The 55,808-nt window shown below is 64.3% G+C and carries 53 protein-coding genes and 3 pseudogenes (2 of these 56 cut by a window edge); 15 read left to right on the top strand and 41 right to left on the bottom strand.

Annotation, left to right across the window (positions count from 1 at the left end; translation table 11 throughout):
• Positions 1 to 195 carry the 5' portion of a preprotein translocase subunit YajC gene (yajC, locus tag IVA87_RS26345; RefSeq protein ID WP_247295263.1) on the bottom strand. 174 nt of this gene lie to the left of the window's left edge, so only the first 195 of its 369 coding nucleotides appear in the window; its start codon is at positions 193 to 195; the stop codon falls past the left edge of the window.
• 181 nt (positions 196 to 376) lie between these two features.
• Here yajC and IVA87_RS26340 point away from each other — a divergent pair, with 181 nt between their 5' ends.
• On the top strand, positions 377 to 1,393 hold the full coding sequence (locus IVA87_RS26340) for an ATP-binding protein (RefSeq protein WP_247295265.1): 1,017 nt from the start codon (positions 377 to 379) through the stop codon (positions 1,391 to 1,393).
• A gap of 41 nt (positions 1,394 to 1,434) precedes the next feature.
• Here the strand turns inward: IVA87_RS26340 and IVA87_RS26335 are convergent.
• The 3 genes and pseudogenes from IVA87_RS26335 to IVA87_RS26325 form a co-directional block, all read right to left on the bottom strand.
• Positions 1,435 to 2,613: pseudogene (locus tag IVA87_RS26335) on the bottom strand (IS481 family transposase).
• Positions 2,614 to 2,806: 193 nt separating this feature from the next.
• The gene (locus tag IVA87_RS26330) at positions 2,807 to 4,186 is read right to left on the bottom strand and encodes a peptidoglycan DD-metalloendopeptidase family protein (RefSeq protein ID WP_247335716.1); all 1,380 of its coding nucleotides are present in this window, start codon (positions 4,184 to 4,186) and stop codon (positions 2,807 to 2,809) included.
• A gap of 109 nt (positions 4,187 to 4,295) precedes the next feature.
• Positions 4,296 to 4,946, bottom strand: coding sequence for a protein-L-isoaspartate(D-aspartate) O-methyltransferase (locus IVA87_RS26325; RefSeq protein WP_247335715.1), 651 nt, complete (start codon positions 4,944 to 4,946; stop codon positions 4,296 to 4,298).
• A gap of 223 nt (positions 4,947 to 5,169) precedes the next feature.
• Between IVA87_RS26325 and IVA87_RS26320 the strand changes: the two genes are divergently transcribed.
• The gene (locus IVA87_RS26320; protein WP_008547195.1) at positions 5,170 to 5,541 is read left to right on the top strand and encodes a response regulator; all 372 of its coding nucleotides are present in this window, start codon (positions 5,170 to 5,172) and stop codon (positions 5,539 to 5,541) included.
• Positions 5,542 to 5,544: 3 nt separating this feature from the next.
• Here IVA87_RS26320 and surE read toward each other — a convergent pair whose 3' ends face one another.
• The 12 genes from surE to IVA87_RS26260 all read right to left on the bottom strand — a co-directional run bounded on the left by surE (position 5,545) and on the right by IVA87_RS26260 (position 17,557).
• Complete coding sequence (gene surE / locus IVA87_RS26315) at positions 5,545 to 6,312, bottom strand: 5'/3'-nucleotidase SurE (protein WP_247295273.1); 768 nt, start codon at positions 6,310 to 6,312, stop codon at positions 5,545 to 5,547.
• 106 nt (positions 6,313 to 6,418) lie between these two features.
• Positions 6,419 to 6,781: a hypothetical protein gene (locus IVA87_RS26310; RefSeq protein ID WP_247295275.1), complete on the bottom strand. Its 363-nt coding sequence runs from the start codon at positions 6,779 to 6,781 to the stop codon at positions 6,419 to 6,421.
• A 59-nt stretch (positions 6,782 to 6,840) separates the two neighbouring features.
• Positions 6,841 to 8,172 (bottom strand): serine--tRNA ligase, encoded by a 1,332-nt coding sequence (gene serS / locus IVA87_RS26305; protein WP_247295277.1) that lies wholly within the window; start codon positions 8,170 to 8,172, stop codon positions 6,841 to 6,843.
• Positions 8,173 to 8,309: 137 nt separating this feature from the next.
• Positions 8,310 to 9,122: a twin-arginine translocase subunit TatC gene (gene tatC / locus IVA87_RS26300; RefSeq protein ID WP_247295280.1), complete on the bottom strand. Its 813-nt coding sequence runs from the start codon at positions 9,120 to 9,122 to the stop codon at positions 8,310 to 8,312.
• Positions 9,119 to 9,655: a Sec-independent protein translocase protein TatB gene (tatB, locus tag IVA87_RS26295; protein ID WP_247335714.1), complete on the bottom strand. Its 537-nt coding sequence runs from the start codon at positions 9,653 to 9,655 to the stop codon at positions 9,119 to 9,121. Before tatB ends, tatC begins: the two co-directional genes overlap by 4 nt.
• Positions 9,656 to 9,744: 89 nt before the next feature.
• Positions 9,745 to 9,981, bottom strand: a complete 237-nt coding sequence (locus IVA87_RS26290) for a twin-arginine translocase TatA/TatE family subunit (protein WP_247335713.1) — start codon at positions 9,979 to 9,981, stop codon at positions 9,745 to 9,747.
• 164 nt (positions 9,982 to 10,145) lie between these two features.
• Complete coding sequence (gene scpB / locus IVA87_RS26285; protein ID WP_247295287.1) at positions 10,146 to 10,898, bottom strand: SMC-Scp complex subunit ScpB; 753 nt, start codon at positions 10,896 to 10,898, stop codon at positions 10,146 to 10,148.
• A 21-nt stretch (positions 10,899 to 10,919) separates the two neighbouring features.
• Positions 10,920 to 11,759, bottom strand: coding sequence for a ScpA family protein (locus IVA87_RS26280; protein WP_247276012.1), 840 nt, complete (start codon positions 11,757 to 11,759; stop codon positions 10,920 to 10,922).
• Positions 11,756 to 12,784, bottom strand: a complete 1,029-nt coding sequence (gene nagZ / locus IVA87_RS26275; RefSeq protein WP_247295290.1) for a beta-N-acetylhexosaminidase — start codon at positions 12,782 to 12,784, stop codon at positions 11,756 to 11,758. Before nagZ ends, IVA87_RS26280 begins: the two co-directional genes overlap by 4 nt.
• Positions 12,785 to 12,830: 46 nt before the next feature.
• Positions 12,831 to 14,420, bottom strand: coding sequence for an SPOR domain-containing protein (locus IVA87_RS26270; protein ID WP_247295292.1), 1,590 nt, complete (start codon positions 14,418 to 14,420; stop codon positions 12,831 to 12,833).
• A 140-nt stretch (positions 14,421 to 14,560) separates the two neighbouring features.
• Complete coding sequence (argS, locus tag IVA87_RS26265) at positions 14,561 to 16,351, bottom strand: arginine--tRNA ligase (protein ID WP_247295294.1); 1,791 nt, start codon at positions 16,349 to 16,351, stop codon at positions 14,561 to 14,563.
• A gap of 9 nt (positions 16,352 to 16,360) precedes the next feature.
• Entirely contained in the window at positions 16,361 to 17,557 is a 1,197-nt protein-coding gene (locus IVA87_RS26260; protein ID WP_247295296.1) for a deoxyguanosinetriphosphate triphosphohydrolase, read from the bottom strand.
• Between the two features lie 134 nt (positions 17,558 to 17,691).
• Between IVA87_RS26260 and erpA the strand changes: the two genes are divergently transcribed.
• Complete coding sequence (gene erpA / locus IVA87_RS26255; RefSeq protein ID WP_025036472.1) at positions 17,692 to 18,021, top strand: iron-sulfur cluster insertion protein ErpA; 330 nt, start codon at positions 17,692 to 17,694, stop codon at positions 18,019 to 18,021.
• Between the two features lie 4 nt (positions 18,022 to 18,025).
• Here the strand turns inward: erpA and IVA87_RS26250 are convergent, their stop codons facing one another.
• The gene (locus IVA87_RS26250; protein WP_247335712.1) at positions 18,026 to 20,353 is read right to left on the bottom strand and encodes an ATP-binding protein; all 2,328 of its coding nucleotides are present in this window, start codon (positions 20,351 to 20,353) and stop codon (positions 18,026 to 18,028) included.
• 134 nt (positions 20,354 to 20,487) lie between these two features.
• Between IVA87_RS26250 and xth the strand changes: the two genes are divergently transcribed.
• Entirely contained in the window at positions 20,488 to 21,285 is a 798-nt protein-coding gene (gene xth, locus IVA87_RS26245; protein WP_247295299.1) for an exodeoxyribonuclease III, read from the top strand.
• Positions 21,286 to 21,300: 15 nt separating this feature from the next.
• On the opposite strand, the gene IVA87_RS26240 is transcribed toward xth, so the two are convergent.
• From IVA87_RS26240 to IVA87_RS26205, 8 genes are all read right to left on the bottom strand, one after another.
• Complete coding sequence (locus tag IVA87_RS26240; RefSeq protein ID WP_247295301.1) at positions 21,301 to 22,125, bottom strand: tetratricopeptide repeat protein; 825 nt, start codon at positions 22,123 to 22,125, stop codon at positions 21,301 to 21,303.
• Positions 22,112 to 23,833, bottom strand: coding sequence for a dihydroxy-acid dehydratase (ilvD, locus tag IVA87_RS26235; RefSeq protein ID WP_247295303.1), 1,722 nt, complete (start codon positions 23,831 to 23,833; stop codon positions 22,112 to 22,114). The genes IVA87_RS26240 and ilvD overlap by 14 nt, the downstream gene beginning before the upstream one ends.
• 1,131 nt (positions 23,834 to 24,964) lie before the next feature.
• Complete coding sequence (locus IVA87_RS26230) at positions 24,965 to 25,540, bottom strand: hypothetical protein (protein ID WP_247295305.1); 576 nt, start codon at positions 25,538 to 25,540, stop codon at positions 24,965 to 24,967.
• Between the two features lie 66 nt (positions 25,541 to 25,606).
• Positions 25,607 to 25,828 carry a hypothetical protein gene (locus IVA87_RS26225; protein ID WP_247295308.1) on the bottom strand — a complete coding sequence of 74 codons (222 nt, stop codon included), beginning with the start codon at positions 25,826 to 25,828 and terminating at the stop codon, positions 25,607 to 25,609.
• A 93-nt stretch (positions 25,829 to 25,921) separates the two neighbouring features.
• On the bottom strand, positions 25,922 to 26,179 hold the full coding sequence (locus tag IVA87_RS26220; protein ID WP_247295311.1) for a hypothetical protein: 258 nt from the start codon (positions 26,177 to 26,179) through the stop codon (positions 25,922 to 25,924).
• Between the two features lie 101 nt (positions 26,180 to 26,280).
• On the bottom strand, positions 26,281 to 26,493 hold the full coding sequence (locus IVA87_RS26215; RefSeq protein ID WP_247295314.1) for a hypothetical protein: 213 nt from the start codon (positions 26,491 to 26,493) through the stop codon (positions 26,281 to 26,283).
• A 151-nt stretch (positions 26,494 to 26,644) separates the two neighbouring features.
• Positions 26,645 to 26,821, bottom strand: coding sequence for a hypothetical protein (locus IVA87_RS26210; RefSeq protein WP_247295318.1), 177 nt, complete (start codon positions 26,819 to 26,821; stop codon positions 26,645 to 26,647).
• A gap of 122 nt (positions 26,822 to 26,943) precedes the next feature.
• Positions 26,944 to 28,680: an adenylate/guanylate cyclase domain-containing protein gene (locus IVA87_RS26205; protein ID WP_247295321.1), complete on the bottom strand. Its 1,737-nt coding sequence runs from the start codon at positions 28,678 to 28,680 to the stop codon at positions 26,944 to 26,946.
• Between the two features lie 318 nt (positions 28,681 to 28,998).
• On the opposite strand from IVA87_RS26205, the gene IVA87_RS26200 reads away from it, so the two are divergent.
• The 6 genes from IVA87_RS26200 to IVA87_RS26175 all read left to right on the top strand — a co-directional run bounded on the left by IVA87_RS26200 (position 28,999) and on the right by IVA87_RS26175 (position 36,073).
• Positions 28,999 to 31,188: a lytic transglycosylase domain-containing protein gene (locus IVA87_RS26200; protein WP_247295323.1), complete on the top strand. Its 2,190-nt coding sequence runs from the start codon at positions 28,999 to 29,001 to the stop codon at positions 31,186 to 31,188.
• A gap of 98 nt (positions 31,189 to 31,286) precedes the next feature.
• A complete protein-coding gene (locus tag IVA87_RS26195) occupies positions 31,287 to 31,496 on the top strand; it encodes a hypothetical protein (protein WP_247295326.1) in 210 nt (69 codons plus the stop codon).
• 381 nt (positions 31,497 to 31,877) lie between these two features.
• Positions 31,878 to 32,189, top strand: a complete 312-nt coding sequence (locus IVA87_RS26190; RefSeq protein WP_247295329.1) for a hypothetical protein — start codon at positions 31,878 to 31,880, stop codon at positions 32,187 to 32,189.
• A gap of 757 nt (positions 32,190 to 32,946) precedes the next feature.
• Positions 32,947 to 34,932 (top strand): PAS domain S-box protein, encoded by a 1,986-nt coding sequence (locus tag IVA87_RS26185; RefSeq protein WP_247295332.1) that lies wholly within the window; start codon positions 32,947 to 32,949, stop codon positions 34,930 to 34,932.
• Complete coding sequence (locus tag IVA87_RS26180) at positions 34,929 to 35,597, top strand: response regulator transcription factor (protein ID WP_247295333.1); 669 nt, start codon at positions 34,929 to 34,931, stop codon at positions 35,595 to 35,597. The genes IVA87_RS26185 and IVA87_RS26180 overlap by 4 nt, the downstream gene beginning before the upstream one ends.
• Before the next feature lie 95 nt (positions 35,598 to 35,692).
• Positions 35,693 to 36,073, top strand: a complete 381-nt coding sequence (locus tag IVA87_RS26175) for a response regulator (protein ID WP_247295335.1) — start codon at positions 35,693 to 35,695, stop codon at positions 36,071 to 36,073.
• 54 nt (positions 36,074 to 36,127) lie between these two features.
• Here IVA87_RS26175 and IVA87_RS26170 read toward each other — a convergent pair whose 3' ends face one another.
• The 8 genes from IVA87_RS26170 to pdhA form a co-directional block, all read right to left on the bottom strand.
• Positions 36,128 to 37,096, bottom strand: a complete 969-nt coding sequence (locus tag IVA87_RS26170; RefSeq protein WP_247295337.1) for a tripartite tricarboxylate transporter substrate binding protein BugD — start codon at positions 37,094 to 37,096, stop codon at positions 36,128 to 36,130.
• A gap of 80 nt (positions 37,097 to 37,176) precedes the next feature.
• Positions 37,177 to 38,418, bottom strand: a complete 1,242-nt coding sequence (locus tag IVA87_RS26165) for a threonine synthase (protein WP_247295339.1) — start codon at positions 38,416 to 38,418, stop codon at positions 37,177 to 37,179.
• Between the two features lie 53 nt (positions 38,419 to 38,471).
• Positions 38,472 to 39,893, bottom strand: a complete 1,422-nt coding sequence (gene lpdA / locus IVA87_RS26160) for a dihydrolipoyl dehydrogenase (protein WP_247295342.1) — start codon at positions 39,891 to 39,893, stop codon at positions 38,472 to 38,474.
• 144 nt (positions 39,894 to 40,037) lie between these two features.
• Complete coding sequence (locus IVA87_RS26155; RefSeq protein WP_247335711.1) at positions 40,038 to 41,390, bottom strand: pyruvate dehydrogenase complex dihydrolipoamide acetyltransferase; 1,353 nt, start codon at positions 41,388 to 41,390, stop codon at positions 40,038 to 40,040.
• Positions 41,391 to 41,452: 62 nt separating this feature from the next.
• Positions 41,453 to 41,905, bottom strand: coding sequence for a nucleoside deaminase (locus tag IVA87_RS26150; protein WP_247295346.1), 453 nt, complete (start codon positions 41,903 to 41,905; stop codon positions 41,453 to 41,455).
• Position 41,906: 1 nt separating this feature from the next.
• Positions 41,907 to 42,209 carry a DUF5076 domain-containing protein gene (locus IVA87_RS26145; protein WP_247275986.1) on the bottom strand — a complete coding sequence of 101 codons (303 nt, stop codon included), beginning with the start codon at positions 42,207 to 42,209 and terminating at the stop codon, positions 41,907 to 41,909.
• Between the two features lie 3 nt (positions 42,210 to 42,212).
• Positions 42,213 to 43,604, bottom strand: a complete 1,392-nt coding sequence (locus tag IVA87_RS26140; protein ID WP_247295348.1) for a pyruvate dehydrogenase complex E1 component subunit beta — start codon at positions 43,602 to 43,604, stop codon at positions 42,213 to 42,215.
• Between the two features lie 29 nt (positions 43,605 to 43,633).
• Positions 43,634 to 44,656, bottom strand: a complete 1,023-nt coding sequence (gene pdhA / locus IVA87_RS26135) for a pyruvate dehydrogenase (acetyl-transferring) E1 component subunit alpha (protein ID WP_247295351.1) — start codon at positions 44,654 to 44,656, stop codon at positions 43,634 to 43,636.
• 54 nt (positions 44,657 to 44,710) lie between these two features.
• Here pdhA and IVA87_RS26130 point away from each other — a divergent pair, with 54 nt between their 5' ends.
• Positions 44,711 to 44,881 carry a hypothetical protein gene (locus IVA87_RS26130; protein WP_247295353.1) on the top strand — a complete coding sequence of 57 codons (171 nt, stop codon included), beginning with the start codon at positions 44,711 to 44,713 and terminating at the stop codon, positions 44,879 to 44,881.
• A gap of 167 nt (positions 44,882 to 45,048) precedes the next feature.
• On the opposite strand, the gene IVA87_RS26125 is transcribed toward IVA87_RS26130, so the two are convergent.
• The 5 genes from IVA87_RS26125 to eno form a co-directional block, all read right to left on the bottom strand.
• Positions 45,049 to 45,366, bottom strand: coding sequence for a septum formation initiator family protein (locus IVA87_RS26125; RefSeq protein ID WP_247335709.1), 318 nt, complete (start codon positions 45,364 to 45,366; stop codon positions 45,049 to 45,051).
• 199 nt (positions 45,367 to 45,565) lie between these two features.
• The gene (locus IVA87_RS26120) at positions 45,566 to 46,117 is read right to left on the bottom strand and encodes an NAD(P)H-dependent oxidoreductase (protein WP_247295358.1); all 552 of its coding nucleotides are present in this window, start codon (positions 46,115 to 46,117) and stop codon (positions 45,566 to 45,568) included.
• Positions 46,118 to 46,342: 225 nt separating this feature from the next.
• Positions 46,343 to 47,341: an MBL fold metallo-hydrolase gene (locus IVA87_RS26115; RefSeq protein WP_247335707.1), complete on the bottom strand. Its 999-nt coding sequence runs from the start codon at positions 47,339 to 47,341 to the stop codon at positions 46,343 to 46,345.
• Positions 47,342 to 47,458: 117 nt separating this feature from the next.
• Complete coding sequence (locus IVA87_RS26110) at positions 47,459 to 48,592, bottom strand: zinc-binding dehydrogenase (RefSeq protein ID WP_247295362.1); 1,134 nt, start codon at positions 48,590 to 48,592, stop codon at positions 47,459 to 47,461.
• Between the two features lie 44 nt (positions 48,593 to 48,636).
• Positions 48,637 to 49,920: a phosphopyruvate hydratase gene (eno, locus tag IVA87_RS26105; protein WP_247295364.1), complete on the bottom strand. Its 1,284-nt coding sequence runs from the start codon at positions 49,918 to 49,920 to the stop codon at positions 48,637 to 48,639.
• 174 nt (positions 49,921 to 50,094) lie between these two features.
• Between eno and IVA87_RS26100 the strand changes: the two genes are divergently transcribed.
• A complete protein-coding gene (locus IVA87_RS26100; protein WP_247295366.1) occupies positions 50,095 to 51,072 on the top strand; it encodes a lyase in 978 nt (325 codons plus the stop codon).
• Between the two features lie 51 nt (positions 51,073 to 51,123).
• Entirely contained in the window at positions 51,124 to 51,576 is a 453-nt protein-coding gene (queF, locus tag IVA87_RS26095; RefSeq protein ID WP_247295368.1) for a preQ(1) synthase, read from the top strand.
• Positions 51,577 to 51,615: 39 nt separating this feature from the next.
• Here the strand turns inward: queF and IVA87_RS26090 are convergent, their stop codons facing one another.
• From IVA87_RS26090 to IVA87_RS26080, 3 genes are all read right to left on the bottom strand, one after another.
• The gene (locus IVA87_RS26090; protein ID WP_247295370.1) at positions 51,616 to 52,824 is read right to left on the bottom strand and encodes an MFS transporter; all 1,209 of its coding nucleotides are present in this window, start codon (positions 52,822 to 52,824) and stop codon (positions 51,616 to 51,618) included.
• Entirely contained in the window at positions 52,824 to 53,672 is an 849-nt protein-coding gene (kdsA, locus tag IVA87_RS26085) for a 3-deoxy-8-phosphooctulonate synthase (protein ID WP_247295372.1), read from the bottom strand. The genes IVA87_RS26090 and kdsA overlap by 1 nt, the downstream gene beginning before the upstream one ends.
• A gap of 116 nt (positions 53,673 to 53,788) precedes the next feature.
• Positions 53,789 to 54,115 carry an NIPSNAP family protein gene (locus tag IVA87_RS26080; protein WP_247335703.1) on the bottom strand — a complete coding sequence of 109 codons (327 nt, stop codon included), beginning with the start codon at positions 54,113 to 54,115 and terminating at the stop codon, positions 53,789 to 53,791.
• 197 nt (positions 54,116 to 54,312) lie between these two features.
• Here IVA87_RS26080 and IVA87_RS26075 point away from each other — a divergent pair.
• Positions 54,313 to 54,984 (top strand): annotated as a pseudogene (locus IVA87_RS26075) (response regulator transcription factor).
• Positions 54,981 to 55,808, top strand: a pseudogene (locus tag IVA87_RS26070) (HAMP domain-containing sensor histidine kinase) (its annotated part continues 530 nt past the right edge of the window); the annotation flags it as partial. The pseudogenes IVA87_RS26075 and IVA87_RS26070, both read left to right, overlap by 4 nt.

Here is a 55,808-nt window from a genome sequence, read left to right as displayed (position 1 = left end):
GCCCGAGGTCACCACCGTGTCGCCGCGGCGGATATTCTTCACGAGATCTGCGTGGTCGCGGACCTTCTTCTGCTGCGGACGCAGAATCAGGAAGTACATGATCACGAAGATCAGGGCGAACGGCAGCAGCGACATCAACATGCTGTTGGTGTCGCCGGCGCCCGCAGCCTGGGCATACGCAGGGGTAATCAGCATTCGGACGATCCTCGTGAGAACGGGGGGAAAGCCGGTCATGCCCTCAAGGCGACCGGTTTGGTCAAATTCGCGCGGACTATAGCGGCCATTGCCCCAATTGCAACGCTGCCAGACCGCCCTTTTGGCCACCTTGCGGCGGGTCCTCAGGCCCGATAAGGCTGCGTTCTCAGGAACTTCGGACATGCCCAAAAAACCAAGCAAAAGCCCGGCGGGCAAAGGCCCCCGTACCCCTGCCAGGCCGCCTTCCGGCGTCGCGGCAAAACGTCCCAAGGCGGCCTCGAACGCGGCCTCCAAGGCAACTCTCAAGGCAATTCTTAAGTCTGCCCCAGACCTCTCGCAGGAGCGCATCGTCCGCGCGCTGGAGAGCATTGCGGCTCACCTCGCGGCCCAGGGCAGCCCAACCCTCGAACCCGAGTCGTTCGAGCGGGCGGATGCCTATGTCTGGCACCCCGACGGCCGCCTTGCAGCAGTGCCGCGGGTCAGCCGCGTCGAGCTGTTCCTGCTGAAGGGCGTCGACCGGATGCGCGACATCCTAATGGAGAACACCGAGCGCTTCGCCAATGGCCTGCCCGCCAACAACGCCCTGCTCTGGGGCGCCCGCGGCATGGGCAAGTCATCGCTGGTGAAGGCGGCGCATGCCAGCATCAACGCGGAGCGCAAACCGGCCGACAAGCTGAAGCTGATCGAGATCCATCGCGAGGACATCGAAAGCCTGCCCGCACTGATGGAGTGCTTGCGCGCCTCCTCGTTTCGCTTCATCGTGTTCTGCGACGATCTCTCCTTCGATGGCAATGATGCGTCCTACAAGTCGCTCAAGGCCGTGCTCGAAGGCGGCATCGAAGGCCGGCCCGAGAACGTCATCCTCTACGCGACCTCCAACCGCCGCCATCTGCTGGCGCGCGAGATGATCGAGAACGAGCGTTCGACCGCGATCAATCCCGGCGAAGCGGTCGAGGAGAAGGTCTCGCTGTCGGATCGCTTCGGCCTCTGGCTGGGTTTCCACCGTTGCAGCCAGGACGAATATCTCGCCATGGTGCGCGGCTATTGCAGCCATTTCGGCATCAAGGTCGACGACGAGGCGCTGGAGCGCGAGGCGCTCGAATGGTCGACCACGCGCGGCTCGCGCTCAGGCCGCGTTGCCTGGCAGTTCGTGCAGGAGCTGGCGGGCCGGCTCGGCGTGAAGCTGACCGTGAACTGAGCAAGTCGCCACATTCTCAATTGTCATCGCCCGCGAAATGTTTAGACCGGAGACATAGCTGACGCCTGTTCGGACACATCACTGACAGTTTGGTCTTTGGTCAAGTCGATTGATGCGACCTGCCAGCTGGCAAAGAAGATTCCGTAACGACCGTCTCGGTCGAGTGGCCTGACGGCCAGTTGCTCGCCGCAGAAGGCTTGAGGAACTTTCCACATTCGCCCTTTGAAGGCGATGTAGCTCCGCGTCGAGGAGACGGTGCGAACGATCTCCCCTGCGTCGTATTGGACCTTTGGCACACGTTCCGGCATGGCGCGAGAACTCGGCCGGTAGCGATCGGCGGGGATACCCATGCCGAGGCTGTCATGTGGCCGCTCCAGATTGTAGATCGTGCGCCAATTGTCGAGGGCGCGCTGAACTTCAGCCAAGGTGCGGAACGTGCGCAGGGCGAACACTTGCGCTTTCAAGCTGCGATGGAAGCGTTCGTTCTTGCCTCTGCCCTGCGGATGACGCGGCCTGGCATGGACCACCCTGACGCCGAGCTTGAGCAGCCACACCTTCAGCGCGGTCCAGCGAGCACCGGAGGTGTCGCCCCAGGGGGAGCCGTTATCGAGGTAGAAGGCCTCCGGCAGCCCATAGCATCGGAAGGTGTCAGTCAGATGCTTCTGCACGTCAGGACGCTGCTCGTTGGCGCATGCCTTAAGGCACAAGGCATAGCGCGAATGGTCATCGACCATGGTGAGCGGATGGCAACGCCTCCCGTCGGTAAGCGGCGTGTGGCCCTTGAAATCCATCTGCCAGAGCTGATTGGGTGCGTCCTTTTCGAACCGGTGGCCTGAAGGGCTCGGCGCGGCCTTTTGGCTCGGCTTGATCCGCTCGTTCCGGCACAGGATCTGATGCACCGTGGAGGGCACCGGCACGGTCGGGCCTTCGCGCTTCAGGCAATGGGCAATCTTGCGCGCTCCCCAGGCCGGATGCTTGTCACGCATGGCAAGAACCCGCGCCTCGATCTCAGGCACGCTCCGCTTGGGCATCCTCTGAGGCCGGCGGGACTGATCCGCCAGTTTCATGGTCTCCAGCCTGCCAACGCTTCAGCCATTTGTAACCCACATCAGGACTGATCCCGAACCGCCGACACAACTCCCGCCGGTTCGCTCCTTCCTGCAAAGCAGTCGCACAAACTCGCGTCGCTGATCCATTACCGACACCTCGTTCCAGGGCATGGACGGCCTCCCGAATCGACCACTCCAGCCATTTTGATGTGTCAGCTATGTCTCCGAACACCTGTCAGTGATCTGTCCGGTCTAAACAGAAAGCGGGCGATCCAGTATTCCAGAGACCTTTGTGATCGACCGAGAGGCCGCAGCATACTGGGTGTCGGGCGACAACCCCCTTATTGCGGCGGCTATTTAGGCCTCACGCCCCGTTCAGGAATTGAAGAGGATCAACCGGGCTCGATCCCTTGCGGATCTCGAAGTGGAGCTGCGGCGACGCCACCTCCCCGGATTGACCCGACTTGGCAATGATCTGACCGCGCTTGATGGTATCGCCGCGCTTCACCAGCAGCTCACTCGCATGGGCATATGCCGTGACGTAGCCGTTGGAGTGCCGAACGAGGACGAGATTGCCGTAACCTTTCAGCTCATTGCCGGAATAGGCGACGACGCCGTCTTCAGCCGCCTTCACCGGCGTCCCCTCGGGCACCGCAAGGTTGATGCCGTCATTGGACTTGCCATTGGTTTTGGCACCATAGCTCGTGACCACTTTGCCGCGCACCGGCCAGCGGAAGGTCGGCAGCGAGCCGGTGGCCTCCGCAGCCTTCGCCGGCGTCTCGGCGGCCTTCTCTTCGACATTGGCCGTGGCTTGGGCGAGGCGCGCACTCTGCACGGGCGCGGCGGCAGCGGTCATCTTGGTGGCGGGCGCCGGAGCGGCCGCGACGGGCTGGAGCGCTCCTGCAACCGGGGCGGCCGCGACTGGAGTCGCAGCAGCCGGCGCCGCGACGGCGGCGGCCTTGGCACCGGGCACGGTCAGCTTGGTGCCGAGCTTGAGCTTGGCCGAGGGCTCGAGACCATTGGCGCGCGCCAGCTCGGCCGCGGAGATGTGGTTCTTGCGGGCGATGCTGGCGAGCGTGTCGCCGCGATTGACGAAGTGCGTGCTCGGCGGCGCAGCGACAACGGCAACCGGCTTCGTCGCAGGCGCCGCCGCGACGGGAGCCATCGCGGGCGCAGCGGCCGTGCCCGCATGCGGAATGATCAGCTGCTGGCCGGGCGAGAGCGTACGCGGTCCCTTGTAGCCGTTGGCGGCGAGGATCGCCTGCGGGGTGACATGATAGCGCTTGGCGAGCACGTCGAGCGTGTCGCTGGTGCCGACGATGATCTTGGTGCCGCCAGCCGGTTGGGCCGCTGCAACGGAGCGCGGCGGCACGGTCGCCGTCGTCTCGAGATGCGGCTGCGCCGGCGCCGCAAAGGAGCCGACGCCGCGCCCGCCGCCGGACACTCCGCCGCCAGAGGCGACGGGATAGGATTGCGGGGCGGACACCGCCGGCGGCGGCAGGGGTTGGGACTGGTTGGAGCCAGGCTGCGTCTGCGGCCGCGCATATTGCGGCAGCTCACGTTGCGGCGGTGGCGCCTGCTGCACCGAGCCAGTGGATTCCGAGGCGAAAGGATTGGAGAAATTCGATTGGGACAGCCGCGACGACATGTCGGCGCTGCACCCCGCAAAACTGATGGAGATCAGCGCCAGCACCGCGACCTGCGGCACGCGGCGCGAGTAAAGCAACTCGGCGACAGCGGACATGGTTACTCACTCGTACGCAACAGAACTGGTGTTTTAAGTAAACACGCGCCGAGTAAATAACGGCTTAACCCTCCCAATAAGATGTTGGTGGCGCAGCCAATCCGGAGTTCTACAGCTCCCGCGCCACGCCAGGCAGCGCCGGTACGAAGCGGACCTCAACGAGTTCCTTGCGCTCGATCCCCGCCTCGGTCCGGCTGAGGCGAGTCAGCGTCTGCACCCCCTGATGCGGTCCGACCGGTGCGATCAGGATGCCTCCGACATCCAGCCGCTCGATCAGGTTCTCTGGAATTTGCTCCATCGCGGCGGTGACGATGATGCGGTCGAACGGGCCGATATTGGCCGGCAAATTGAGGCCGTCGCCCAGCATCACCTCGACATTGTGGCAGCCGAGCTCTTCGAGCCTGGTGCGTGCGGTGTCCGCGAGCTTGCGGTAGCGCTCGACCGTGAGTACCTGCCCTGCGAGCCGCGACAGCACGGCGGCCTGATAACCGGAGCCGGTGCCGATCTCGAGCACGCGGTGCCGCTTCTGGAGCTGGAGCTGTTCGGTCATGTAGGCGACGACGAAGGGCTGGCTGATGGTCTGCCCGCAGGCGATCGGCAGCGCACTGTCGCGATAGGCGCCGTCGCGGTCGGCGTCGTCGACGAACAGCTCGCGGGGCACCTCCTCCATAGTCCGCAGCACGGCTTGATTGCTGATGCCCCGGCGCCTCAGCGTGAGCTGAAACATCATCTTTTCCGGCGGAGGTTGATGGCTGGTCATCGTTGCCAGTGCTGTCTTGTCAGGCCCGTTCGGGCCAACCCGGGCGCGAGAATCTTGTTCCTTGGCCGGGAACTCATGCTACCATTCGGCTGGATATTTGATCGCGGATTGGCGTGCAACAACCAGTCGTGATCGCCATCTTCAGGCGCCCGTTCGTCAAAACGCGCATTGCGTCGATTCATGTTATCTGCGAACGTTTTTGGCAATGGGCAAGGACTCAATCATGACCGCGACGGGGCTTTCCGGCCGCTCTGTATTCCTCGTCGAGGACGAGGTGATGATCAGGATGATGGTTGCGGACATGCTCGAAGAGCTCGGCTACAAGGTCGCAGCCGAAGCCGGCGATATCACCGAGGCCATGCGGCTCGCCCAGGCGACCGAGTTCGACATCGCCATTCTCGACGTCAACGTCAACGGCAAGGTCATTTCTCCGGTTGCCGACGTGATCAAGGCGAAAGGCTGCCCGTTCATCTTCGCCACCGGCTACGGCTCCTCCGGCCTGCCCGAACAGTACCGCGATCGGCCGGCGCTCCAGAAGCCGTTCCAGCTCGACGCGCTCGGCAAGACCATCGAAGCCGCGCTTCGCGGCGGCTAGGCGCTACTTCAGCGTCGCGCTCAATTCTTCTGAAAACGCTTCGTTGGTGCGATCGAGCCTGAGCGGCGTGACCGAGACGTAGCGCTCGCGAAGTGCTGCGAGATCGGTGCCGTCTGCGGGCGTGTCCATCATCGCCGTGCGCTCGAAGCCGATCCAGAAATAGGGATTGCCGCGGCCGTCCCTGCGCTCGTCGATCCTGAGGAAGCCGAGATTGCGCTTGCCCTGACGCGTGACGCGGATGCCGAGCACATCCTCCGGCGCACACGACGGGAAGTTGACGTTGATCACCGTGTCCTTCGGAATGCCGGCGGCGATCACCTTGCGCAGGATGTCGGGCCCGAACTTGAGGGCGGTGTCCCACGGCGGCCGCTCGCGGGTTTCGACGCTGAATTCCTGCGACAGCGCGAATGAAGGCAGCCCCAGGATGGTGCCCTCCAGCGCGCCGGCGATGGTGCCGGAATAGACCACGTCCTCGGCGACGTTACGCCCCTTGTTGACGCCCGAGAGCACGACGTCCGGCAATTTTGGCCCGAGGATGTGGCGCGCGCCCATGATGACGCAGTCGGTCGGCGTGCCGCGCACGGCGAAGTGCCGCGGCCCGACCTCGCGCAGGCGCAGCGGATCGTTCAGCGACAGGGAATGCGATACGCCGGACTGGTCGAGCTCCGGTGCCACGACCCAGACGTCGTCCGACAAGGCGCGCGCGATCTCCTCCACGACCTTGAGCCCGGGGGCGTGGATGCCGTCGTCATTGGTGCAGAGAATACGCATGCGAAAGGTCGATTCCAGAAAGCGGGTCTGAGCCGTCTTATCCGGCTATGCCCAATCAGGCAAACCGGCCGGTTGGGCCCGGCGGCCAGGTTCCGGCTTCATTCTGCTACCGGCGGATGCGCCATTGCGGCAGAAAACGCGCCAGCCGGCCCTCGGTACGCAGCTGCATCGCCGGCACAACGGGGCTCACGGCGGGAGTCTCGATGACGCCGAGCGCCACCAGCTGCGCGACGAACGGCTCGGACGCCGGCGCCTGCGGGAAGCGTTCGCGCGCCACGGCCAGCGCCTTGTCGAAATCCGCAGTATTGACTCCAGGCTTGGCCCGCCGGCTACCCACGAGATCGTCGTCCCAGAGCCGCGCGATCTCGATGTCGAGCGCGCCGCGCAAGCGCTGATCGACGGCCTGGATGCCGGCACCCGTCACCGCCCATTGTCGGCCGACCCAGAAGATGTCGCGGTGCAAGGCCATGAAGGGTAGGTTCGCGTTGCGGGGCCGGCAGGATAGCCGGCCGGGCGACCTTCGCAACCCTAGTCGCGCGCGATCACCTTCAGCCCGCCCATATAGGGCTGGAGCACACTGGGAATCGCGATCGAGCCGTCCTCCTGCTGATAGGTCTCCATCACCGCGATCAGCGCGCGGCCGACCGCGGTGCCGGAGCCGTTCAGCGTGTGCACGAAGCGCGGCTTGCCGTCCGGCCCGCGCGAGCGCGCATCCATGCGCCGCGCCTGAAAGTCGCCGCAGACCGAGCAGCTCGAGATCTCGCGGAACATGCCGCCGTCGCCCTGCCCGGGCATCCAGACCTCGATGTCATAGGTTTTCTGCGACGAAAATCCCATATCTCCTGCGCAGAGCGTCATCACGCGATAATGCAGGTCGAGCTTCTGCAACACCTGCTCGGCGCAGGACAGCATCCGCTCCAGCTCGTCCTTGCTGGTCTCGGGCGTCGTGATCGAGACCAGCTCGACCTTGGTGAACTGATGCTGGCGGATCATGCCGCGGGTGTCGCGCCCGGCGGCGCCCGCCTCGGCGCGGAAGCACGGCGTGAGCGCGGTGAGGCGCATCGGTAATTGCTTTTCGTCGAGAATGGATTCGCGCGCGAGGTTGGTGAGCGACACTTCTGCGGTCGGGATCAGACCGAGGCGCTCGGTCTTCAGCCGCTCATGGTCGGGCGCAGCCAGCAGTTCGCCCTTGATCGCCCAGAACTGATCGTCCTCGAATTTCGGCAGCTGCCCGGTGCCGAACATCACCTCGTTGCGCACCAGAAGCGGCGGATTGATTTCGGTGTAGCCGTGCTCGGTGGTGTGCAGGTCGAGCATGAACTGGCCGATGGCGCGTTCGAGTCGCGCCAGCCCCTTCTTCAGCACGACGAAACGCGCCCCGGAGAGTTTTGCCGCCGCCTCGAAATCCATGTAGCCGAGCGCGGTGCCGAGATCGTCATGCAGCTTCGGGGCAAATGCGTAGTTGCGCTTGTTGCCGAATACGTGGTGCTGCACGTTGCCGCGCTCGTCGACACCGTCGGGCACGTCATCGAACGGAATGTTCGGAATCGCCGACAGCTCTTTCGTCAGCTCCTCGTCGGCAGCCTTGGCCGCGGCTTCGAGCTGCGGCATCGTCGTCTTGAGCTCGGCCACTTCAGCCATCAGCTTGGCAGCGCGCGCCTCGTCCTTGGCTTTCTTGGCATCGCCAATTTCTTTCGAGGCCGCGTTGCGTCGTGCCTGCGCCTGCTCCGACGCCAGGATCGCCGCGCGCCGCTTCTCGTCAATCGCGAGCAGCGAGGCCGACATCGGCTTCAGGCCGCGCCGTGCGAGGCCGGCGTCGAAGGCTTGCGGATTGTCGCGGATCGATTTGATGTCGTGCATGGCTGTCTTCCCGTCATGGCCGGTTTATCCCGGCCATCCACGTATCTGCAGCCTTAGATCAAGTCGTGGATGCCCGGGTCAAGCCCGGGCATGACGAATCATGGGCTAAGCGACGCTATGATAAAGCGAAAGTGCCCCTACTCCGCCGGCTTGGCCGGCGTCGACACGTCGGTGCCCGTGGCGGCCTGCGAGGCCGCCGCTTTCTTCTCCACCATCGCCACCGCGATGATCGAGCCCTCGTAGAGCGCCAGCAAGGGGATCGCCAGCGAGCACTGACTTAGCACGTCAGGCGGCGTCAGCACGGCCGCGATGACGAAGGCGATGACGATGAAATAGCGGCGCTTCTCGCGCAGCATCTTCGAGGTGACGATCCCGATCCGCCCGAGCAGCGTCAGGATCACCGGAAGCTGGAAGGCGATGCCGAAGGCGAAGATCAGCGACATCATCAGCGAGAGATATTCGCCGACTTTGGGCAAGAGCTGGATCTGCGCGGTCTCGTCGCTGCCGGCCTGCTGCATGCCGAGCGAGAAGCGGACCAGCATCGGCAGGACGACGAAATAGACCAGCGCTGCACCCAGCACGAAGAAGAACGGGGTTGCGACCAGATACGGCAGGAAGGCCTGCTTCTCGTGCTTGTAGAGACCGGGCGCCACGAACTTGTAGATCTGCGTCGCGACGATCGGGAACGAAATGAAGCCGGCGCCGAACAGCGCGAGCTTGAGCTGAGTGATGAAATATTCCAGCAGCGCCGTGTAGATGAATTTGGAATTCTCGGGACCCGCGACCCACACGAACGGCCAGACCAGCACGTTGTAGATCTGCTTGGCGAAGAAGAAGCAGAAGATGAAGGCAACGCCGAATCCGAGCAGCGCCTTGATCAGCCGCGACCGCAGCTCGATCAGATGGTCCATCAAAGGGGCTTTGCTGGCCTCGATATCGGCGTCGGTCATGACGCTTTGACGTCCTTGATCGCCTCGGATGGCAAGGTGTCTTGCACGACCTGGGCCTGCTTGACCTCACGGGTGATCGCAAGCGGCTCGTTCGCTGCTGCATGCGCCTCGGCTTCCATGAAGGTCGCGGGCGTCGGCGCTTCCGGTGTCGTTGGCGTTACCGGCGCTTCACTCGACGTCGCCGGCGCTTCACTTGAAGTCGCCGCCGGTTCGACGGCGCCACTGGCTGGCGTCTCGGCCGGCTTGTCGAGCGCATCGACGCGTAGCGCGTCGCTGACATCCTTCTGAAGCGAAGTCAGAGGATTGAAGCCGGTCGCGGCTTCCTTGACCTCGTCGAAACTCTTCTTGAGGTCGGCCATCTCGGCCTCGCGCATCGCTTCCTGGAACTGGCCCTGGAATTCGGCGGCCATCTTGCGGGCCTTGCCCATCCACTGCCCAACCATGCGCAGCACGCCCGGCAGCTCCTTCGGGCCGATGGCGATCAGGGCCACGACCCCGATGAGGACCAGTTCACTCCAGCCGATGTCGAACATGAGGTCTTCCGTTCACGCCAGCCGCAACCGGCCCAATCCATTGCGCGCAGGATCGGGGCCGCTACCCGCGTTCTCGCGTGCTCTCCGGCTCAGACGGCCTTGCTGCCGACGTCGGACCGTGCCGCGTTCGGTGCGGCATTGTTGTGCTCGATGGACTTGGCCGGCTCGGGCTTGTCGGCGGGCTTGTCGTCGTCCTGCATGCCCTTCTTGAACGCCTTGATGCCCTGCGCCACGTCGCCCATCAGATCCGAAATCTTACCGCGGCCGAACAGCAGCAGGACCACTGCGATCACCAAGATCCAGTGCCAAATGCTGAGTGAACCCATCCTGCAACCCTCCAACGCGCATGTGCCGGGGACCCGGCCGATCTTTACCGAAACCTAGGCTTGGCGGGTGTCAAAAACAAGGACCAAGGCAGCGCCAATTCGCTGTCGGCGCTACGTAAATTTGCTAGTGTTAACCGGTCGCAGGGCCCGTACACGGACGGGCATCACTCCTGGCCGCCAGCTTGGCTGCCACCCTCATCGCCGCTTTCCGGCGTCTCCGGCTCGACCGCGGGCGCCAGCGCCAGATCGAGGTGCTCGCCCGGTTCCAACGGATCCTCGTCCTCACGCAGCGTCGGGTCGTCCGACGGCGTCGGCACGCTGAATCCGGTCGGCAGGCGCGAATCCAGCAGGCCAGTGCCCTTGAGCTCTTCGAGGCCCGGCAGGTCGCCGAGCTGTTCCAAAGTAAACTGCGACAGGAACTCCTCGGTGGTGCCGAAGGTCAGCGGGCGACCGGGCGTCTTGCGCCGGCCGCGCGGCTTGATCCAGCCGGTCTCCAGCAGCACATCCAACGTGCCCTTCGAGGTGACGACGCCGCGGATCTCCTCGATCTCGGCGCGCGTCACCGGCTGGTGATAGGCGATGATCGCCAGCACCTCGATCGCCGCACGCGACAGACGCCGGGTCTCGGTGCTCTCCCGCGTCATCAGCCAGGCGAGATCGCCGGCGGTGCGGAAGGTCCATTTGTTGGCGACGCGTACGAGGTTCACGCCACGCGACGCATAGTCGGCCTGCAGCTGCTCAAGCGCGGCCTTGACGTCCACACCGTCTGGCATCCGCTTGGCCAGCGTCGCGGTATCCAGCGGTTCACTCGAGGCAAACAGGAGCGCTTCCAGCAGCCGCAATTCCTCCGGCCGTGCCTGGGATTCGTTCTCCATCGGCTCGGCCTCTTCTACCCGCGCTTCAGCCAGGCTTGCCATGGCAGATCCTCCTTCTTGCACTTAACCGACCGGCGCATCGGGCGCAGGAGCTGCGTCCGGAACCGGTTTAGGACGCCCCTTCCGGAAATAGATGGGCGCAAACGCCTCTTTCTGGTTCAGCTCGAGCTGACCTTCGCGCACCAGTTCGAGCGCGGCGGCGAAGCTCGAAGCGAACACCGTCGCGCGCTGCGTCGGATCGGCGACATGCCGGATCAGGAAGTCGTCGAGAACGCCCCAATCATCCTGTTCGCTGATGCTGCCGACCAGCCGTTCCAGCGTGGCGCGCGCTTCGGCGAGCGACCACACCGTACGCTTGGCCAGATGCACGCTCGCCAGCACGCGCGATTGGCGCTGCGCGGCATAGGCGGTGAGCAGGTCGTACAGCGTCGCCGTGTATTTCGGATGCTTGATCTCGGCGATGTGCTCGGGCTCGCCGCGCGGAAAGATGTCGCGCTGCAATTGCGGCCTGTTCATCAGCCGATTGGCGGCTTCGCGAATGGCTTCCAGCCGGCGCAGGCGGTTGGCGAGCGCAGTCGCCATCTGCTCCGCGCTCGGGCCTTCCGCACTCGGCGGCTCCGGCAGCAGCAGGCGCGACTTTAGGAAGGCGAGCCAGGCCGCCATCACGAGATAGTCAGCAGCGAGCTCCAGCCGGATTTTCCGCGCAGCCTCGATGAAGTGGAGGTACTGGTCGGCCAGCGCCAGAATCGAAATCTTGGCGAGGTCGACCTTCTGCTGCCGCGCCAGTGCGAGCAACAGGTCGAGCGGGCCCTCATAACCTTCGACGTCCACGACCAACGCCGGCTCACCCTCGGCAAGCTCTGCGGGCCGCCCGGTTTCGAAGGATAGGATTTCTGCGGTCATGCGGATGCCGTGTTTGCCCGTGCGATCAATGCGTCCAGTTCTGCGCGTGCGGCCGCCCGGTCCAGCGGCTGCGGCGGCTTGCGTGCGGCGAGCGCGGCTTTCGCCCGCTCCAGTGCTCTGCCGGACAGTTCGGGTGTCTGGCGGGCGACGTCGCGCATCTCCTCGATGTTGCCGTTGCAATGCAGGGCCACGTCGCAGCCAGCCGCGAAGATGGCGCGGGTCCGCTCGGCGATATTCCCCGACAGCGCGTTCATCGACACGTCATCACTCATTAACAAACCCTGGAACCCGATTGTGCCGCGAATCACGTCAGCAATCATTGTCGCAGATGTCGTCGCCGGTTGGGCGGCGTCGATCGCGCTAAACACAACATGTGCAGTCATGGCCATCGGCAGGTCCGACAGCGGCTTGAACGCGGCGAAATCGGAACGTTCCAGCTCGTCCCGCGGCGTGTCGACCGTCGGCAGCTTGAAATGGGTGTCGGCAGTGGCGCGGCCATGACCGGGAATGTGCTTGAGAACCGGCAGCACGCCGCCCTGCTCCAGCCCCTCGGTGACCGCGCGCGCAATCGCGGCAACCTTGCCCGGCTCCGTGCCATAAGCCCGGTTGCCGATAACGGCATCCGCACCCGGCACCGGCACGTCAGCGAGCGGCAGGCAATCCACGGTAATGTCGAGATCGGCGAGATCGGCCGCGATCAGGCGGGCGCTCAGGCGCGCCGCAGTGAGCCCGAGCGCCGAATCAGTGTCGTACAGATTCGCGAATACGGCTCCCGGCGGATAGAGCGGCCAGTGCGGCGGCCCTAGCCGCTGCACCCGTCCGCCCTCCTGATCGATCAGGACGGGCGCGTCGGCAGCACCCGCCACCGCCCGCAATTCCGCAACCAATGCAGCAACTTGAGCCGGTGTCGCGATATTGCGCTTGAAGAGGATGAAGCCCCATGGACGTTCGGCACGGATAAACTCCCGCTCGGCGGCGGTCAGTTCCGTTCCGGTTACGCCGGTAATGAAGGCCCGCGTGCTCATAACGGCCGATTAACCTTGCCCCGCGAGGGGGTCAAGGAAACGGCCGTTAATTCCTCTGGACGAAGCAGGCGGACAGGCCTGCGGACTTGAGGCTGTTGCATGCCTGCGTCGCCTCCTCGGCCGAGCCATAGGGACCGGCGAAGGCGCGGTAGACGATGCCTTTGCCCTTGTCGGTGAGATCGACGCGCTTGATCACCGGCGAACGGGACCCGAGCACACTGCCGTACTTGCTCTGAAGCACCCGATAGGACGCGGCGGCGCTGTCCTCGCTCTGCTGCGAGGAGACCTGCACGATGTAGCCGCCACCGCTGCTGGCGGGCGCAATTTGCGTCGGGTTGGTCGCAGCCATCCGCTGCGGAGGCTCGGCGGTCGGTCCCGCTTGCGGCGCGAGCGACAAAGGCTGGTTGGCGCTGGCATTGGCCGACGTCGGCGGATTGCGCGCCGCGATTGGCGCAGGCGGCGCGGCAACAGGTTTTGGCGCACTTGCCGGCTTGGCTGCTGCAGCCGATTGCGGCGTAGCGCTATCGGTCTGATCACCCTTCACAACCACCGTCCTGATCGAGCGCGGCGAATTGTTCGGCAGCGTGCCGTTGCTCGGGGCCGCCCCCGCGCTCGGCGGCGGCACCATCGACGGCGACACGCTCGCCACCGACGGAGGATTCGCATTCTGGTTCAGCGGCGGGAACACCACGCGGGGACCAGCCGCTCGGGCGTTGACGTCGACAGGCGCTTCCTCCCGCGGCACGATCTTCTCGGTGCCGTCACCGCTCACCATGCGATCCGGCACCTTGGCGGAGGAGTCCGTCGGCGCCGGCACGATCTTGGTCGGTGTGTTGTCGGCCTTGATGATCGGCGGCTCGCCGCTGCGGGGCGAGCCCGCATAGGTCTTGTAGGCGAAGGCAGCACCAGTGCCGACCACGGCAAGCGCTAGGATCGCCGCGACTGTCATCATGCCGCCGCGCTGCTTCTTCGGCTCGTCAAGTTCGGCCTCAGGATAGTCGCTCTGGTAGGCGTAAGGATCGTCGGGGTAGGCCGGATCGCGCTGGTAGTCCTGCTCGCCTGTCTCGAGCCGGCCATAGAGCGCATCATCATAGCGCGACGGATCGGGCTGCGCGTACGGCTCCTGATAGGCCTGATCCTGATAGGCCCGATCCTGATAAGCCTGAGCGTGCTGCTGGTGGGCCTGATCCTGATAGGCTTGAGCTTGATAAGCGTGATCCTGAGGGGCGTGCGATTGATGAAAGTTCGGCTCAGGCGCAGCTGCAGTCGGCTGGGCCGAATAGCGATGCAGCGGATGAACCGGGTTTACGGAGACGGAATAGTCAGGCTCCGGCGCGGGTGTCGGCTGCGGCTGTACATTGGCGCGCCGCATCCATGAGGGCGGCCCGGGCGGCGGCGAGGCCTGCTCGGCATAATCCTGGCGATCATCGTCCTGGCGATAATCGTCTTCTCGATAACTCTGGGCGGGCGCTGCCGTCGGGCGTGCGGTCGGCGGCGACTGCGCTGCGAACGGATCGGTCTGTCCGATCAGACGGGCGAGCTCGGCCAAGGGATCATTTTCCGCCTTCCCATGCTGCTCGCTACCGCGACCATAGTGATCGGAGGGAAACGGTCTGTCCTGATATCGTTCGGCCATCGTGATGATGCGTCCCTTCGGGAAAGCCGCGCACCCCTCGACCAAGGCACGGCTTTCGACCCACAAGGCTTTTAACCAAGTCTAAGCGATCCGGCTTCTGCCGGTTACCCCCGAATTCCTCTTAAGTAGTTCGCCCCAAACTACCGCATCTCATCCGGGGCATGGACGCCGAGGATGGCGAGGCCCGATGCCAGGACTGAGACGACGCCCTGGACCATGGCCAGCCGCGCCTTCGTAAGATCTGCATCATTATTGATAATGAAGCGTAAATAGGGCAAATCGCGCCCCTTCGTCCAAAGTGCATGAAATTCGCTGGCTAAATCATAGAGATAAAAGGCAATTCGGTGCGGTTCGTGGGCCGCGGCGGCAGCTTCCAGCATCCGCGGAAAAATTGCGAGGCGCTTGAGAAGATCGAGTTCGACCGGGTCCGACAATCGTTCCACGGCCGACTCACTGAGCCAAGCGATCCGCGCGCCGGTATCCTCCGGCAGTTCCGGGAATACCTCAGCCCGCGCATTGCGGAAGATCGAATGGCCGCGGGCGTGACCGTACTGGACGTAGAACACCGGGTTGTCGCGCGACTGTTCCATGACCTTGGCGAGATCGAAGTCGAGCACGGCATCGTTCTTGCGGTAGAGCATCATGAAACGGACGGCATCCTGGCCGACCTCATCTACCACCTCACGCAAGGTGACGAAGTCTCCGCTCCGCTTCGACATTTTCACCGGCTCGCCGCTGCGCAGCAACTTCACGAGTTGCACGATCTTGACATCGAGCGCGCCCTTGCCGGAGGTCGTCGCCTTTACCGCCGCCTGCATCCGTTTGATGTAGCCGCCATGGTCGGCGCCCCAGACGTCGATCATCTCTGCAAAACCACGGTCGAACTTGTTCTTGTGGTAGGCGATGTCGGAGGCGAAGTAGGTGTAGGAATTGTCCGACTTGATCAGCGGCCGATCGACGTCGTCGCCGTAGGCAGTCGCCTTGAACAGCAACTGCTCGCGGTCTTCCCAATCCTCGACCGGCGCGCCCTTCGGCGGCGGCAGCCGTCCCTCGTAGATGTCGCCCTTGGCGCGCAGGAAATCGATGGTTTTGGCAACCTGGTTGTTGCCGTTCTCGATCAGCGAGCGCTCCGAGAAGAACACGTCGTGGCGGATGTTGAGCGCGGCGAGATCGTCCTTGATCTCCTCCATCATCATCGCGATCGCCTTGGCGCGCACCGTCGGCAGCCACTCGGCCTCGCTCATTCCGCGGAGCTTATCGCCATGCTCCTTCGCCAGCGCCGCGCCGACCGGCTTCAGATAGTCACCGGGATAGAGTCCTTCCGGAATCGCGCCGATGTCCTCACCGAGCGCCTCGCGATATCGCAGGAACGCGGAGCGTGCGAGCACGTCGACCTGGGCGCCGGCGTCGTTGATGTAATATTCGCGCGTGACGTCGTGGCCTGCGAACTGAAGCAGGCTCGCCAGGGCGTCACCGAACACGGCGCCGCGGCAATGGCCGACATGCATCGGTCCGGTCGGATTGGCCGAGACATATTCGACGTTGACCTTGGAGCCGCCGCGGACGCGGCCGTAATCGGCGCCCTCGCGCAGCACCGTGCGCAGCGCCTCGGCCCAGGCGGCAGGCTTCAGCGTCAGGTTGATGAAACCAGGGCCAGCGACGTCGGCCTTGGCGATCAGCGCATCGGCGCGCAGCCGCTCGGCGATCTGCTCGGCGAGATCGCGCGGCTTTGCCTTTGCCTCTTTCGCCAGCACCATCGCGGCGTTGGTCGCCATGTCGCCGTGGGAGGCATCGCGGGGCGGCTCAACCACCACGCGCGAGAAATCGATGCCCTCAGGCCAGTTGGCGTCCACGGCCAGCGTACGGCAGGCGGCGTGCACGCGCGCGAGCACGTCGGCGAACAGGTGCAGGGATGAGGACGCGTCGGGCATGGCCGCCGCCTAACGCAAATCCGGGGTCGAGTCAAAGAGCCGCTGGTGCTCGGTCAGGGCGAAACGGTCGGTCATTCCGGCAATGAAATTGCCGATCCGGCGGGCGCGGTCGCCCTCATTGTCTGCCTCCGCCCCCAACAGCCATTCCGGCGGCAGCTCGGCCGGCACCTTCAGGTACCTTGCAAACAGGTCGAACAGGATCTGCTCCGCCTCCGCCATCACCCGCATCACCCGCTTGTGGCGGTACATGTGCTGGTAGAGGAAGGCCTTGATGGCGGCCTCCTCCTCGGCGACCTCGGCGGGGAACGCGATCAGCGCCCGGCTCTGCTGGCGCACGTCCTGCGCCGATTGCGGCTTGACCGCCACAAGGTTCTTCTGCGCCTCGGCGAACACCGCACCGATCAGGTGCGAGATCAGTTCGCGCACCAGCTCGGCGCCGCGCCTGACATCTTCGAGATCGGGATAATGCGCCGAGGTCTCGGCGATGATCTCCGCCGTCAGCGGCATCAGCTTGAGATCGTCGAGCTGGAACAGGCCGGCTCGCAGACCGTCATCGATGTCGTGAGCGTCATAGGCAATGTCGTCGGCGATCGCGGCGACCTGCGCCTCGAGCGAGGCGAAGCTCCATAATTCGAGATCATGCGTCTTGATATAGTCGGCGATGCCGACGGGAACGCCGTGCTCGCGATAGCGTCCAATTGGCGCGCCGCTGCGATCGGTCAACGGGCCGTTGTGCTTGACGATGCCCTCCAGTGCTTCCCAGGTCAGGTTCAGCCCATCGAACTCGGGATAGCGGTGCTCCAGCGCAGCGACGACGCGGAGCGTCTGGGCGTTGTGATCGAAGCCGCCAAACTCCTTCAGGCAGGCGTCCAGCGCCCGCTCGCCGGCATGGCCGAACGGCGGATGGCCAAGATCATGGGCAAGCGCCAGGGTTTCGGTGAGATCCTCGTCCAGCCCGAGCTGCCGGGCCAGCGCACGGGCGATCTGGGCCACCTCGAGCGAATGGGTCAGCCGGGTGCGGTAGTGGTCGCCCTCGTGGAACACGAACACCTGGGTCTTGTACTTCAGGCGTCGGAACGCGGTGGAATGGATCACGCGGTCGCAATCGCGTCGGAACGGGCTGCGGGTCCGGCTCGGGGGCTCCGCGACCAGCCGGCCGCGGCTGCGCTCGGGGTCGCAAGCAAAGGGCGCGCGGGGGGCAGCCATTCCGACGGACACGGCGAATTTAGTCCCTATCCATTTGATTCTGCGTATGGTGGCACTTAACTATGTCGGGCGTGGGATACCAAATGAATTGGGCAATGAACTTGGTATGACCGTGGGACTATTGGAGACGAACGATGACGACTGCCGTGACCATCAGCGACCGGGCCGCACGCCGGATTGGGGAAATCCTCAAGGGCGAAGGGTCAGGCGCGATGCTGCGCATCTCCGTCGAGGGCGGCGGCTGCTCGGGTTTCCAGTACAAGTTCGACATCGACCGTGCCCGCACCGATGACGATCTCGTGATCGAGCAGGACAATGCCGTGGTGCTGGTCGATTCGGCCTCGCAGCCGTTCCTGGCGGGATCGCAGGTCGATTTCGTCGACGATCTGATCGGCGCCTCGTTCCGAGTCAACAATCCGAACGCGACTGCCTCGTGCGGCTGCGGCACCAGCTTCTCGATCTGAGCGCCTACGCGCCGGTGATCTGCCTTTCCTCGTCCGTCCACTCCACCTCGATCGGCATCAGCTCCGGCTGAAGCGGCGCATCCTCCGACATGACGTGGCCGTCCAGCGCACGTAGCAGGGCCGCGACCAGCGCAGGCTTGCGCAGCGGCTTGGGCAGAAAGTCCGACATGCCGGCCTCGCGGCAGATCCTGACGTCCTCGGGGAAGGCGTTGGCGGTGAGCGCGATGATTGGCAGGGCTTCGAAGCGCCCACCTTGCGCACGGATCGCGCGGGTTGCGGCAAGTCCGTCCATGTCGGGCATGCGCACGTCCATCAGCACGACATCGTAGTCGCCTTCAGAGGCTGCCGCGACGGCGTCGACGCCGTCAGTGACGACGCGCAGCTCAACATCGAATCCGCCGAGCATCTTGCTCACGACCATGCGGTTGACGGCGTCGTCCTCGGCGACCAGCACCTTCAGCGGCCGGTCGAGCCCGGCGATGCGAGCCTTGAGCTCGTCGGCGTCGTCGCGGCCGGCATCGTGGTCGGACGCCTCCGCCTGGCTCCAGGGCAACACCAGGGTGAAGCGGAAAGTCGAGCCCTCGCCCGGCATCGAGGTGACGCCGATCGTGCCGCCCATCTGTTCGATGATGCGCCGGGAAATCGCAAGGCCAAGGCCGGTGCCGCCGAAACGGCGGCTGATCGAGGCGTCCGCCTGGGCGAAGTCGCTGAAGAGCTGCCCGAGCTTATCGGGGGCGATGCCGATGCCGCTATCGGTCACCGCCCATTCGACGGTCGCCAGCAGATCGCGCCGCGCCTGGCAGGTGACCGAAACCCTCACCTCGCCTTCGTCGGTGAACTTCACCGCATTGGATACGAGGTTGAGCAGCACCTGGCGGATGCGCGCGGCGTCGCCGCGCAGCGTCGTCGGCAGGTTCGGATCGAGTTCGACCTTGACTGAAAGCCCCTTGCTCTTGGCGGCCGCGCGCGCCACGGACGCGGCGGTCTCGACCAGCGCCCGCGGCGCAAAGTCGATCGCTTCCAACGCGAAGCGGCCGGCCTCGAGCTTGGACAGATCGAGGATGTCATTGAGGATGCGCTGGAGATTGTCGCCGGACTCGCGGATCGTGGTGACGGCCTCGTGCTGCTCCGGATCGAGCTTTGTCTCCAGCAGCATGCTGGCAAGCCCGAGCACGCCGTTCATGGGCGTGCGGATCTCGTGGCTCATCACCGCCAGGAAGTCGGACTTGGCGCGGCTCTCGGCTTCGGCCTTCTCCGCGCGCCAGCGTTCGGTCACGTCGCGGCCGAAGCCGCGATAGCCGAGGAACTGGCCATCGCGGTCGTGGGCCGGCTTCGCCGTCAGCGACCACAGCCGCGCCTCGCCGCCGACGACGACCTTGATATTCATCTCATGCAGCGGCTCGGCCTCCTCCATCAGGCCGATGATGTTGTAGGCCGCGCTCTTGTCCTCGGGGCAGAGCATGTCGAGCACGTCGGCGAAGTGCGATCCCTTCAGGAGCGGAAGCGGCAGCTGCGCCACGTCAACGAAGCGCTGGGGCACGTCGACGAGATGCCCTTCGGCATCGGTCTGCCACAGCCAGTCGCTGGCGTTCTCCTGAAAGTCCTTCAGCAGCAGCGAAATGATCTCGGTCTGCCGCTCAAGCTCGAGCTGGGCCTTGAGATTGCCGAGGAAGAGGTTGCCGTGGGAGACGATGTTGCGCGCCATGAAGAATGCGAACAGCAGCAGGAACACCGCCGTCACAAGATACGGCCCGTCACCGCACAGCAGCATCGCACCGGCGCAGGCGATCGTCATAGTGGCGAGATAGATGAGGCCGGCACGGGGGAAGGTCGATAGCGTGAACGCGCCGCCCGACATCATGCCGACCATCAGGCAGGCCAGGATGAGCTGGCTGGTTGGCTCGATGCGGCTGAACAGCGCCAGCGGCAGCATGCCCCAGATCGCGGCGAGGAAGAACGCCTGCCGCAGCATCTGCCGCGCGGCACGCGGCGAGGCCTCCCGCGGATTTCGATGCGACCGCCGCCACGAACGGACCGCGAGCGAGGCGGTGGCGGCGAGCGTCATACCCCAGATCGCGAGGAAGTCGTTCCAGCCCCTGCCCCAGAACAGGATCAGCACGATGGCGACGCTGAGCATGGTGACGGCCATCGTCACCGGGATCAGCCGCGTCACCGCCTCGATCTGCTTGGCGCGGATGCGCCGCAGCTCGCGCTCGCTGAGATCGGCGGTCAGACCATCCTCGATCTCGAAGCCGCCGAGCCAATACAGCAACGCGCCGATCACGCCGTCGCGCGGCTCAGTTCGCGTCATGGATTTGTCCGGCCATCCCATCCGAGGCACCTTTTCGGCATCAATGACCCGTCGCGCGCTTAAGCCGGGTTAATTTTGTGGGAGATTCTGCGGCCGCCTTGACGGGCGCGTTTGCATTTTGTTCTAACGGTGGCCCCCGCCTGGAGCCCCTCCCAATGCCCATCAGAGTAGCCACCTGGAACGTGAACTCGGTCCGGCAGCGGATCGACCTGCTGCTGACCTGGCTGAAGGAGTGCCAGCCGGACATCGTCTGCCTCCAGGAGATCAAGTGCGTCGATGAGGCCTTCCCCCGGCTGGAGATCGAGGCGCTCGGCTACAACGTGGTCACGCACGGGCAGAAGACCTTCAATGGCGTCGCCCTGCTCTCCAAGCTCCGGTTCGACGAGACCAAATCGGGACTCGCCGGCGATGACGAGGATGCGCATGCCCGCTTTCTCGAAGGCGTGGTAACGCTCAAGCAGGGGGTCTTGCGCATCGCCTGCCTCTATCTGCCCAACGGCAATCCGGTCGGCACCGACAAATATCCCTATAAGCTCAAATGGATGTCGCGGCTTCTTGAATATTCGAAGGAACGCCTCAAGGAGGAGGTCCCGCTGATCCTCGCGGGCGATTTCAACGTCATCCCGCATGCCCGCGACGTCCACAACCCCGCCGCCTGGACCGAGGATGCCCTGTTCAAGACCGAGACGCGGGAGAGCTTTCAGTCCCTGCTCGGGCTCGGTCTGACCGATGCCTTGCGGGCGGTCACGGATGAGCCCGGGCTTTACACCTTCTGGGACTACCAGGCCGGGGCCTGGCAGAAGAACCAGGGCCTGCGCATCGACCATCTCCTGCTGTCGCCGCAGGCCAGCGACCGGCTCGCCAATGTCGGCATCGACAGCTATGTGCGCGGTTGGGAGAAGCCGTCGGACCACGTGCCAGTGTGGGCGGATCTCGATCTCGAGGCGGCTTAAGGCCGCCTCTGCAGATCATTCCCGGCGGCCCTGCACCCATTGCTCCAGCATTTGCAGGCACATGGCACGGTCGTCGTCGGAGGCCTTGGCGAAGGCGCGGTTGTAGCTTTCCTTGATCCAGGTCTCCTCGGCCCCGGCGCTGTCACGCGCCAGCGTCAGCCACATCAGGCCGCGCGCGGCCTGCCGCGGCAGGCGGTCGCCGTTGAACAGCATCTGGCCAAGCAGGGCCTGGGCCTGATGCTGGCCCTTTTGTGCGGCGAGGCCGAGCCAGCGCGCGCCGTAGCGGAAATCCTCGCGCGAGGCGTCCGGCGTCTTCAGGTACAAGCGGGCCAGATCATACTGCGCGTCCGCGTTGCCGAAATAAGACGCGGCATAAGAGAACATCTCCCGCGCCCGCTCCGGATCCGACTTGATCTTCGAGTTCGGGATACCGCTGAGATAGTAGCGGCCGAGCGCGACGAAGGCGTTGGCCACGATCTGCGCCTGAGGCGCCGACGGGCTGTCCTCGGCATGCGCATTGGCGATGCGGCTGAAATATTCGAAGGCGCGCAGATCGTCCTGGGCGACGCCGTCGCCATTGGCGTACATGCGGCCGAGCTTCCACTGCGCGATGGGGTGGCCACCCTCGGCGGCATATTGCAGGGCGCTGAGCGAGGTTTCCTGGGTTACGACCGCCGGCGGAATTCTGGTGCGAACCGTATTCGCAGCGCCCGGCAAGGTGGTCACGACCGGGATGGTCGCGTCCTTGTTCACCGGCGCACCGTCGAAGGCGAGCGCCGGCGCGGCCAGCGCTATAGCCCCCAACACAAACGCAACTATGGCACGCCTAGATGTCCGCATAGCACTGTTTCTCGTGCGCGCCGCCCGGATGGGTCACCGCCCCCCCGAGCGCTGGTCCAACCTGCTGAGCGTACTTCCAGAGCGCACCCGACGTGTGGTTAGTCGCGCGAGGTGCCCATTTGGTCTTGCGCTGGGCGAGCTCCTGGTCGCTCAATTTTACGTTAAGGGTACCGGCGACGGCGTCGATCTCGATGATGTCGCCGTCCTCGAGCAGCCCGATCGGGCCGCCAATCGCGGCCTCGGGCCCGACATGACCAATGCAGAAGCCACGGGTCGCGCCGGAGAAGCGGCCGTCGGTGATGAGCGCGATCTTGCCGCCCATGCCCTGGCCGGTCAGCGCTGCGGTGGTCTGGAGCATTTCCCGCATGCCGGGACCGCCCTTCGGCCCCTCGTAGCGGATCACGATGACTTCGCCTTCGCGATAGGTGCGCTTCTGGACCGCCTCGAAAGCATCCTCCTCACGGTCGAAGCACCTGGCCGGACCGGTGAACCTGAGGTTGGACATTCCCGCGACTTTCACGATCGCACCTTCTGGCGCCAAATTGCCCTTCAGACCGACCACACCGCCCGTGACGGTGATGGGTTTGTCTGCCGGGTGCACCACGTCCTGGTGCGGATTCCATTTCACGCTCTTGAGGTTTTCGGCGATCGTTCGACCGGTGACGGTGAGGCAATCACCGTGAAGAAATCCGTTGTCGAGCAGCGTCTTCATCAGAAGCGGGATGCCACCAACTTCAAACATGTCTTTGGCGACATAACGGCCGCCCGGCTTCAAATCCGCGACATATGGTGTCTTTTTGAAGATTTCGGCGACGTCGAACAAGTCGAACTTGATGCCCGCCTCGTGCGCGATCGCCGGTAGGTGCAGCGCAGCATTGGTAGAGCCGCCGGACGCGGCGACCACGGCGGCCGCATTCTCCAGCGCCTTGCGGGTGACGATGTCGCGCGGCCGGATGTTGGAGGCGATCAGGTCCATCACCTTCTCGCCCGCGGTCATGCAGAAAGCGTCGCGGATTTCATAAGGTGCCGGCGCACCGGCCGAGTATGGCAGCGCAAGGCCGATCGCCTCGGAGACGGTCGCCATGGTGTTCGCGGTGAACTGCGCGCCGCAGGCACCCGCCGAGGGACAGGCCACGCGCTCGATCTCGTCAAGGTCCTCGTCCGACATGGCGCCGACCGAATGCTTGCCGACCGCTTCGAACATGTCCTGCACCGTGACCTGCTGGCCGCGGAAATTGCCGGGCAGGATCGAGCCGCCGTAAATGAAAATCGACGGCACGTTGAGGCGGACCATGGCCATCATCATGCCCGGCAGCGACTTGTCGCAGCCGGCGAGGCCGACGAGCGCATCATAGGCGTGACCGCGAACCGTCAACTCGACCGAGTCGGCGATGCATTCGCGCGACGGCAGCGAGGAGCGCATGCCGTCATGGCCCATGGCGATGCCGTCGGTGACGGTGATGGTGCAGAATTCGCGCGGAGTGCCGCCGGCGGATGCGACCCCTTTCTTCACCGCCTGTGCCTGACGCATCAAAGCGATGTTGCAGGGCGCAGCCTCGTTCCAGCACGAGGCGACGCCGACGAAAGGCTGGTGGATCTGCTCGGTAGTCAGACCCATCGCGTAGAAGTAGGAGCGATGAGGCGCGCGCGCAGGGCCTTCCGTCACATGACGGCTCGGCAGCTTCTGCTTGTCGATCTTCGCGCGCATTGCAAACCAGTTTCCCCGGTCAACCTTTTCAGACCCGAAAAATCAGAGCCAAGATTTGAATCGACCTTGGGATTTCCCGTCGCCGTCGAAGACTGCCCGCTACCCTTAAAACATTAGAGTGATTTTATTCATGTTCGGGTGTGGCTAAAAAGCGGCGACGACGCGAACGGCCGGTGATCAAAGTTAAATCCGGGGGAGTGTTGCGTGGATAGCACAATCGTGGCTCGGAAGACACGGATAAGCCTACAGTGATACCTCGCGGCCATGCCCGATCTACAGCTTAAGCGGCGAAGAAGCCGCGCCCAGATTGGGCTCGTCACATGGCGCGCGGCTGCACTGAGTCGAGGACCCGCTTTGCCTGATCACGTCGGCGCACACCGCCGTCGCCGCATCGCAATGATGGATCAAGAGGCGATATCGTAACTCTCCGATGTGCTTTTCAACGCGCAGACACGCCTTCGCGTCCTCGCGGCGCGTTTCGCCCGAGCTTTGCTTGATCTCTCCACCCTCAAAGCCGAGAGGGCGCAGGGAAGGCCGGATGCTGACCTGGCACCCACGGTCCGCTGTGCGAAAGGCACACGCAGGAAAAACTGCACAGCGGCATACAGGTGAAGCCCAACACACGGCCTTCCCTGCGCAGTGGTTTGACGGCTTATGCCGTGCTCTCCTGGGAGCCGAATTCGTTCTGGCCTCCCTCACTCCAGCGAAAGTCGCGGACACCGCGCCGGTTGGCGCCAATGCCGCATCCGCAAGAGCTTGACCGTAGCAACGACGGCCAGGACCACACGGTTTTGCCGTACGCGCGGCTCGCCTGCGCCACAGGGTTCGACGGCGTTGTGCACCTTGCCATCGACATGCTGGCGAGACCTTTCAGCGCCGTCCGTCTGCGCGAAGCTTAAGGGCTCACGGAGAGCAATCCGCCCTGCCCCTGACTTATCGCGCCCGACGCTGCCGCGTCCACCGCAAGCCCAGCTCCGCGATCATCACGACACATGATCGCCCCTCTCGGATGAGCCGGGATGGGCGATACATATGTCATTTCCGAATTTCGGTAAAGCGGAATATTTTTGAACGCGCCGCTTGACACCAGGCAGGCCGAAATTGCCAGGTGTTTTGCCCGTCGGGATGTGCTCAGGCATTCCGCAGCGGGCGGATTAACGGATCGACCAGACGGACGATCTCGCAGGCGGCGACGAGGCCGGCGAGCCACACGGCACTGGTGAGCCCAATGCGCGTCACGATGGCAGCGGTGAAGGCGCCCTCTCCGCCGAGGACCGGCGTCGCGGCGAGCAGCGCGAGCTCATAGGCCGCATAGGCGGCAACAAGCGTGACGGCTAGCGCCAGCGGCGTGCGGCCCTGCGGCAGCGTACGCAGCACGGCGGACGAAACGGCGGTCGCCAGCAGCGCAGCCGCGCCGGTCGCAAAACCCCAGGCGATGGCACTGCCGTCGATGGGGTAATGCAGCGCGCCGAAGCCGACGGCCTGGTTCACGAGCCAGACGCCGGTGACGACGAGCAGTGCCGGCCGCAGCGGCAGCATCGCGGCCGCGACAACCGCGAAGGCCGCAAACGGCGTGGCGCAGGCGAGCGCGAAGCTTGCGAGCGCGCCTGACACCGTCAACAGCGCAAAACAGAACATCCGCGCAAGGCGCGGCGCGACGGGGTGAAGCCGGAAACGGTCGTTATGAGATGGCAGGATGAGAGCCATGGTGATCTCCAGACGGTCGTCTTACCACGTCTGGCGATGATTTACGATTTACGCAAGCCAGCACGATCAGGCTGGCGTTCTCTCGGAGCCGGTCCGGACCACGGCCCGTTCGCCGGCGTCGACGAGCTGGCCGATTCCGGTTCGGCCCATAAGCGCGCACCGGACGATGTTTTCAGCGACCGACCTCCGGAAGCCATAGTCCTCGCCATCGGGCCGACCGCGGCAGATCCGGTCCAACGCCAATTTCATGTTGATCCGTGTGCGGGTGTCGAAGTGCTCGCTGATCATTCGCCCGGCCTCGATGGGTTGATAATGGCCCAGAAACGCCCCGGCGGTGGGCCCGGTTCCAAATCGGAGATCAAGCTGCGAGTGCGTGGCGACTTACGTCCGCCCGCGCGGGCGCTGGGCTTGCGCCCACGCAACGGCGACGTCGCGTGACGGAACATCGATGCGCTTGATCGGCGTCAGTTCGCCGGAGGCGGAGACGATCGCGGTCTCCTCGCGGCGGCAGCGCGGGCACACGAAGCGGACTTCGTGGGGGGACGTCGACCAGCTTGAACGTTTGACGTTGGCAGCCATCGGCCAGGCGTCGCAATGCGAGCACGACACCAGGAACCGGCCGGGATCGAGCATACCCATTCCATCGAACTCCGCGTCCTGCCCGCTTCCTCAATGATTAATCCATGTGAATCGTTCCGGTGCCTAGGCACCGCCGGCCTTGGCGCGTCAGCGACTTTGGATCAGTGCGCCCCCTTAAGGGTGCAGGAGGTCGTGCAGGTCACCGTCGTGCCGCGATCGCATGCTTTGCAGGCGCTGACGCACTGGTTCATGTCGCGCGGATTGTAGCTGCTGTAGTTTCGCATCGGGCAGGTCGAGGCCGAGCCGGTGATATCCTGCTCCTGATTGCAGGCTGCCATCATGAGCGCGACTATGATCACTGCAACGAGGCGCATGGGATTGCCCGTCGAACATGGCAAGTGACACTCGCGGGGCACGCTGCATTGCAACGGATCCCGGCCTTCCCACCACGAACCGTCGCCGATCAGCGACGTCCGCATGCTGCGAGAATGCGCGCCAAATCTTAAGAACGGATTGCAGCCGGCCTCAGGCCGCGGCCCTGGTCGCGATCGCCTGCCGCGTATCCACCGCCAGCTGGCGGTACTGTTCTCCGAGATTCAGATAGAACTCGCGCTTGGCGCTGTCGGTCGCGAGCTTGGCGATCAGCTCGCATTCGGCGGTGAGCGTCTCGAACCGTTCGAGCCTGTCCTCAAGATGTGTCATCGGCGTGTCCCCATCAGACGCCTCAAGGACATCAAGCCTAAGCCCGGGAAATAGGTCACGGCGAACATCGTTATGAACTAGAATCGTTTTTTCCAGTCCGTGGCGAAGGACGGCAGGCACGCCTATTTCTGCTCCAGCCGCCAGGCGCCATCCCAACCGCCGTCGGGCGGGTTGACCTCGAACTGCGCGATGCGGCCGAGCAGCGTGTGCGAGGGACCGTCGCCCGGGACCGCTTCGAGCGCGGCGTTGAAGGCGGCGCGGGCGTCGTCGAAGCGCCGGGCGCGATAGGCGGAGAGACCTTCGGCATAGTGCGTGCGCAGGCTCGCTTGCGCATCGGTGAGTGCGCTGGCCCTGCCCATCACCTCGAAAACGGCTTGCGGTGCGCTCTGGCCCGCCACCGCGAGACGATCGATCTCGCGCAGCTCGAGGCGCGCGCCGATCGCCTCTGCCGTTGCTTGCGAGATCAGGATGCGGGTCCCATACGTCTTGTTGGCGGCCTCCAGCCGCGAGGCGAGGTTCACGGCGTCGCCCATCACGGTAAAGCTCATCATCAGCTCGGAGCCGATGCTGCCGGTCAGGACCTCGCCCGTGGCGATGCCGATGCGCAGATCGCAGGGCGCCGGCATGGCGCGGATGCCGAGCAGATCCGGCAGCTGCTTCTGGAGCGCGGGCACCTGATCGGCCATCTCGATGGCGGCAAGGCCGGCGAGCATCGCCTGCTCGTCCTCCTCGATGAAGGGCGGCCCCCAATAGGACATGATGGCGTCGCCGATATATTTGTCGATGATGCCGCGATTGCTGCGGATGTGGCCCGACATCACCGTGAAATAGTGGTTCATCACCTTGACGAGACCGCGCGGCGTCATGCCTTCGCTCATCGAGGTGAAGCCGCTCATGTCGCAGAACATGATGGTCATGACCCGACGCTGGCCCTCGATGGCGACCTCCGGCCGGTCAATCAGGCCCTGCACCACCTTGGGGTCGATATAGCGCCCGAAGGTCTCGCGGATGCGTTCGTTGTGGCGCAACTGCTCGATCATGCGGTTGAAGGCCGCGGCAAGCTCGCCGATCTCGTCCTGCGTGGAGACGGCGATCGGCTTGTCGAACCGACCCGCCTCGACCTCCCGGGTGCCAGCGAGCAGCAGTCGCACCGGGCGCGTGATGCCGCTACTCACGAGCAGCGCAAAGGCAAATCCGACGATCGCTGCGAGTAACGTCACGACGCCCGACACGATGATCGCCTGGTGCTGGCGGCTGATCACCTGCGACGTGCTGAAGAAAACCTGCGCCAGCATGTCGGTGCGGATCGCATCGATCTTCTGGTTGAACTGGTCGCGCAGCGCATCGATGTGCTCCAGCGTGCCGCGGGCCTCCGCCATCTGCCTGGCATCGACCTGCTTGACCAGCTTTCCGTGGTCCTCGTCAAGATCGCGGCGCAGCTCAGTGACGGCGGTCTCGATGCGGAGCTCGATCCGCGCCAGCGCGGCATAGTCGGACGGGGTCCTGGGATCGTCGATGATGGCGTTGATGAGCTTGCGTGCGCTCTCGGCTTCCTCCTCGATCTTGCGGTCGGTTTGATCGAACTCGCGCAGGCGCGCCGCATAGGCCTCCTCGTCCGAGGGAGACTGCATCTTGGTCATGACCATGCGCCGCAGTGCCAACGCCCGTTCCAGCGAACGGACGTTGGCGCGCGCCAGATGCCCATAGGCCGGGATGTAACGGTTGGTCAGCTCGTCCAAGAGGACGCCGACCTGGCTCGACATCACCATCGACAGGATCGAGGTGATCAACATGAGAACGATCAATCCGAGGGCGACCCCGACGATCTTGCGGCGGATCGACTGGTTGAAAATCGGCATAGGTGCAGGGCAAAGGCTGAAAGGATGAACGATGGAACTCAATATACCGGAATTGGTCGTAGGGACACGCACAATCTGGCGGGCCTGACGTCCTGAACCTGCACAACCCTTGCACGGCCCACTAACAAAGGTTTAGCGGCGCTGTCCCACCACCATTTCGGAAGTTCCCGAGTTCCCATCCGTATTTCGCCGCATTGTTGCGGGAGCGTGAGAAATGCGAAACGATGTCATGACATCGTTTTGGTGTTGTTTTTTGATTCTCAAACCGCATGTCGTCGCGGACCTTGGTTTGTAGTGGTTTCGCAGGGGGGCCATCGAATGAACCAGTGCCTACGCTCGCTCGCGTGTGTCGTTGCCGTAGCCGCGATCGCTCTTCTTCCTACCGCGTTGGCGGCGAAGAGCAGTCATAAATCATCTGCGCCGAAGAAGACGAATGAGGCGAAGGCCGGCAAGCAGCGCCATGCCTCGGCCGCCAAAGCGCGGCACGGTAAGCACGCCGAAGCCAAGCGCAAGTCGAAGAAGACGGTCGAGGTACCCTCGGACAAGCCGGCGCCGCCGCCGCTGACCGGCGATCTCGCCGCGCTGAGGGATGCGATCGACCTCGCGCGCAAGGGCAAGACCGACGATGCGGGCGCCGCACGCGACCGCATCACTGACCCCGCCGGACAGAAGCTTGTGGACTGGTTCATGCTGCGCCATTCCGAGAGCACGGCGAATTTCAAGCGCTACGCCGCCTTCCTCGCCGCTAATCCGGACTGGCCCAGCAGCGCTCTGCTGCGCCGGCGCGCCGAGGCGCGGCTGTGGCAGGAGAAGAGCGAGGCGGCCATCGTGCACAAATTCACCATGGACCGGCCAACCAGCGCCAAGGGCAGGTTCGCGCTGGCCCGCGTGCTGCTCACTGAAGGCGAGACCGACAGGGCCGCGCGTCTCGTGCGCGAGGCCTGGCGCACGGATGAATTGTCCGAGCGGAGCGAAGAAGACTCCTACGCGGCGTTCCACGACCTTCTATCCGCCGACGATCACCGCGCGCGCATGGACAAGCGTCTCGGCACCAAGGACTACGCAGGCTCAAGACGCGCAGCCAAACGTCTCGGCGAGGATGCGCTCGCGATCGTAAAGGCCTGCGCCGCCGTCACCGGCAAGGCGAGCAAGGCCAAGGACTATCTCGAGGACGTCTCGACCGAGGCGCGGCGCGATCTCGGCTATGTACTGTGCCGCGCCCAGTGGCATCTTCAGAACGACCGCATCGACGACGCAGCCGAGGTGATCCTCGCCGCCCTGCCCGACACGATGGCGGCGCAGGACACCGATGCCTGGTGGCGCGAGCGCCGCCTGCTGGCACGCAAGCTGCTCGACCAGGGCAAGTTCAAGACCGCCTACGACGTGGTGCGCACGGCCGCGGTGCCGGAAAAGGAGGTCTACCGCGTCGACTACCATTTCATGTGCGGCTGGATCGCGCTGCGCTATCTCGACGATCCCAAGACGGCGATGGTGCACTTCGCCGCGATCGACGAAGGCTCGGCCAATCCCATTGCGCTGTCGCGCGCCCATTACTGGCGCGGCCGCGCCGCCGAAGCGATGGGCGCCACCGTCGACGCCCGCATGAGCTACAAGGCGGCGGCGCGCTATCAGACCGCCTATTACGGCCAGCTCGCCCGCGCAAAGCTTGGCCTCGACCGGATCGAGCTACGTGCGCCCTCCCCGGTGCTGCCCGCTGCCGACACGCAATTGGCGGACGAACGCGTGCGCGCCGCCAACATGCTCTACGATATCGGCGAGCGCGACGTGGTGTTCTATTATGCCGAGGATTTTGCCAAGGAGAGCACCGACGTCGCGGCGCTCGAAGCCCTCGCTGAGCTCGCGGGCCGGCGCAACGATGCGCGCGTGATGCTGGAGATCGGCAAATCGGCGCTGGCACGCGGGCTTGCGCTCGACCACTATGCCTTCCCCACCATCGGCATTCCCGAGCACAAGCAGGTCGCGCCCGCGATCGAGACCAGCGTGATCTATTCGGTGGCGCGCACCGAAAGCTCGTTCGACCAGCGCGACAAGTCGCCGGCCAATGCAGTCGGGCTGATGCAGGTGACGCCGGAAGCGGGCCGCGACACCGCCAAACGCTTCGGCCTGACCTATGACTGGAACAGGATGGTCACCGATCCCGTCTACAACACGCAGATGGGCGCGGCCGAGCTCAGCGCGCTGTTCTCGGAATATCGCGGCAACCAGATCATGACCTTCGCCGGCTACAATGCCGGCCGCGGTCGCGTGCGCGAATGGGTGCAGGCGCGTGGCGATCCCAGAGACCCCAAGGTCGATCCGGTCGACTGGGTCGAGCGCATTCCGCTGTCGGAGACGCGCAACTACGTCCAGCGCGTGATCGAGAACGTGCTGGTCTACCGCGCACGGTTCGAAGACAGCGGCATGATCGCCGGCAAGAGCGACCAGCGCGTCGTCACGCACGAGGCTGGCGCAACGGCACCCGTGGCGGCCGCAGCACCTGCTCCCTAGTCAACGCCGCCCGGGGCTGAACGCGGCGCCTGCAAGGTTCCGGTGCTGCGGCTTCCACGCGCGTGCAGTCGCGCAGCTAGGTGTCACCTCCTTCCATCGTGATCAGATCGCGACCGTCCAAATATGCGCCGGTCAAGGCTCTTGCGAAGGTCCAGGCGTGTATCGTGCAGCTCCAGCACGAGACGGCACTCAGGACCGCCAACGTCTCGATCATGTTTCCAGCGAACTCGACGTTCTCGGCGGCCGGTTCTGTCCACCCGGGCATCGGCCATCGCATGAACAACGTGACGAGTTCGCCGCGGCGGTAGCAATCGTAGTCACAGTAACGGCGCTGCGTCCGCACATGCCGGACATAGCCGGAGCGGATTGACCGCGAGCATGTGCTGCACGTGACGGTGGGCAATGGGGGATCGTGATTGACCACCACGAATTTCATGAAGCCGCCCTCACGCGATCTTTGGCGAGCGCCTCGCAGAACAGAGCGTAGCACTGATAGTCGCAGTAAGGCAGACCTGTCCGAATCTCGCGGAGATAGCTGCTGCTGATCGGCTCGCAGCACTGCATGCACCAGGTCTTCCGGAACGGAGTCCGGCCGTTCACCAATACGAACGCGAATCTCACGTGGCACCTCCCAAAGCGAAGCAGTAAACGCTGTCCAACGGAGAAAGTGCGGGCGGTGGAGCGCAAAGATGGTTTCGGCCGTCCGGATTATCCCTGTTTCGCTCCACTTTTTGCGGGGGGATCAGAATGAATCTCCCGTCCTCCCTGCGCCGTGCATAGAGCCGGCCGTCGATGTACTTGATATCAGTCGGATAGCAATCGGCGCTGCTGCAGCAACTGAGGCTCGGATTATCCGGCATGTGCCAGGTCGAATAGAATTTTTCGTGCAGCGCCTGGTCCTGGACCGGATGCTGGCGATGAACGGCACCGTCTCTTGTCTCCTGCGCCTGGACCGTCGCAGCGGAGCCGAGGAGAACGATCGAGCACAGAAGCTTGCATGAGCGGTTCAACGCACGAGCTCCTGGATTAGAAGTCAGCTCTCCAGTTCAGCGCTCACGCGACCTGAGCCCGGAACAGCCACCGGCGGTCGCGTTCGCGGCGTGTGCGGAAACGATCAACGCACTTCTTGGAGCAGAGCGCTGTGCGCCAGGAATAGTAGCGGATCAGGCCAAACTTGCCGCCACACACCGCACAGCCCTTGATTGAAGAGCAACGTTCGGACTCGGATAAGCGAGGCTCAGGAAGTTGCGACGTATTGCACATTTGATCTCTCCCTTGTTGCTTGGTTCCCTTCGACCTCACGCGGGTCGTGAATTGCCGCAACGCGGCTGGGTGTCGAGAAATGCGGCGGCCTCGTCCTTGGTCGTGAGGCCTCGGCCGTACGCTTGAGACCCGATCTCGCCCGACCGATGCGATTGGCTGGTCGACACTCCCGATGGTCATGAGGCTAGTCCGCCAGGCATCAGGCGCTCAATTGTACGGAGGTAAATGGTCGCCATGACTAGGAATGGACGAGCTATACCTAGGTTTGTCCCGTACTCGCCCGGGGGCTCTCGCGCGGGCTCGCGTTCAACGAGACCACGCACGATGCGCGGGTTGCACGGCGAGCGCGAAAAATCGGCGCTGAGGTGACCAGGATGGCGAGCAGCCAATTCCAAGCCCAACGTCGTAACCGGCATCCGACTTTGGCCGGAATTGCTCCTCCGGCGCCAACGTGCTCTACTTATGTTCACGCAGAGAGCGCCGGGAGCGTCTGCGATGAAGCCGGGCCGGGCAGGAACGTTCGGGAAGTCAGCCGCGCAATTGCTCGTCGGCTGCGTCAGGCAAGTTGTCACCCCCAAACCGCGCAGCGAGCCCAGCGACGCCGGTCTGCTGGAGGCGGTCAAGCAATGGCAGCAAGTCTTCGAGCACAACCCGGTCATGTATTTCATGGTCGATCCGAGCGGAACCGTGATCAACGTGAACACGTTCGGCGCGGCGCAACTGGGCTATACCGCCGCGGAGTTGATCGGCCGATCGGTGCTGGATGTGTTCTTCGAGGAAGATCGCGACTTCGTACGCGCGTGTGTCGCGCTATGCCTCGAGACCGTTGATCAGTCACACACTTGGGAAATCCGGAAGGTTCGCAAGGACGGCTCGGTGCTATGGGTGCGCGAGAATGCCAAGACCATGCTGCGGGCCAATGGCGGGCCGATCGTGCTGGTCGCCTGCGAGAACATCACCGAGCGCAAGGAAGCGGAGAATGCGCTGCGACAGAGCGAAGCTTACCTCGCCCAGGCACAGGAATTGAGCCACACCGGCAGTTTCGGCTGGAGGGCTGCAACCGGCGAGATCACATGGTCCAAGGAGACCTATCGCATCTTCCAATGCGACGAGGGGACTAAGCCAGAGATACCCTTCATGCTCCAGCGGATCCATCCGGAGGACCGGCTCGCAGTGCAGCGGACCACGGGCCGGGCGGCGCGCGAGGGGAAAGATTACGATCACGAATACCGGCTGGTGATGCCCGACGGTTCCGTCAAGTACGTCCGAGCGGTCGCCCGGGCGACGCGAGATGCGAGCGGTCACGTCGAGTTCGTGGGGTCGGTGACTGACATCACGGCGACCAAGGAGGCAGAACGCAGACTTCGTGACAGCGAGCAGCGCTTTCGCGACTATGCCGAAACCGCCTCCGACTGGTTCTGGGAGACGGGGCCAGACCATCGCGTCACTCACATATCGGAACACTCTGATACCGTCACCGCCCCCGCGGGCCTGATCGGGCTCACGCGTTGGGACATTGCTCCCGACGCCGATCTCGAGCCGGAAAAATGGCGACAACATCGGGCGGCGCTCGATGCTCACGTCCCGTTCCGCGATCTGGTTTACCGCAGCAAGGACCGCAACGGACAGCCGATCTATGTCCGCACGAGCGGCAAGCCGTTCTTCGACGCCAACGGCACCTTTCTGGGTTATCGGGGCGTCTGCACCGACGTGACCGCGGCCATCCGGGCCGATCACGCCGAAGAGGCGCTGCGCAAGGCGCAAGCCGAGCTCGCTCATGTGACGCGCGTCACGATGCTGGGCGAGCTGACCGCTTCAATTGCCCACGAAATCAACCAGCCCCTCGCCGCCGTGATCGCAAACGCCGACGCCTGCCTGGCCTGGCTGCAGCGCAGTCCGCCCGATCTCAAGGCGGCGCGCCGCTCCGTGGAATGGATCATCGAGGACGGCAAGCGTGCCAGCGACGTCATCCGTCACGTTCGGGCGCTCGCCAAGCGATCCGATATCGAGATGGCTCCGCTCGAAGTCAGCGTGGTCGTGCGCGAGGCTGTCGCGCTCGTTCAGCGCGAGATGGCGAGCCATGCCGTGTCGGTTCGAATGGAACTGTCGTCGGCACTGCCCAGGATCTTTGGCGATCGAATTCAATTGCAGCAGGTCCTCATCAACCTGATCAAGAACGGCATCGAGGCCATGGAAGGCATCGATGACCGCCCGCGCGAGCTGGCGATCCGTTCAGCGGTTGACGACGATGGCGCGGTGCTGGTGAGCGTCTCCGACTGCGGCGTCGGCATCTGCGAACAGGCAATGGACCGCCTGTTCATGCCGTTCTTTACCACCAAGTCCAGCGGCATGGGCATGGGCCTGTCGATCTGTCGCTCCATTATCGAGGCCCACGGCGGACGACTTTCCGCCATACCGAACGAGGAGCGCGGCGCGACTTTTCAGATCACCCTGCCACTCCATCGAGAGGAAGCATCGTGAACGAGCGCGCGGGGCCTTCGCCCAAGGAGGACGGCGATCAGCCAATCGTCTTCATCGTCGACGACGACGCGTCCATGCGTCGTGCGCTTACCAATCTGTTCGAGTCGGTCGGCCTCAGGGTGGAAGCATTCGGCTCGGCGCCGCAACTCCTCCAGACCAAGCCGCCGGAAGTCCCCAGTTGCCTGGTGCTCGACATCCGCCTGCCCGGAACGAGCGGCCTTGAGCTGCAAACCGATCTTGCCAAGGCAAATATCCATACGCCCATCATCTTCATTACCGGTCATGGCGATATTCCCATGACCGTTCGGGCCATGAAGAGCGGCGCGATCGACTTCCTGACCAAGCCGGTTCGCGACCAGGAAATTCTGGACGCGGTCCAGGCCGCGATCGAGCGAGACCGCAAGCGCCGCGATCTTTACAAGACCGTCTCGGACGTCAGATCACGCTTCGAGTCACTGACCTCGCGGGAGCGGGACGTCTTGTCACTGGTGACGTCGGGCCTGATGAACAAGCAAGTGGCCGCCCAGCTCGGTTTGGCGGAAATCACCGTCAAGATCTATCGCGGCCAGATCATGCGGAAAATGGGGGCGAAGTCGCTGGCCGACCTGGTGAGGATGAGCGAGGCGCTCGGGATTCGACCCAGCAAGCCCGACGTACAAACCTAAGTATGAGTTTCCAATGATGACCGACGGGTCCACCTTGCGGGTTTATGCGAGGCCGTACGACGGCAAGCGTAATTCCCGGGCGAGGAGCGGACGCATTGTCAGTGGCTTCGGTCATTTCTGTGCTTGACGATGATCCCTACGTGCGGGCCGCGATTAACAATCTCTTGGAATCCCGCGGATACATCGTCCACACATTCGCCTCCGCCGAGGAGTTTTTGAGGTCGACCGATTCGACCGACACCTCGTGCGTGATCGCGGACGTGCAGATGCCGTCGGTCACTGGAATCGATCTACTGACGCAGATGCGCGCGCAGGGGTCGGCAACGCCGTTCATCTTCATCACCGCTTTCCCGGATGAGAGCGTGCGTGTGCGTGCGCTTAAAGCCGGGGCAAGTTGTTTCCTCGGTAAACCGTTTGCCGCCTCGGATCTGATGAAATGCCTGGAGGTGGCGCTGCAGCAGGTGACGAAACCATGAAGCGATTGTCCGGCGATCAGCGAATGCGAGACACTGACACCAGCGCAGCCCACCTCAATCCACCTTGATATTCGCCGCCTTGATGATTGGCCACCATTTTGCGATCTCCGCCTTCTGGCGGTTGCCGAGCGCTTCTGGCGTGAGCTGATCCTTGGGCGTCATCTCCAGGCCCTGGCTTTCGAGCTGCTTCTTCACTCCAGGATCGTTCAGCGCTTCCACGGCCGCCGCGTTGAGCTTGGTCACGACCTCCTTCGGCGTGCCCTTCGGCACCCACATGCCTGACCACAGCGTCATGTTGAAACCCTTCAGGCCCGCCTCCTCCGCGGTCGGAATCTCCGGCGCCGACGGCAGGCGCTTGTCGTCGGTGATGGCGTAGGCGCGGATGGTGCCGGCGCGGACCTGATTGATGGAATTGGAGGTCTGGTCGACGATGAGGTCGATCTGGCCGGCGATGAGATCGTTGAGGGCGGGCGCTGTGCCGCGATACGGCACGTATTGCAGCTTGATGCCGGAGACGCTCTCGAAATAGACGCCGGCGATGTGGCTGCCGGAGCCCGCGCCGGCCGTGCCTGCCGTGGGCGGCGATGGCCGCGACTTCAGCCATTCAATGAGCTCCTTCAGCGAGGTCGCCGGCACTGCGTTCTTGCTGACCACAATCATCGGATTGCTCGGCAACAGCACCACCGGCTCGAGGTCGGCGACGAGGTCGTATTTGAGCTTGTAGACGGCACCGTTGGCGACGTGGGTGCCGAGATGACCGAACGAGATGGTGTAGCCGTCCGGCGGTGATTGCACGGCGCGGCCGACGCCGATCGAGCCGCCTGCGCCGGTGACGTTCTCAATCACCACGGGCTGGCCAAGCGATACGCGCATGCGCTCCGCAAGCACCCGCGCCATTGCATCCGACGGCCCACCGGCCGCGAACGGCACGATGATGGTGATGGGACGCGTGGGATAGTCCTCAGCGCGCGCGGCGCCTGCAACAGCGAGAATGGCAATCAGCGCAGCCCAAGCGGCCTTCATGGTCCTCTCCCCAGCGTCATTGTCATTTTGACCCTCTGCCCGCGTACGGGAAGAGGGATCATTCGTGGCGTATTGCCGCGCTAGAACTGCGTGTAGTCGATCGGCTTGTGGCGATCGAGCGTCCGGGTGACCGGCGGCAATGGATATTTCAGCCCGGTCGCACAGTTGAACAGCATGACGCGGTCGGTCTTGCTGACACGGCCATCGGCAAGGCTCTGCTTGTAGGCAGCGTAGGTGGCGGCGCCCTCGGGGCACAACAGCAGCCCCTCCTCGCGCGCAACCTCGCTCAGCGCCGACGAGATCTTGTCGTCGTCGACCGCGATGGCAAAACCCTTGCTCTGCCGCACCGCGCGCAGGATCAGGAAATCGCCGATCGCCTGCGGCACGCGAATGCCGGAGGCGATGGTGTGGGCATCCTCCCACCGCGTAGCATGCTCGGTGCCGGCGTCATAGGCCCGCACCATCGGCGCGCAGCCAGAGGCCTGCACCGCCACCATGCGCGGACGCTTGGACCCGATGAAACCGATCTTCTCGAGCTCGTCGAACGCCTTCCACATGCCGATCAGGCCGGTGCCGCCGCCGGTCGGATAGAAGATCACGTCGGGCACGTCCCAGCCGAGCTGCTCGGCAAGCTCGAGGCCCATCGTCTTCTTGCCCTCGATGCGGTACGGCTCCTTCAGCGTCGACGTATCGAACCAGCCGACTTTTGCTTTCCCCTCGCCGACGATCTTGCCGCAATCGTCGATATAGCCGTTGACGCGATAGACGGTCGCGCCCTGGAGCTCGATTTCGCTGACATTCACCTCGGGCGTATCGGCCGGGCAGAAGATCGTTGTCTTGATGCCGCAGGAGGTCGCATAAGCCGCCAGCGCGGCGCCGGCGTTGCCATTGGTCGGCATCGCCATGTGCTTGATGCCGAGCGCCTTGCCCATCGACACCGCCATCACGAGGCCGCGCGCCTTGAACGAGCCGGTCGGCAGCCGTCCCTCATCCTTCACGATGATCTCGCCACCGCCGAGTTTGGCGCCGAGCTTCGGCAGCCGGATCAGCGGCGTCGTGACTTCGCCGAGCGAGACGATGTCCTTGCATTTGCGGACCGGCAGCAGCTCCCGGTAGCGCCACATGTCGGCGGGACGCTGGGCCAAAGCGTCCTTGGTCAGCGCCTTCTTCGCCCCAGCGAGGTCGTAGCGGACCAGCAGCGGCTTGCCGGCCTTGGAGAGATTGTGGACCTGGTCGGCCGCGTAATGATCGCCTTCCATCGCGCATTCGAGATGCGTGACGAAGGTCGGGCGCTCGATGGTGAGGTTGTCGTTGTCGTGCATGGGGTGGTTTCCTTCTTATTTTGAAAACAGCTCTTTGGTCGCCTGGCGAGCGGTCAAATATTCAGCACCCGTCCATAAGCATCCAGCACGGCTTCCTTCATCATCTCCGACAGCGTCGGATGCGGGAACACCGTGTGCATGAGCTCTTCTTCCGTGGTCTCCAGGTTCATGGCGACGACATAGCCCTGGATCAGCTCGGTGACTTCAGCGCCGACCATATGAGCGCCGAGAAGCTGTCCGGTCTTCTTGTCGAAGATCACCTTGACGAGGCCCTGGTCCTCGCCGAGCGCGATCGCCTTGCCGTTGCCGACGAAGGGGAAGCGGCCGACGCGGATCTCGCGGCCGCTTTCCTTGGCCTTGGCTTCGGTCAGGCCGACAGAGGCGACCTGCGGCTGGCAATAGGTACAGCCCGGGATCATGTTCTTGTCCACGGGATGCGGATTGAGGCCCTTGATTGCCTCGACGCAGATCACGCCCTCATGCTCGGCCTTGTGCGCGAGCATCGGGGGACCTGCGACGTCGCCGATGGCGTAGATGCCAGGAACGTTGGTCCTGCCGTGGCCGTCCACCACGATGATGCCGCGGTCGGTCTTCACCCCAAGCTTTTCGAGGCCGAGATTCCCGATGTTGCCAACCACGCCGACAGCGGAGATCACCCGCTCGAACTCGGTCGTCACAGGCTTGCCCTTGCCGTCGTCGATGGTGGCGACGACGCTGTCGGCCTTCTTCTCGAGCTTCGTCACCTTGGTCGAGGACATGATCTTGATGCCCTGCTTCTCCAGGCGCTTGCGCGCCAGGCCCGCGATCTCGGCGTCCTCGACGGGCAGGATCTGGGGTAGCACCTCGACCACCGTGACGTCGGAGCCCATGGTGTGGAAGAACGAGGCGAACTCGATGCCGATCGCGCCGGAGCCGACCACCAGCAGCGACTTCGGCATCCGTTCCGGCACCATCGCCTCGAAATAGGTCCAGACCAGCTTCTTGTCCGGCTCCAGCCCGGGCAGCACGCGCGGCCGCGCGCCGGTGGCAACGATGATGTGCTTGGCCTGATAGCTCCCCTCGCCCAACGTGCCCTTCGGCGCCTCGACGTCCGATTTACTCACAGTGACCTTGCCGGCCGCGTCGATCGACGCCGCGCCCCAGATCACGCTGACCTTGTTCTTCTTCATCAGGAAGCCGACGCCGTCGTTGAGTCGTTTCGAGACGCCGCGCGAGCGCTGCACCACAGCCTTCGGGTCGAAAGACACTTTCTCCGCCGCCAGGCCGTAATCCTTGGCGTGCTGCATGTAGTGGTAGATCTCGGCCGAACGCAGCAGCGCCTTGGTCGGAATACAGCCCCAGTTCAGGCAGATGCCGCCCAGATACGCTTTCTCGACGATCGCCGTCTTGAAGCCGAGCTGTGCGGCGCGGATCGCGGTGACATAGCCGCCGGGACCGGAGCCGATGATGATGACGTCGAAGGATGTATCGGCCATGCTGTACGCTCGTTCCATCGTTCAACCGGCTTGAATGTTACGGCTCGTCATTGCGAGGAGCTCTTGCGACGAAGCAATCCAGTCTGCCGGTCACGTCCTGGATTTGCTTCGCTTCGCTCGCAATGACGACGCAAATTCGCCGCGTCAGACCATCATCATGACGGGATTTTCGATCAGCTGCTTGAACGCGCCGATCAGCTCGGCGCCGAGCGCGCCGTCAATGGCGCGGTGATCGCAGGACAGGGTCACGCTCATCATGTTTGCGATCTCGATCTTGCCACCGCGCACGACGGGACGCTCTTCGCTGGTGCCGACCGCGAGGATGGTCGCGTGCGGCGGATTGATCACCGCGGTGAAGTGACTGATGTCGTACATGCCGAGGTTGGAGACGGCCGTGGTGCCGCCCTGGTATTCCTCGGGCTTCAGCTTGCGCGAGCGGGCGCGCGCGGCAAAGTCCTTCATCTCGTTGGAGATGGTCGAGAGCGTCTTGGCCTCGGCCTTGCGGATGATAGGCGTGATCAGGCCGCCTGGCATCGCGACGGCAACGCCGACGTCGGAATGGTGGTGCTTGACCATGCCGCTTTCGGTCCAGCTGACATTGCAGTTCGGGATCTTCTGGAGTGCGACCGCCATCGCCTTGATGACGAAGTCGTTGACCGAGATCTTGTAGAGCGGCTTCTTCTCCTTGTCCTTGGGAGCAGCCGCATTGATCTCCTCGCGCGCGGCCAGCAGCTTGCCGATGTCGCAATCGATGGTGAGATAGAAGTGCGGGACGTTCTGGATCGATGCGGTCAGGCGCTGCGCGATGGTGCGGCGCATGCCATCATGCGGGACGATGTCGTAGGAGCCCGGCTCGAACAGCGACAGGATCTGCTTGTCAGACATGGTCGGCGCGATCGAGGGCGCCCCAGACGGTGCTGCGGCGGGAGCCTTGAGGCCCTTGCCGGACTTGGCCTGCTCGACGTCACGCGCGACCACGCGGCCGTGCGGGCCAGTGCCCGTGACCATCGCCACATCGATGCCGGCTTCCTTCGCGATACGGCGCGCGAGCGGCGATGAGAACACGCGGCCGCCATGGCCGTTGCCCTGCGCGGCGGGAGCTGCAGCCGGCGGAGCCGGTGCGGCGGCAGCCGGCGCCGCCTTGGGTGCGGCCGGTGCAGGTGCCGGTGCCGGCGCGGCAGCAGGTGGCTCAGCGGTCTTGGGCGGTGCGGCCGAGGCGGTCGGCTTCGCGGCGCCCGCGGCTTTCACATCCTCACCCTCGCCGGCCAGCACCGCGATCACGTCGTTGACCGGAACGTCCTGCGTGCCCTCGGGCACCAGGATCTTGGCGATCGTGCCTTCGTCGATCGCCTCGACCTCCATGGTCGCCTTGTCGGTCTCGATCTCGGCGATGACGTCGCCGGATTTGACCCTGTCGCCTTCCTTCTTCAGCCACTTGGCGAGGTTGCCCTTCTCCATCGTCGGCGAAAGAGCGGGCATCAGGATGTTGATGGGCATGCTGACCTCACGAAGAGCTTCTCAAAACGTCGTCTCCGGAAGCGAAGACGAACAGACCAGGTTTAGTTGCCGATGTCGCCCTGCCACAGACGCTCATTGGCGGGATTGGAACGCCAATTCTTCATCATGGTGATGGAGCGGTCGTCGGCAAGGTCGATCCAGGGGATGCCGAACTTGTCGAGGATGTCCTTGGATCCCTCGAAGGTGACGGATTCCCCGATCACCACCAGCTTGACCTTGAACAGCGCCAGCGCGCCGGCGCACATCGAGCATGGCGACAGGGTGGTGTACATGACGGTGTCATGGAACGTGATCGCGCCGGCTTCGCGCAGGCAGCTCATCTCGCCGTGCAGGATCACGTTGTTCTCCTGCACGCGGTTGTTATGACCGCGGGCGATGATCTTGTTGTCGCGCGTCAGCACCGCGCCGATCGGCAGGCCGCCCTGTGCGATCGAGGTTTCCGCTTCGCGGATCGCCTCCAGCATGAAATCGTAGTGATAGGATTCGATCGCCACGTCAGTGCCCCTTGCCGCGTGGCGTCGTGCTGCCGGTGTCGGTCGGACGCTCGATCTCGGCCTGGAACATCTCCAGAATCCGGTTCAAGGCATCCTCCTCGGTGTATTCGCTCTCGCGCGCATAGGCGCGCGCGGCATGGCGCGCCAGATCGACGAGCAGCAGGCCCCACATGTCGGGCTCCTCGAAGGCGCGCTGGAACGCCATCGACAGCCCACCGTCCAACACGAACACACGCAGGATCTCGACCGCGTCCTCGCGCGTCATGACATCGGGCGGCAGTGGCTGCTCCTTGGGGCCCGCCATGGTCTACCTGTAGCAGACGGCTTTGGCGGCCTCGACGACTTCCGCTGCCGAGGGCAGCGCGAGCTTCTCCAGGTTCGCGGCATAGGGCATCGGCACGTCCTTGCCGGAAACGCGCGTAACCGGCGCGTCCAGATAGTCGAAGGCGTTCTCCATGATGCGCGCGGCGATCTCGGCGCCGACCCCGCTCTGAGCCCAGCCCTCCTCCACCGTCACCGCACGACCGGTCTTCTTGACCGAGTTGATGATGGTCTCGGTGTCCATCGGGCGCAGCGTGCGTAGGTCGATCACCTCGGCCTCGATGCCATCCTTGGCGAGCTCGTCGGCGGCCTTGAGCGCATAGGTCATGCCGTTCGACCAGGAGATGATGGTGACGTGGCCGCCGGGGCGCACGATGCGCGCCTTGCCGATCGGAATCACGAAATCGTCGAGCTTGGGCACTTGGCCGGTGTGACCGTAGAGCACCTCGTTCTCGAGGAAGATCACCGGGTTGGGATCGCGGATCGCGGCCTTGAGCAGCCCCTTGGCATCGGCGGCCGAATACGGCGCGACCACCTTGAGGCCGGGAATGTGCGAATACCAGGCCGAGTAATCCTGGCTGTGCTGGGCGGCGACGCGCGCAGCGGCACCATTGGGCCCGCGGAATACGATCGAGCAGCCCATCTGGCCGCCGGACATGTACAGCGTCTTGGCCGCGGAGTTGATGATCTGATCGATCGCCTGCATGGCGAAGTTGAAGGTCATGAACTCGACGATCGGCTTGAGGCCCGTCATCGCGGCACCGACGCCGACACCGGCAAAGCCGTGCTCGGTGATCGGCGTGTCGATCACGCGCTTGGCGCCGAACTCCTGAAGCAATCCTTGCGTGACTTTGTAAGCACCCTGATATTCGGCCACCTCTTCGCCCATCACGAAGACATCGCCGTCGCGGCGCATCTCTTCGGCCATGGCATCGCGCAAGGCTTCGCGGATGGTCTGCGTCACCATCTCAGTGCCGGCGGGTACTTCCGGATCGGGCTCGGCCACGGGCTGCGGCGCGGACGGTGCCGCCTTGGGCTGGGGGGCCTCGGACTTGGCGGCGGCGGGCGGCGCGGACTCCGCAGCCTTCTCCTGCTTGGCCGGCGCTGGGGCCTTCGCGAGATCGGCGGCGCTCTCGCCATCGGCGAGGATGGTCGCGATCGGCGTATTGACGGCAACGTCGGCGGTGCCCTCGGGAATGAGGATCCTGCCGAGCGTGCCCTCATCGGTCGCCTCGACCTCCATCGTCGCTTTGTCGGTCTCGATCTCGGCGATGACGTCGCCGGACTTGATCGTCTCGCCCTCTTTCTTCAGCCATTTGGCGAGGTTGCCCTTCTCCATGGTGGGCGACAACGCGGGCATCAGCACTTGAATTGGCATATCGACTCCAAAAGAAAGCTTGCGCGCGTTCAGCGGTAAACGTCGGTCCAGAGCTCGGCGGCATCCGGCTCGGGATCATGTTGGGCGAAATCGGCGGACGCGTTGACGACGTCGCGCACCTCGGCGTCGATCGCCTTCAGATCCTGCTCGCTGACCTTGGCCGCCAGGAGGCGGTTACGTACCTGCTCGATCGGGTCCTGGTCGTGGCGGATCTTCTCGACCTCCTCGCGCGTGCGATATTTTGCAGGGTCGGACATCGAGTGGCCGCGATAGCGGTAGGTCTGCATCTCCAGGATGTAGGGGCCTTTGCCGGCACGGCACCAGGCCGCCGCCTCCTCGCCCGCAGCCTTCACGGCGCGGACGTCCATGCCGTCGACCTGCTTGCCGGGAATGTTGAAGGAGGCGCCGCGCTTGGAGAAGTCCTGCTGCGCCGAGGCGCGCGAGACCGAGGTGCCCATAGCGTAGCGGTTGTTCTCGATGACGTAGATCACCGGCAGCTTCCAGAGCTCCGCCATGTTGAAGCTCTCATAGACCTGACCCTGGTTGGCCGCGCCGTCACCGAAATAGGTGACGCTGACATTGTCATTGCCGCGATAGTGATTGGCGAAGGCGAGACCAGTGCCGAGCGAGACCTGCGCGCCGACGATGCCGTGGCCGCCGTAAAAGTGCTTCTCCTTGCTGAACATGTGCATGGAGCCGCCCTTGCCCTTGGAATAGCCGCCGCGGCGGCCCGTGAGCTCGGCCATCACGCCGTTGGCGTCCATGCCGGTGGCGAGCATGTGGCCGTGATCGCGATAGCCGGTGATAACCTGATCGCCCTCTTTCAGGGCCATCTGCATGCCGACCACCACGGCCTCCTGGCCGATATAGAGGTGGCAGAAGCCGCCGATCGCGCCCATGCCGTAGAGCTGGCCAGCTTTTTCCTCGAAGCGCCGGATCAGGAGCATGTCGCGGAGCGCCTTAAGCTCCTGCTCCCTGGTGAATTCCGGGGGCGAACCGCCGTCGGCCTTGTCCTGTGGAGTGCTTGCGGCGGCTTTCTTGGGTGCGGCCATGGGAATTCCGGGTCAGAGAAAACTTTCGCCCTCTCTAACCCAAGTCAAACACCATTGGAAAGCACCGCGGCGATATGGCACGACTTTCATTATGCCGCACTGCAACGTGATCGTAATATTGGAAAATCTTTGGCGCCGATCGGGCAACAAATCGATGCAAGGCTGCCGCACGCGCAGATTCGTGACCGCGTCAAGAAATGGGCAGAACGGGCGATGCCGAAATGACGCCGCCTCTCCGTTTGCCCAATCAGAAGAATCCGACCCTCTTCGGGAGCTTCTTGGTCTGCTGGTCGTGATCGAGCATCATCTTTTGGGACTCACGCCCGACGCCCGACCGTTTCGACCAAGACACAACGGCCGATCATGTCACGAGCCGCTCGGCAGCGAGAACGCTATTTCGCCGGGACCATCCGAACGAGATCATGCGGATTGACATAGTCGAGTTGGTAGCGCGCCCGCTCGTCCAGCATGTCAGGATCAATCCTCGACGTGCGCAGCAAAGAGACGCGCTGCTCGCTCCGGGCGCGCTCGCGCTTGAGCTGCGCCAGTTCGCTGGTCAGGGCGATGATCTCCTGATCGAGCTCCTGGCGGGCATTGAGGCCGTATTTGCCGGTGTAGGCGTTGACGCCGAAATAGCCGACGATGGCCGCCGCCATCGCATACAGGGCAAGGCCGGTCAGGATCGATTTCAGGCGCGCGCGGGAGACCATCTTGGGAAGATGGGACAGGTTGGTTAAGGGAGTGCTAATCGGCCCTAGCTGACGAGGATCTGACCTTCATGGTGAGGAGGCCGCATAGTGGCCGTCTCGAACCATGAAGGCCCCGCTGTCCCCGCGGCCATCCTTCGAGACGGCGCTGACGCGCCTCCTCAAGGATGAGGACCTGGCGTCTGGCCGCCAGCGATTTGGATTAGCCGTGATGCTTCGCCACGTGCGCCGCGAACGCGTCGAGATAGGCCTGGAGCACCGGCTTCAGCGACTCCTTTGTCAGATTGCCCTCGGCATCGAAGGCGTCGCCGACGGCGTTCAGATAGGCCTCCGGCTGCTGCATGATTGGGCCGCTGATACCAGGCAGGATGGTCTGCAAATGCTTGGCCGCGCTGACCCCGCCGAGCGGCCCCGGTGAATTCGAGATGATGCCGACCGGCTTGCCGTTGAACGAACTCTTGCCATAGGGCCGCGAGGCGACGTCGATGGCGTTCTTCAGCGCGCCGGGAATGGAGCGGTTGTATTCGGGCGTGACGAAGATGACGCCGTCGGACTTCTGAAGCTTCTCGCGGAAGGCCAGCCAGTCGGCGGGCGGCGCGCCCTCGAAGTCCTGGTTGAAGAAGGAAATGCCCGCCGGCGTGACGACCTCGAGCTTAAGCGAGCTAGGTGCGAGCTTGGCGAGGGCATTGGCGATCTTGAGCGAAAAGCTGTCCTTGCGCAGGCTGCCGGCGATCGTGACGATGTTGTAGGCCATGATGTGTCCTTGGGATTTTAAGCGAGAGTGCCGGGAAGGCACTTAAGCCATCCGGACCGATGGATGCAAGTGCATGAACTAGCTCGATTTGGAAACGCTGTGTTTCGTGAAATGCCCTCGGCTCTTCTGGGGAAATCGCGTCCTTTGACCTTTTGGCCAAAACAGTCAGGCCGCCAAGCCGCGGCCCGATCGTTCGCGCGAACGTCTGGACGAGACTAACCCAGATCAGATCGTTGGATTCCACGCCGATGGGACCAGGCGATATTTTGCGCCGTCCTTCTCGACATGGCCGATCGAGGGGAAGGAGAAGTGGAAGCCGACCACGCTCGCCCTCTCGGCCGCCGCCATGTCGTAGAATTTGTGGCGGGTCGCCTGCGCCAGCGCGGCATCGGTGTCGAACATCACGTGCCAGTCCGGATTGCGCAGGAAGAATTCCGGAATGTTGGTGACATCGGACTGGATCAGCACCTTCGCATCGCCCGATGCGACCGCGAACGAGGTGTGGCCGGGCGTGTGACCCGGCGTCGCAATGGAGGTGATGCCGGGTGCGACCTCCTTGCCCCACTCGTACTTGGTGACCTTGGACTCGAGGCCGGCAAAGGTCTTCTTCACGTTGGCGAAATAATTCTTCATCATCGCATTGGACTCGGCCTTTGCGGCGTTGTCCCCGCTGGTCCAGAACTCCCAGTCCTTACCCGGCACCATGATCTCCGCATTCGGGAAGGCGAGCGCGCCGTCGGCGAGGCGGATGCCGTTGGTGTGGTCGGGATGAAGATGCGAGAGCAGCACGACGTCGATGTTCTTGGGATCGACGCCAGCGGCCTGGAGATTTTGCAGCGTGCGACCGACGGCGCCCTTGCTCGGCTCGAAATTCGCGATGCCGTTGCCGGTATCGATCAGCACCAGCTTGGAGCCGGTATTGATGAGCTGCGGGTTGAAGGGCACCGTGACCATGCCCTTCGGCATGTAGGCCGCCTCGCCTGCGGCCAGCGCCTCGTCCTTCGGCACGTTGACGACGAACTTGTCCGGCATCGGGAAGGTGCGCGCACCGTCATTGATCGAGGTGCACTCGAAGCTGCCGACCTTGTAGCGATAGAAGCCCGGCGCCTGCGTCCCGGCCGGCGGCACTGAGGCATCGGCGGCGGTCGGTCCAAGCCCGGTAACGGCAGCCGCATTGAGGGCGGCGGCGCCTGCAAGCAGGTGACGGCGATTGAGGTCGGTCATGCAGATCCCCTTCTGAGCGCCTTGCGGTTTTTCCGCTTTCAACGGCGGCGGGAATAATCCCCCGGTTCGCTCAGAAGGCAAGTCCTTCTTTCGGTGATGTGCCGTCGTACATCACGATTATTTATTCGGGTTGATGAGGAATTTTTCGCCGGTGGCGCGTTTGGCGTACACGGCAATGTTGGCAGGATCGAGCGCCTCGGCAAGCGAGACCACCTTGGTGTAATGGCTGGCGAAGGTGGTCTTCAATTCGTCGAGGACGCGCTGGCGCAGCTTGGCGCCGTCCGCCTGCCCGATCTTCATCAGGAACGGAAACAGCAGCCAGCCGCCGACGCCCCAGGCCATGCCGAAGCCGCGCGGCAGCTCGATCGGCCGCGTGTCGAGCGCGCCATAGACGTACACCTGCTTGTGCACGTTGGAGCCGTAACGGCTGTACTCCTTCGCGGTCTTGTTGATTGCCGCTTCCATGCAGTTGAGGATGTCGCCGGCCAGCCTGCCCCCGCCGATGGCGTCGAAGGCGATGGTGGCGCCGGTCTCGACCAGCGCATTGGTGAGATCGCCGAGGAAGCTCGGCGCGGTGGAATCGACCACGTATTTGGCGCCGATCTTGTGCAGGATGTCGGCCTGCTCCTTGCTGCGCACGATGTTGACCAGCGGGATGCCGTCCTTGATGCAGATCTTGTTGAGCATCTGGCCGAGATTGGAGGCAGCCGCGGTGTGCACCAGCGCCTTGTGACCTTCGCGCCGCATCGTCTCGGTCATGCCGAGCGCGGTGAGCGGATTGACGAAGCAAGAGGCGCCTTCGGCCGGCGTCGTGCCCTCAGGCAGCGGCAGGCACTCCCTCACCTTCAGCGTTCGATATTGCGAATACATCGCACCGCCGATCATGGCGACAGTCTTGCCCATCAGCGCCTTGGCGGCATCCGACGAGCCGGTCCTGACGACGACGCCGGCGCCTTCGTTGCCGACCGGCATCGACTGGTCGAGCCGGCCCGCCATGGCTCCCATCGCGCCCTCCGGCACCTTCGCGGTAATGACGGGAGCGTCTTTGCTGCCCGAAGCTTTCGCCGTGCTCATGTCGGCCGCGCCGATCAGGAGCCCGAGGTCGGACGGATTGATCGGCGCCGCCTCCACGCGGACGACGACCTCGTCCGCGGCAGGCTCGGGGGTCGGCACCACGATCAGCGAGATTTCCAGCTCACCGCTCGCCTTGATCAGCGAACGCAATTGCAGTCCGGTGTTGCCGTCGCTCATGTCGATCCTCCCCTGTTCGTCGTTTCGCAGGTCGAAGCGCCGGCTTAAGCCAGCGCCTTCAGTGCCGCCCTGCCGCCGTAGAGCGCCTGCTTGCCGAGCTGCTGCTCGATGCGCAGCAGCTGGTTGTACTTGGCGGTGCGGTCGGACCGCGCAAGGGAGCCGGTCTTGATCTGACCGCAATTGGTGGCGACCGCGAGATCGGCGATGGTGGAATCCTCGGTCTCGCCCGAGCGGTGCGACATCACCGAGGTGTAGCCGGCCTTGTGCGCCATCTCGACCGCGGCGAGCGTCTCGGTCAGCGTGCCGATCTGGTTGACCTTGATCAGGATCGAATTGGCCCTGCCCGCCTTGATGCCTTCGGCGAGGCGCTTGACGTTGGTGACGAAGAGATCGTCGCCGACCAGCTGGCACTTCTTGCCGATGAGGTCGGTGAGCTCCTTCCAGCCGTCCATGTCGTCCTCCGACATGCCGTCCTCGATGGTCACGATCGGATAGCGCGAGACGAGGTCGGCAAGGTACTTCGCCTGCTCGGAGATCGAGCGGGTCTTGCCCTCGCCTTCATAGGCGTATTTGCCGTCCTTGAAGAACTCGGTCGAGGCGCAATCGAGGCCGAGCACGATGTCGGAGCCGGCCTTGAAGCCGGCCTTGCCGATCGCGTTCATGATGAAGTCGAGCGCGGCATCGGCCGACGGCAGGTTCGGCGCGAAGCCACCCTCGTCGCCGACATTGGTGTTGTGGCCGGCCTTCTTCAGCTCCGACTTCAGCGTATGGAAGACTTCGGCGCCGTAGCGCAGGCCCTCGGCAAAGCTCGATGCGCCGACCGGCAGGATCATGAATTCCTGGAAGTCGATCGGGTTGTCGGCGTGCACGCCACCATTGATGATGTTCATCATCGGCACCGGCAACAGGCGCGCCGAGGTGCCGCCGACATAACGATAGAGCGGCATGTCCAGCGAGTTCGCGGCCGCCTTGGCGCAGGCCAGCGACACCCCGAGAATGGCGTTTGCGCCGAGGCGACTCTTGTTCGGCGTGCCGTCGAGGTCGATCATGATCTGATCGATCTGGGCCTGCTGCTCGACATCGAGGCCGCTGAGGGCCTCGAAGATCTCGCCGTTGACGGCGCCGACCGCCTTGGAGACGCCCTTGCCAAGATAGCGGGCCTTGTCGCCGTCGCGCAGTTCCACCGCTTCATGGGCGCCGGTGGAAGCCCCCGACGGCACCGCGGCGCGGCCCAGTGCGCCGTCTTCGAGCACGACATCGACTTCGACAGTGGGATTGCCCCGGCTATCGAGAATTTCGCGGCCGATGATGTCGATGATGGCGGTCATGATGTGCACTTCCGTTCGTTAGGGCTGATCGGTGTCGCGGGTCTTACACGGAGCGCAAGCAAATGTGAACGCTTGGACAGCCGGCTTCGACTGACGCGTGAAGCCCCTCAGATTATGCTCCACGGCATCTGATCTGCGCGTCCAACCTCAACCTGAAACAGTCGGGGTAACGCCATGAATCGCCGCGAGTTTCTTGTCTCGAGCGCCGCCCTGCTTGCCATCCGCCCAGGTTTCGCGCAGGAAGGCCCGTTCCGGACAAAGTATTTCCCGATCAGTGCCGGCATCGGCCTGCATGATCTGACGCCCGCCCCTGACGGCACAGTGTGGTTCACCGCGCAGGGCAAGGGCATGCTCGGCAGGCTCGACCCCAAGGATGGCACCTTCAAGACGGTCAGCCTCGGCCAGGGTGCTGCCCCGCACGGGGTGACCATCGGTCCCGACGGCGCGCCATGGATCACTGAGGGCGGCCAGAACGCAATTGCGCGGGTCGACCCCGGCGATCTCAAGGTCACGCTGTTCCGCCTGCCCGAAAAGTTCGCCGCCGCCAATCTCAACACCGGCGTGTTCGACAAGGACGGCACGTACTGGTTCACCGGCCAGTCCGGCTATTACGGCCGGCTCGTGCCGAAGTCTGGCGAGATGAATGTGTTCAAGGCCCCCAAGGGCGTTGGCCCGTACGGCATCACGGTCACTCCCGACGGGGGCATCTGGTACGCCTCGCTCGCTGGGAGCTACATCGCGAAGATTGACCGCGCGAGCGGCAATGCGAGCGTGGTCGAGCCGCCGACGCCGAACCAAGGCTCGCGGCGGGTGTGGTCCGATTCGAACAGCCGGATCTGGGTCAGCGAGTGGAACAGCGGCCATGTCTCGGTGCACGATCCCGCGGACGGCTCTTGGAAGACCTGGAAGCTGCCGGGCGAGCGCCCCCGGCCCTACGCAGTCTATGTCGACGATAAGGACAAGGTCTGGCTGAGCGATTTCTCCGCCAACGCCATCGTCCGTTTCGATCCCACAACCGAGCGGTTCAACGTCTTCGCCAGCAATAAGGCCAATGCCAATGTGCGACAGCTCGACGGCAGGCCGGGCGAGCTGTGGGGTTGTGAGTCCGGCAACGACCGGATCGTCATGATCCACACCATCGCGGCCGGTTGACGACAGCGACATTTGCGTCCATCCCGGCATCCGAAACAGGATGTGACGACGATGGCGAACAAATCCCTGCAGCTTGGCCGCGCGGTCGAGTGGCCGCACACACCGGAAGAAGCCCAGCTCGATCGCGTGCCCAATCCGCAGAGCGGCACCGACTATCTGGTGCGCTTCACCGTGCCGGAATTCACCTCGCTGTGCCCGGTTACGGGCCAGCCGGATTTCGCGCATCTGATGATCGACTACGCGCCGGGCCCATGGCTGCTGGAGTCGAAGTCGCTCAAGCTCTACATTGCGAGCTTCCGCAATCACGGCGCTTTCCACGAGGACTGCACGGTGATGATCGGCAAGCGCATCGCGAGCGAGATCAAGCCGAAATGGCTGCGCATCGGCGGTTATTGGTATCCGCGCGGTGGCATCCCGATCGATGTTTTCTGGCAGACCGGCCGTGTGCCCAAGGGCCTGTGGGTGCCCGAGCAAGGCGTCGCGCCTTATCGCGGGCGGGGATAGCGTCCTGTTGTCCAGCTTGGCGCGGCCTGAACGTCTTGTTCAGGCCCGCGCATCCGCCGGTGCGCGCGGCTTGAGCAGCCGGGCGCAGACGAAGCCCAGCACCACCATGATCCCGGCGCTCGCGACCAGCGTCGGCGTTTTGCCAGCATGCTGGAGCCCGAAGCCATAGGCGAGCGGCCCCACGGTCTGCCCCATGAAGAAAAAGAACGAATGCAGCGACAGTGCGGTGGCGCGCGCTTCGACCGAGAGCTCGCTGGCGAAGACCTGGAGACAACCATGGGCGATGTAGAAGCCCCACCCCATCACGACGAGATTGAGTGCCTGCACTTCCCAGCGTGGGCCGAATGCGACGGCCATGAGCTGTGAGGCAACCAGCGTCATGCCCGCGATCATCATGCCCTTCATCCCTAGCCGCGGCAGCAGGCGCGACACCGTCAGCGTGTAGAACAAGCCGCCGACCGCAAAGCCCGCGATGACGATGCCGGCGATCGAGAGCGAGGTCTGCCCGAGCTCGAACAGGAACGAGGCGATGTAGGGAAACAGGCCGAGCACGCAGCAGCCTTCGATGAACACGGCCGAGTAGCAGACATACGCGTTCGGATTGGTGAAAATGGTGCGATAGCCGGCCTTCAGTGCCGACAGGCTGGTCTTCGGCGGATGCTTGACCTTGGCGCCGTGAAAGCCGGCCCCGACCGCGATCGAGGCGGCGATCACCAGCACGCCGAGCACCGCCAGCACGCCGCGCCAACCGAGGAAATCGCCAATCAGCCCGGAGGCCGAGGCGCCAAGCAGATTGCCGGTCATCGCGCCTGCAAGCGTGCGGCTGATCGCGACTTGGCGTCTCTCCGGCCCAACGAGATCGCTGGTCAGGCTCAGCGCCACCGGAAACACGCCGCCCGAGCCGATACCGGCGAGGATGCGGGTCGCAAACAGAACCGAGAACGAGGTCGAGAGCGCGCCCAGGATGTTGGCAAGGCCGAGCAGCGCGAGGCAGCCGATCATCAGCCGCGTCTTGCCGAATAGATCGGCGGCGGCGCCGATGATGGGCTGGATGATCGAGAAGGTGAAGGCGAACACCGCGGCAAAGCCCGCGGCGGTCGCGATGCTGACGCCAAAATCTTCGGCGACGTGCGGCAGCACCGGATCGAGCGCGCGTGCCGACAGCGCTGCGGCGAAGCTTGCGCCCGATATGACGTAGAGTGCTGTTGGCAAGCCGTGATCCTGCGGCCGCGCCTCGCCTCGCTGCATTAGCCCGGGTTCTTTGCGAGTGCGTCGAACGCGATCAGCTTGGCAATCAGCCCTTCGAACTCGCGCAGCGGCACCATGTTGGGACCATCGGAGGGCGCGCTGTCGGGGTCGGGATGGGTTTCGATGAAGACGCCGGCAACGCCAACGGCAACAGCCGCACGTGCCAGCACCGGCACGAATTCGCGATCGCCGCCCGAGGAAGTCCCCTTCCCGCCCGGCTGCTGCACCGAATGGGTGGCGTCGAAGATCACAGGCGCGCCGGTTGTGCGCGCCAGGATCGGCAATGCGCGCATGTCGGAAACCAGCGTGTTGTAGCCGAACGAGGCGCCGCGTTCGGTAACGAGCACATTGGGATTGTTCGCACCCGTGATCTTGGTCACGACATTCGCCATGTCCCAAGGCGCCAGGAACTGGCCCTTCTTGACGTTCACGACCTTCCCGGTCGCGGCCGCTGCAAGAAGCAGGTCGGTCTGCCGGCACAGGAAGGCGGGTATCTGGAGGATGTCCACGGCCTCCGCCACCTCGGCGCATTGCGCGGCTTCGTGCACGTCGGTCAGCACCGGCAAGCCGAGCGAGGAGCGGATTTCCGCGAAGATCGGCAGCGATTGCGCGAGGCCCAGCCCGCGCGCAGCGGACGCGCTGGTGCGGTTGGCCTTGTCGAACGAGGTCTTGTAGACGAGGCCGATGTTCAGCCGCGCGGCGATCTCCTTCAGCGCGGAGGCGACCTCCAGCGCATGCTGGCGGCTCTCGAGCTGGCACGGCCCGGCAATAACCGAGATCGGCAGGTCATTGCCGAATTTGACCTTGCCAATGGTGACGGCGGGAGCCGCTGAATTCGAAGAGCTCAAGGCAAATCCCTCATTTCGGCGCGACCATAGCGGCGATGAGGGTCGGATCAACCCTCTTCGGCCGGGACCGTTCGAATATCAGGGTTGCACCAAGGTTCCCCGCTGCGCCAAGCTCGTTACTTCACCGCCGAGAAAGCGGTCGGCGTCAGTATCTGGCTGACGATGTTGGCGACGATCTGGCCGTCGGCTTCCGACTTGGCCCGCGCCTCGAGCCAATCCGGATCGGCCATGAACGCGCCCCACTTCTTCTCGCGCTCGGCGAGGGTCTCCCAGGCCAGAAAATAGGTCAGCTCCTGGTTGGACTCACCGATCAGCGTCGTGAAGAAGCTGGCCTGCTTGATGCCGTGCTTCTCCCAGAGCTTCAGCGTGACCGTCTCGAACCGCTTCAAGAGCGCCGGCAAACGGCCAGGCACGCAGCGATACTGGCGCATTTCGAAGATCATTCATGTTCCTCCCTGATCAAGCGCAGCGGTTATAGCGATTGGCCGTGGTGCTGTCTTGAGCCTCACCCGACCGCCCCGGCGGCGTTCCGCGCATGGCTGGTGCTCCCTTCACTGTCACTGCGTCGCAGCCGGTTCCCGCAATGCTGCCGCAATGATACGGCGGCTAGAATGGCTTGTTGAGGCTCAGGTGCGAGATCATGCGAATTTTGCTCGTCGAGGATGAGGCGGAGATGGCGGGCGCGCTGGCATCGGCCTTGAAGCGCTACGACATGGTGGTGGACCACGTGCCGACGCTCTGCGAAGCGGAGGAAGCGCTTTCCGCCGAAGTCCACGCCGCAGCCCTGCTCACCGCCAGCTACCGGACGGTGACGGCCTTGCCCTGATCCCTAAGCTAAGGGCGCGCGCCGACGGCGTGCCATCATCGTCCTGACGGCCCGCGGCGAGCTCGCCGACCGTGTCGCCGGGCTCGACAGCGGCGCGGACGACTATCTGGCAAAGCCTTTCGCGGTCGAGGAATTGCTCGCGCGTCTGCGCGCGGTGTTGCGGCGGCCCGCCGGCCTCACGCCGGATGTCATCCGCGCCGGCCGCCTCGCCTTCGATGTCGGCCATCGCGAGGCGAGCATCGACGGCCACACGTTCGAGCTGTCGCGCCGCGAGTTGCTGGTGCTCGAAGCGCTGATCCGCCGCATGGGCCGGACCGTCCGCGCTCGGCGCTGGAAGAGGCCGTCTACAATTTCGACGACGAAATCCAGTCGAACGCGCTGGATACCCACATATCGCGGCTGCGCCGCAAGCTTGCCGAGGCGGATGCGGGTGTCGACATCCACGGCATTCGCGGCGTCGGCTATCTCCTGAAGAAGCTGCCGTGAGCAGGCACGCCGATCCCTATTGCCTGCGCTCGCGGCTGAGCTGGCGCCTGCTGTCGCTCCAGGCCGCGCTGCTCGTCGCGCTGGTGGCCGTCATCATCACGGCGCTATGCGCCTCCGGCTTCGTGCTCGCCGCGCGCGACGAGGACCGTGTCATCGACGCCGTGCAGCATGCGCTGACCCGCGACGCACAGGGCGGCCTGATGCTGCGCGCGACGCCGGAGCTGAAACAGCTGCGCGCGGAGACGCCCGACCTGTGTTCCTGGTCCGTGACAGAGAGGGCCATTCGCTCAGCGAAGGCGCCGTGCCGGCCGAATTCGCCACGATCGGCGGGGCGCTCGACCACATCAGCCAGGCGCGGCTCGGCTGGCAGCTTTTCGAGGACGATCCACGCAAAGCCCCGGCGCGGCTGAAGCGCGTCGATGCCGACGCCGGCAATGTGCAGGTCATTACGGCGACGCAGGGCACGCTAACCGGCGCCAAGGCGGTGCTCATGACCTCGCTGATGTTTCTCGGCATCGCCCTGCCCGGCCTGCTCCTGATGGGAACGGCGACGTTGATCGCTACTCCGATGATCGTGCGGCGCGCCTTCAGAGGGCTCGACACGACGGCCGATCAGGCGCGTCGCATCGACATTCATCAGCGCGGCGCGCGACTGTCGGTGGACCAGATTCCGCTCGAGGTCGTGCCGCTCGTGACCGCCGTTAATGACGCACTGGCGCGGCTCGACGAAGGCTATGCCCGGCACAAGCGCTTCGTCGCCGATGCCGCGCACGAGCTGCGCACGCCGATCGCGATCCTGAACACGCGCCTGGAGTCGCTTCCGC

This window comes from Bradyrhizobium sp. 147 (assembly GCF_023073935.1).
Taxonomy (GTDB): domain Bacteria; phylum Pseudomonadota; class Alphaproteobacteria; order Rhizobiales; family Xanthobacteraceae; genus Bradyrhizobium.
This window is presented reverse-complemented; position numbering and strand designations above follow the sequence as displayed.

What these genes read in the sequence shown, in the direction of transcription:
- IVA87_RS26320 (WP_008547195.1), top strand. Translation starts at nt 5,170, where the DNA reads ATGACCGCGACGGGGCTTTCCGGCCGCTCTGTATTCCTCGTCGAGGAC.
- IVA87_RS26120 (WP_247295358.1), bottom strand. Translation starts at nt 46,117, where the DNA reads ATGGCCTACAACATCGTCACGATCGCCGGCAGCCTGCGCAAGGACAGC.
- IVA87_RS26230 (WP_247295305.1), bottom strand. Translation starts at nt 25,540, where the DNA reads ATGGCTCTCATCCTGCCATCTCATAACGACCGTTTCCGGCTTCACCCC.
- IVA87_RS26280 (WP_247276012.1), bottom strand. Translation starts at nt 11,759, where the DNA reads ATGACCGCAGAAATCCTATCCTTCGAAACCGGGCGGCCCGCAGAGCTT.
- IVA87_RS26210 (WP_247295318.1), bottom strand. Translation starts at nt 26,821, where the DNA reads ATGACACATCTTGAGGACAGGCTCGAACGGTTCGAGACGCTCACCGCC.
- erpA (WP_025036472.1), top strand. Translation starts at nt 17,692, where the DNA reads ATGACGACTGCCGTGACCATCAGCGACCGGGCCGCACGCCGGATTGGG.
- IVA87_RS26100 (WP_247295366.1), top strand. Translation starts at nt 50,095, where the DNA reads ATGAATCGCCGCGAGTTTCTTGTCTCGAGCGCCGCCCTGCTTGCCATC.
- IVA87_RS26170 (WP_247295337.1), bottom strand. Translation starts at nt 37,096, where the DNA reads ATGAAGGCCGCTTGGGCTGCGCTGATTGCCATTCTCGCTGTTGCAGGC.
- IVA87_RS26325 (WP_247335715.1), bottom strand. Translation starts at nt 4,946, where the DNA reads ATGACCAGCCATCAACCTCCGCCGGAAAAGATGATGTTTCAGCTCACG.
- IVA87_RS26340 (WP_247295265.1), top strand. Translation starts at nt 377, where the DNA reads ATGCCCAAAAAACCAAGCAAAAGCCCGGCGGGCAAAGGCCCCCGTACC.
- argS (WP_247295294.1), bottom strand. Translation starts at nt 16,351, where the DNA reads ATGCCCGACGCGTCCTCATCCCTGCACCTGTTCGCCGACGTGCTCGCG.
- tatC (WP_247295280.1), bottom strand. Translation starts at nt 9,122, where the DNA reads ATGACCGACGCCGATATCGAGGCCAGCAAAGCCCCTTTGATGGACCAT.
- surE (WP_247295273.1), bottom strand. Translation starts at nt 6,312, where the DNA reads ATGCGTATTCTCTGCACCAATGACGACGGCATCCACGCCCCCGGGCTC.
- lpdA (WP_247295342.1), bottom strand. Translation starts at nt 39,893, where the DNA reads ATGGCCGATACATCCTTCGACGTCATCATCATCGGCTCCGGTCCCGGC.
- IVA87_RS26115 (WP_247335707.1), bottom strand. Translation starts at nt 47,341, where the DNA reads ATGACCGACCTCAATCGCCGTCACCTGCTTGCAGGCGCCGCCGCCCTC.
- IVA87_RS26125 (WP_247335709.1), bottom strand. Translation starts at nt 45,366, where the DNA reads ATGGTCTCCCGCGCGCGCCTGAAATCGATCCTGACCGGCCTTGCCCTG.
- tatB (WP_247335714.1), bottom strand. Translation starts at nt 9,655, where the DNA reads ATGTTCGACATCGGCTGGAGTGAACTGGTCCTCATCGGGGTCGTGGCC.
- IVA87_RS26290 (WP_247335713.1), bottom strand. Translation starts at nt 9,981, where the DNA reads ATGGGTTCACTCAGCATTTGGCACTGGATCTTGGTGATCGCAGTGGTC.
- IVA87_RS26155 (WP_247335711.1), bottom strand. Translation starts at nt 41,390, where the DNA reads ATGCCCATCAACATCCTGATGCCCGCTCTTTCGCCGACGATGGAGAAG.
- IVA87_RS26330 (WP_247335716.1), bottom strand. Translation starts at nt 4,186, where the DNA reads ATGTCCGCTGTCGCCGAGTTGCTTTACTCGCGCCGCGTGCCGCAGGTC.
- IVA87_RS26240 (WP_247295301.1), bottom strand. Translation starts at nt 22,125, where the DNA reads ATGCGGACATCTAGGCGTGCCATAGTTGCGTTTGTGTTGGGGGCTATA.
- eno (WP_247295364.1), bottom strand. Translation starts at nt 49,920, where the DNA reads ATGACCGCCATCATCGACATCATCGGCCGCGAAATTCTCGATAGCCGG.
- serS (WP_247295277.1), bottom strand. Translation starts at nt 8,172, where the DNA reads ATGCACGACATCAAATCGATCCGCGACAATCCGCAAGCCTTCGACGCC.
- IVA87_RS26260 (WP_247295296.1), bottom strand. Translation starts at nt 17,557, where the DNA reads ATGGCTGCCCCCCGCGCGCCCTTTGCTTGCGACCCCGAGCGCAGCCGC.
- IVA87_RS26145 (WP_247275986.1), bottom strand. Translation starts at nt 42,209, where the DNA reads ATGGCGGGCCCCAAGGAGCAGCCACTGCCGCCCGATGTCATGACGCGC.
- IVA87_RS26200 (WP_247295323.1), top strand. Translation starts at nt 28,999, where the DNA reads ATGAACCAGTGCCTACGCTCGCTCGCGTGTGTCGTTGCCGTAGCCGCG.
- IVA87_RS26250 (WP_247335712.1), bottom strand. Translation starts at nt 20,353, where the DNA reads ATGGGATGGCCGGACAAATCCATGACGCGAACTGAGCCGCGCGACGGC.
- IVA87_RS26205 (WP_247295321.1), bottom strand. Translation starts at nt 28,680, where the DNA reads ATGCCGATTTTCAACCAGTCGATCCGCCGCAAGATCGTCGGGGTCGCC.
- IVA87_RS26165 (WP_247295339.1), bottom strand. Translation starts at nt 38,418, where the DNA reads ATGCACGACAACGACAACCTCACCATCGAGCGCCCGACCTTCGTCACG.
- scpB (WP_247295287.1), bottom strand. Translation starts at nt 10,898, where the DNA reads ATGGCAAGCCTGGCTGAAGCGCGGGTAGAAGAGGCCGAGCCGATGGAG.
- IVA87_RS26220 (WP_247295311.1), bottom strand. Translation starts at nt 26,179, where the DNA reads ATGGGTATGCTCGATCCCGGCCGGTTCCTGGTGTCGTGCTCGCATTGC.
- IVA87_RS26190 (WP_247295329.1), top strand. Translation starts at nt 31,878, where the DNA reads ATGGTTTCGGCCGTCCGGATTATCCCTGTTTCGCTCCACTTTTTGCGG.
- IVA87_RS26270 (WP_247295292.1), bottom strand. Translation starts at nt 14,420, where the DNA reads ATGGCCGAACGATATCAGGACAGACCGTTTCCCTCCGATCACTATGGT.
- IVA87_RS26225 (WP_247295308.1), bottom strand. Translation starts at nt 25,828, where the DNA reads ATGATCAGCGAGCACTTCGACACCCGCACACGGATCAACATGAAATTG.
- queF (WP_247295368.1), top strand. Translation starts at nt 51,124, where the DNA reads ATGGCGAACAAATCCCTGCAGCTTGGCCGCGCGGTCGAGTGGCCGCAC.
- IVA87_RS26090 (WP_247295370.1), bottom strand. Translation starts at nt 52,824, where the DNA reads ATGCAGCGAGGCGAGGCGCGGCCGCAGGATCACGGCTTGCCAACAGCA.
- IVA87_RS26140 (WP_247295348.1), bottom strand. Translation starts at nt 43,604, where the DNA reads ATGCCAATTCAAGTGCTGATGCCCGCGTTGTCGCCCACCATGGAGAAG.
- IVA87_RS26215 (WP_247295314.1), bottom strand. Translation starts at nt 26,493, where the DNA reads ATGCGCCTCGTTGCAGTGATCATAGTCGCGCTCATGATGGCAGCCTGC.
- pdhA (WP_247295351.1), bottom strand. Translation starts at nt 44,656, where the DNA reads ATGGCCGCACCCAAGAAAGCCGCCGCAAGCACTCCACAGGACAAGGCC.
- nagZ (WP_247295290.1), bottom strand. Translation starts at nt 12,784, where the DNA reads ATGAGCACGCGGGCCTTCATTACCGGCGTAACCGGAACGGAACTGACC.
- IVA87_RS26080 (WP_247335703.1), bottom strand. Translation starts at nt 54,115, where the DNA reads ATGATCTTCGAAATGCGCCAGTATCGCTGCGTGCCTGGCCGTTTGCCG.
- IVA87_RS26110 (WP_247295362.1), bottom strand. Translation starts at nt 48,592, where the DNA reads ATGAGCGACGGCAACACCGGACTGCAATTGCGTTCGCTGATCAAGGCG.
- ilvD (WP_247295303.1), bottom strand. Translation starts at nt 23,833, where the DNA reads ATGCGCGCGAAGATCGACAAGCAGAAGCTGCCGAGCCGTCATGTGACG.
- IVA87_RS26185 (WP_247295332.1), top strand. Translation starts at nt 32,947, where the DNA reads ATGAAGCCGGGCCGGGCAGGAACGTTCGGGAAGTCAGCCGCGCAATTG.
- IVA87_RS26310 (WP_247295275.1), bottom strand. Translation starts at nt 6,781, where the DNA reads ATGGCCTTGCACCGCGACATCTTCTGGGTCGGCCGACAATGGGCGGTG.
- xth (WP_247295299.1), top strand. Translation starts at nt 20,488, where the DNA reads ATGCCCATCAGAGTAGCCACCTGGAACGTGAACTCGGTCCGGCAGCGG.